54 protein-coding genes, 1 pseudogene and 1 riboswitch (2 of these 56 only partly in view) are annotated in these 54094 nt (G+C 69.0%); of the genes and pseudogenes, 30 read left to right on the forward strand and 25 right to left on the reverse strand.

All coding sequences use genetic code 11. The annotated features are described in order from the left end of the window. On the forward strand, positions 1-120 hold the 3' portion of the coding sequence (folE, locus tag Talka_RS08985) for a GTP cyclohydrolase I (RefSeq protein WP_143890948.1). It extends 612 nt beyond the left edge of the window; only the last 120 of its 732 coding nucleotides appear in the window; the start codon falls outside the window, past its left edge; its stop codon occupies positions 118-120. Between the two features lie 19 nt (positions 121-139). Beyond that, positions 140-565 carry a BLUF domain-containing protein gene (locus Talka_RS08990; protein WP_143890832.1) on the forward strand — a complete coding sequence of 142 codons (426 nt, stop codon included), beginning with the start codon at positions 140-142 and terminating at the stop codon, positions 563-565. Here the strand turns inward: Talka_RS08990 and Talka_RS08995 are convergent. The 3 genes from Talka_RS08995 to gpmA form a co-directional block, all read right to left on the reverse strand. Beyond that, the gene (locus tag Talka_RS08995; RefSeq protein ID WP_143890834.1) at positions 562-1320 is read right to left on the reverse strand and encodes a HesA/MoeB/ThiF family protein; all 759 of its coding nucleotides are present in this window, start codon (positions 1318-1320) and stop codon (positions 562-564) included. The two genes, Talka_RS08990 and Talka_RS08995, sit on opposite strands and share 4 nt — an antisense overlap. Positions 1321-1338: 18 nt before the next feature. After that, positions 1339-2802 (reverse strand): S41 family peptidase, encoded by a 1464-nt coding sequence (locus Talka_RS09000; RefSeq protein ID WP_143890836.1) that lies wholly within the window; start codon positions 2800-2802, stop codon positions 1339-1341. Positions 2803-2923: 121 nt separating this feature from the next. Continuing rightward, positions 2924-3670, reverse strand: coding sequence for a 2,3-diphosphoglycerate-dependent phosphoglycerate mutase (gene gpmA, locus Talka_RS09005; protein WP_143890838.1), 747 nt, complete (start codon positions 3668-3670; stop codon positions 2924-2926). Positions 3671-3835: 165 nt separating this feature from the next. On the opposite strand from gpmA, the gene Talka_RS09010 reads away from it, so the two are divergent. The 4 genes from Talka_RS09010 to Talka_RS09025 all read left to right on the forward strand — a co-directional run bounded on the left by Talka_RS09010 (position 3836) and on the right by Talka_RS09025 (position 6209). Then, positions 3836-4246, forward strand: a complete 411-nt coding sequence (locus tag Talka_RS09010; RefSeq protein WP_143890950.1) for a rhodanese-like domain-containing protein — start codon at positions 3836-3838, stop codon at positions 4244-4246. Positions 4247-4324: 78 nt separating this feature from the next. After that, entirely contained in the window at positions 4325-4594 is a 270-nt protein-coding gene (gene grxC / locus Talka_RS09015) for a glutaredoxin 3 (protein WP_143890840.1), read from the forward strand. A gap of 97 nt (positions 4595-4691) precedes the next feature. Next, positions 4692-5162, forward strand: coding sequence for a protein-export chaperone SecB (gene secB, locus Talka_RS09020; RefSeq protein WP_143890842.1), 471 nt, complete (start codon positions 4692-4694; stop codon positions 5160-5162). Positions 5163-5183: 21 nt separating this feature from the next. Beyond that, on the forward strand, positions 5184-6209 hold the full coding sequence (locus tag Talka_RS09025) for an NAD(P)H-dependent glycerol-3-phosphate dehydrogenase (protein ID WP_143890844.1): 1026 nt from the start codon (positions 5184-5186) through the stop codon (positions 6207-6209). A gap of 37 nt (positions 6210-6246) precedes the next feature. On the opposite strand, the gene panC is transcribed toward Talka_RS09025, so the two are convergent. Together panC and panB are read right to left on the reverse strand one after the other, a co-directional pair. Beyond that, entirely contained in the window at positions 6247-7098 is an 852-nt protein-coding gene (gene panC / locus Talka_RS09030) for a pantoate--beta-alanine ligase (RefSeq protein WP_143890846.1), read from the reverse strand. Between the two features lie 53 nt (positions 7099-7151). Then, positions 7152-8027 (reverse strand): 3-methyl-2-oxobutanoate hydroxymethyltransferase, encoded by an 876-nt coding sequence (panB, locus tag Talka_RS09035; protein ID WP_143890847.1) that lies wholly within the window; start codon positions 8025-8027, stop codon positions 7152-7154. Positions 8028-8208: 181 nt separating this feature from the next. Here panB and nadC point away from each other — a divergent pair, with 181 nt between their 5' ends. From nadC to Talka_RS09050, 3 genes are all read left to right on the forward strand, one after another. Beyond that, on the forward strand, positions 8209-9123 hold the full coding sequence (gene nadC / locus Talka_RS09040; RefSeq protein WP_143890849.1) for a carboxylating nicotinate-nucleotide diphosphorylase: 915 nt from the start codon (positions 8209-8211) through the stop codon (positions 9121-9123). Positions 9124-9138: 15 nt separating this feature from the next. Then, on the forward strand, positions 9139-10236 hold the full coding sequence (nadA, locus tag Talka_RS09045; RefSeq protein WP_143890851.1) for a quinolinate synthase NadA: 1098 nt from the start codon (positions 9139-9141) through the stop codon (positions 10234-10236). A gap of 120 nt (positions 10237-10356) precedes the next feature. Beyond that, entirely contained in the window at positions 10357-11004 is a 648-nt protein-coding gene (locus Talka_RS09050) for a hypothetical protein (RefSeq protein WP_143890853.1), read from the forward strand. Positions 11005-11012: 8 nt separating this feature from the next. Here Talka_RS09050 and thiC read toward each other — a convergent pair. Beyond that, a pseudogene (gene thiC, locus Talka_RS09055) lies at positions 11013-12851 on the reverse strand (phosphomethylpyrimidine synthase ThiC); the annotation flags it as partial. Between the two features lie 73 nt (positions 12852-12924). Continuing rightward, a riboswitch (TPP riboswitch) is annotated at positions 12925-13040 on the reverse strand. A 327-nt stretch (positions 13041-13367) separates the two neighbouring features. On the opposite strand from thiC, the gene aceA reads away from it, so the two are divergent. Further along, positions 13368-14687 (forward strand): isocitrate lyase, encoded by a 1320-nt coding sequence (aceA, locus tag Talka_RS09060; RefSeq protein WP_143890857.1) that lies wholly within the window; start codon positions 13368-13370, stop codon positions 14685-14687. A gap of 135 nt (positions 14688-14822) precedes the next feature. Here aceA and Talka_RS09065 read toward each other — a convergent pair whose 3' ends face one another. Then, the gene (locus Talka_RS09065) at positions 14823-15404 is read right to left on the reverse strand and encodes a malonic semialdehyde reductase (protein WP_143890859.1); all 582 of its coding nucleotides are present in this window, start codon (positions 15402-15404) and stop codon (positions 14823-14825) included. Between the two features lie 170 nt (positions 15405-15574). Between Talka_RS09065 and thrS the strand changes: the two genes are divergently transcribed. Together thrS and infC are read left to right on the forward strand one after the other, a co-directional pair. Beyond that, a complete protein-coding gene (thrS, locus tag Talka_RS09070) occupies positions 15575-17506 on the forward strand; it encodes a threonine--tRNA ligase (RefSeq protein WP_143890861.1) in 1932 nt (643 codons plus the stop codon). A gap of 15 nt (positions 17507-17521) precedes the next feature. After that, on the forward strand, positions 17522-18130 hold the full coding sequence (infC, locus tag Talka_RS09075; RefSeq protein ID WP_143890864.1) for a translation initiation factor IF-3: 609 nt from the start codon (positions 17522-17524) through the stop codon (positions 18128-18130). A 52-nt stretch (positions 18131-18182) separates the two neighbouring features. Here infC and Talka_RS09080 read toward each other — a convergent pair whose 3' ends face one another. Further along, entirely contained in the window at positions 18183-19166 is a 984-nt protein-coding gene (locus Talka_RS09080; protein ID WP_143890866.1) for a WD40 repeat domain-containing protein, read from the reverse strand. A 140-nt stretch (positions 19167-19306) separates the two neighbouring features. Here Talka_RS09080 and rpmI point away from each other — a divergent pair, with 140 nt between their 5' ends. The 5 genes from rpmI to Talka_RS09105 all read left to right on the forward strand — a co-directional run bounded on the left by rpmI (position 19307) and on the right by Talka_RS09105 (position 23984). Continuing rightward, on the forward strand, positions 19307-19510 hold the full coding sequence (gene rpmI / locus Talka_RS09085; RefSeq protein ID WP_143890952.1) for a 50S ribosomal protein L35: 204 nt from the start codon (positions 19307-19309) through the stop codon (positions 19508-19510). 36 nt (positions 19511-19546) lie between these two features. Then, positions 19547-19918: a 50S ribosomal protein L20 gene (gene rplT, locus Talka_RS09090; RefSeq protein WP_143890868.1), complete on the forward strand. Its 372-nt coding sequence runs from the start codon at positions 19547-19549 to the stop codon at positions 19916-19918. Positions 19919-20046: 128 nt separating this feature from the next. After that, a complete protein-coding gene (gene pheS / locus Talka_RS09095) occupies positions 20047-21117 on the forward strand; it encodes a phenylalanine--tRNA ligase subunit alpha (protein WP_143890870.1) in 1071 nt (356 codons plus the stop codon). Between the two features lie 33 nt (positions 21118-21150). Further along, positions 21151-23571 (forward strand): phenylalanine--tRNA ligase subunit beta, encoded by a 2421-nt coding sequence (gene pheT / locus Talka_RS09100; RefSeq protein WP_143890872.1) that lies wholly within the window; start codon positions 21151-21153, stop codon positions 23569-23571. 41 nt (positions 23572-23612) lie between these two features. Next, complete coding sequence (locus Talka_RS09105) at positions 23613-23984, forward strand: integration host factor subunit alpha (protein ID WP_143890874.1); 372 nt, start codon at positions 23613-23615, stop codon at positions 23982-23984. On the opposite strand, the gene Talka_RS09110 is transcribed toward Talka_RS09105, so the two are convergent. Further along, positions 23923-24837: a DMT family transporter gene (locus Talka_RS09110; RefSeq protein ID WP_143890876.1), complete on the reverse strand. Its 915-nt coding sequence runs from the start codon at positions 24835-24837 to the stop codon at positions 23923-23925. The two genes, Talka_RS09105 and Talka_RS09110, sit on opposite strands and share 62 nt — an antisense overlap. Positions 24838-24957: 120 nt before the next feature. On the opposite strand from Talka_RS09110, the gene Talka_RS09115 reads away from it, so the two are divergent. Genes Talka_RS09115 through Talka_RS09125 form a run of 3 tightly spaced genes read left to right on the forward strand, consistent with a single transcriptional unit; the run spans position 24958 to position 28832 of the window. Continuing rightward, complete coding sequence (locus tag Talka_RS09115) at positions 24958-26352, forward strand: phosphomannomutase/phosphoglucomutase (RefSeq protein ID WP_143890878.1); 1395 nt, start codon at positions 24958-24960, stop codon at positions 26350-26352. Positions 26353-26377: 25 nt separating this feature from the next. Then, positions 26378-27460 (forward strand): glycosyltransferase family 4 protein, encoded by a 1083-nt coding sequence (locus Talka_RS09120; RefSeq protein ID WP_143890880.1) that lies wholly within the window; start codon positions 26378-26380, stop codon positions 27458-27460. Then, positions 27435-28832 (forward strand): 3-deoxy-D-manno-octulosonic acid transferase, encoded by a 1398-nt coding sequence (locus tag Talka_RS09125; RefSeq protein WP_425472660.1) that lies wholly within the window; start codon positions 27435-27437, stop codon positions 28830-28832. The genes Talka_RS09120 and Talka_RS09125 overlap by 26 nt, the downstream gene beginning before the upstream one ends. On the opposite strand, the gene Talka_RS09130 is transcribed toward Talka_RS09125, so the two are convergent. From Talka_RS09130 to Talka_RS09150, 5 genes are all read right to left on the reverse strand, one after another. Further along, entirely contained in the window at positions 28798-30150 is a 1353-nt protein-coding gene (locus Talka_RS09130) for a TolC family outer membrane protein (RefSeq protein ID WP_143890882.1), read from the reverse strand. The genes Talka_RS09125 and Talka_RS09130 overlap by 35 nt on opposite strands. Positions 30151-30245: 95 nt before the next feature. Continuing rightward, positions 30246-30596 (reverse strand): rhodanese-like domain-containing protein, encoded by a 351-nt coding sequence (locus Talka_RS09135; protein ID WP_143890884.1) that lies wholly within the window; start codon positions 30594-30596, stop codon positions 30246-30248. 12 nt (positions 30597-30608) lie between these two features. Beyond that, on the reverse strand, positions 30609-31301 hold the full coding sequence (locus Talka_RS09140; RefSeq protein WP_143890885.1) for a protein-L-isoaspartate O-methyltransferase family protein: 693 nt from the start codon (positions 31299-31301) through the stop codon (positions 30609-30611). A gap of 42 nt (positions 31302-31343) precedes the next feature. Further along, the gene (mutS, locus tag Talka_RS09145; RefSeq protein WP_246100642.1) at positions 31344-34049 is read right to left on the reverse strand and encodes a DNA mismatch repair protein MutS; all 2706 of its coding nucleotides are present in this window, start codon (positions 34047-34049) and stop codon (positions 31344-31346) included. A gap of 7 nt (positions 34050-34056) precedes the next feature. After that, a complete protein-coding gene (locus Talka_RS09150; RefSeq protein ID WP_143890887.1) occupies positions 34057-34950 on the reverse strand; it encodes an inositol monophosphatase family protein in 894 nt (297 codons plus the stop codon). 116 nt (positions 34951-35066) lie between these two features. Here Talka_RS09150 and Talka_RS09155 point away from each other — a divergent pair, with 116 nt between their 5' ends. Together Talka_RS09155 and cysE are read left to right on the forward strand one after the other, a co-directional pair. Beyond that, on the forward strand, positions 35067-35822 hold the full coding sequence (locus tag Talka_RS09155; protein ID WP_143890889.1) for an RNA methyltransferase: 756 nt from the start codon (positions 35067-35069) through the stop codon (positions 35820-35822). Between the two features lie 11 nt (positions 35823-35833). Next, a complete protein-coding gene (cysE, locus tag Talka_RS09160) occupies positions 35834-36616 on the forward strand; it encodes a serine O-acetyltransferase (protein ID WP_425472661.1) in 783 nt (260 codons plus the stop codon). On the opposite strand, the gene mog is transcribed toward cysE, so the two are convergent. After that, positions 36594-37208 (reverse strand): molybdopterin adenylyltransferase, encoded by a 615-nt coding sequence (mog, locus tag Talka_RS09165; protein WP_143890891.1) that lies wholly within the window; start codon positions 37206-37208, stop codon positions 36594-36596. The genes cysE and mog overlap by 23 nt on opposite strands. A gap of 23 nt (positions 37209-37231) precedes the next feature. Further along, a complete protein-coding gene (gene yjgA, locus Talka_RS09170) occupies positions 37232-37873 on the reverse strand; it encodes a ribosome biogenesis factor YjgA (protein WP_143890893.1) in 642 nt (213 codons plus the stop codon). A gap of 22 nt (positions 37874-37895) precedes the next feature. Here yjgA and pmbA point away from each other — a divergent pair, with 22 nt between their 5' ends. Further along, positions 37896-39317, forward strand: coding sequence for a metalloprotease PmbA (gene pmbA, locus Talka_RS09175; protein ID WP_143890895.1), 1422 nt, complete (start codon positions 37896-37898; stop codon positions 39315-39317). Positions 39318-39331: 14 nt separating this feature from the next. Here pmbA and murI read toward each other — a convergent pair whose 3' ends face one another. The 3 genes from murI to rpsU all read right to left on the reverse strand — a co-directional run bounded on the left by murI (position 39332) and on the right by rpsU (position 41028). Then, positions 39332-40156, reverse strand: coding sequence for a glutamate racemase (gene murI, locus Talka_RS09180; RefSeq protein ID WP_143890897.1), 825 nt, complete (start codon positions 40154-40156; stop codon positions 39332-39334). 19 nt (positions 40157-40175) lie between these two features. Next, the gene (locus Talka_RS09185) at positions 40176-40640 is read right to left on the reverse strand and encodes a GatB/YqeY domain-containing protein (RefSeq protein ID WP_143890899.1); all 465 of its coding nucleotides are present in this window, start codon (positions 40638-40640) and stop codon (positions 40176-40178) included. A gap of 175 nt (positions 40641-40815) precedes the next feature. Beyond that, positions 40816-41028, reverse strand: coding sequence for a 30S ribosomal protein S21 (gene rpsU, locus Talka_RS09190; protein ID WP_143890900.1), 213 nt, complete (start codon positions 41026-41028; stop codon positions 40816-40818). A gap of 160 nt (positions 41029-41188) precedes the next feature. Here rpsU and pap point away from each other — a divergent pair, with 160 nt between their 5' ends. Further along, on the forward strand, positions 41189-42673 hold the full coding sequence (pap, locus tag Talka_RS09195; protein WP_143890902.1) for a polyphosphate:AMP phosphotransferase: 1485 nt from the start codon (positions 41189-41191) through the stop codon (positions 42671-42673). Positions 42674-42698: 25 nt separating this feature from the next. On the opposite strand, the gene Talka_RS09200 is transcribed toward pap, so the two are convergent. Genes Talka_RS09200 through Talka_RS09210 form a run of 3 tightly spaced genes read right to left on the reverse strand, consistent with a single transcriptional unit; the run spans position 42699 to position 45203 of the window. Continuing rightward, a complete protein-coding gene (locus Talka_RS09200; protein WP_143890904.1) occupies positions 42699-43022 on the reverse strand; it encodes a YkgJ family cysteine cluster protein in 324 nt (107 codons plus the stop codon). Positions 43023-43044: 22 nt separating this feature from the next. Then, entirely contained in the window at positions 43045-44001 is a 957-nt protein-coding gene (gene argF / locus Talka_RS09205; RefSeq protein WP_143890906.1) for an ornithine carbamoyltransferase, read from the reverse strand. Next, positions 43998-45203: an aspartate aminotransferase family protein gene (locus Talka_RS09210; RefSeq protein WP_143890908.1), complete on the reverse strand. Its 1206-nt coding sequence runs from the start codon at positions 45201-45203 to the stop codon at positions 43998-44000. Before Talka_RS09210 ends, argF begins: the two co-directional genes overlap by 4 nt. Before the next feature lie 140 nt (positions 45204-45343). Here Talka_RS09210 and Talka_RS09215 point away from each other — a divergent pair, with 140 nt between their 5' ends. After that, positions 45344-45667 carry a DUF3579 domain-containing protein gene (locus tag Talka_RS09215; protein ID WP_143890910.1) on the forward strand — a complete coding sequence of 108 codons (324 nt, stop codon included), beginning with the start codon at positions 45344-45346 and terminating at the stop codon, positions 45665-45667. A gap of 229 nt (positions 45668-45896) precedes the next feature. Here Talka_RS09215 and rpsT read toward each other — a convergent pair whose 3' ends face one another. Then, on the reverse strand, positions 45897-46199 hold the full coding sequence (gene rpsT, locus Talka_RS09220; RefSeq protein ID WP_143890912.1) for a 30S ribosomal protein S20: 303 nt from the start codon (positions 46197-46199) through the stop codon (positions 45897-45899). Between the two features lie 305 nt (positions 46200-46504). Between rpsT and Talka_RS09225 the strand changes: the two genes are divergently transcribed. Both Talka_RS09225 and Talka_RS09230 read left to right on the forward strand, forming a co-directional pair. Further along, positions 46505-47578, forward strand: a complete 1074-nt coding sequence (locus Talka_RS09225; RefSeq protein ID WP_246100643.1) for a fatty acid desaturase — start codon at positions 46505-46507, stop codon at positions 47576-47578. A gap of 105 nt (positions 47579-47683) precedes the next feature. After that, complete coding sequence (locus tag Talka_RS09230) at positions 47684-49117, forward strand: DEAD/DEAH box helicase (protein WP_143890916.1); 1434 nt, start codon at positions 47684-47686, stop codon at positions 49115-49117. On the opposite strand, the gene Talka_RS09235 is transcribed toward Talka_RS09230, so the two are convergent. After that, a complete protein-coding gene (locus tag Talka_RS09235; protein WP_143890918.1) occupies positions 49114-49965 on the reverse strand; it encodes a symmetrical bis(5'-nucleosyl)-tetraphosphatase in 852 nt (283 codons plus the stop codon). The genes Talka_RS09230 and Talka_RS09235 overlap by 4 nt on opposite strands. A gap of 11 nt (positions 49966-49976) precedes the next feature. Here Talka_RS09235 and Talka_RS09240 point away from each other — a divergent pair, with 11 nt between their 5' ends. Then, positions 49977-51317: a hemolysin family protein gene (locus tag Talka_RS09240; RefSeq protein ID WP_143890920.1), complete on the forward strand. Its 1341-nt coding sequence runs from the start codon at positions 49977-49979 to the stop codon at positions 51315-51317. Here Talka_RS09240 and Talka_RS09245 read toward each other — a convergent pair. Further along, entirely contained in the window at positions 51199-52182 is a 984-nt protein-coding gene (locus Talka_RS09245) for a LysR family transcriptional regulator (RefSeq protein ID WP_143890922.1), read from the reverse strand. The two genes, Talka_RS09240 and Talka_RS09245, sit on opposite strands and share 119 nt — an antisense overlap. A gap of 132 nt (positions 52183-52314) precedes the next feature. On the opposite strand from Talka_RS09245, the gene Talka_RS09250 reads away from it, so the two are divergent. Both Talka_RS09250 and Talka_RS09255 read left to right on the forward strand, forming a co-directional pair. Next, complete coding sequence (locus tag Talka_RS09250) at positions 52315-53736, forward strand: form I ribulose bisphosphate carboxylase large subunit (protein ID WP_143890924.1); 1422 nt, start codon at positions 52315-52317, stop codon at positions 53734-53736. 40 nt (positions 53737-53776) lie between these two features. Beyond that, positions 53777-54094, forward strand: the 5' portion of a protein-coding gene (locus tag Talka_RS09255) for a ribulose bisphosphate carboxylase small subunit (protein WP_043701481.1). It continues 3 nt past the right edge of the window; only the first 318 of its 321 coding nucleotides appear in the window; it begins with the start codon at positions 53777-53779; the stop codon falls past the right edge of the window.

Raw genomic sequence — 54094 nt, forward strand, 5'->3', positions numbered from 1 at the left:
CGCGGGGTAAAGGACATGGACAGCCGCATGATCAATTCGGTGATGCGCGGGGTGTTTTTGAAAGACGCCAATCTGCGGCGCGAATTTTTGTCGTTGTTGCCGCGCCAAGCGTCGGCCTGATCGGCAGAGGTGGCAGACGATGCTGGTTCGCTTGCTCTATGTGAGCCGCGCTCGGCCGGGGCACACGGCGCAGGATATTGAGGATATCCTGCACGCGGCGCGTCATCACAACCTGCACAATGGCATCACCGGCATTCTGTGCTACGGGGGTGGCATTTATCTGCAGGCGATTGAAGGCGGGCGCAACGCCGTCAACCGGCTTTACCGCCAAATCATCGAAGACCCGCGCCACACCGACGTGGAGCTGCTGCTTTACGAAGAAATCACCGAGCGCCGCTTTGGCGGCTGGACGATGGGGCAGGTTAATCTCTCTAAGCTCAACACGTCGATCGTGTTGAAATATTCGGAGCGTCCGGAATTTGACCCCTATCGGGTTTCGGGCAAGGTGTCGCTGGCCTTGCTGGAGGAGCTGATGGCCACCGCCAGCATCATTGGTCGGGCTTAAGGTGCGGTTTGGGACGCGCAGACCGGACAATCGGGGCGGCGAGTCAGGCGAATTTCCTGAAACTGACTGCTGCGGCCATCCAACAGCAGCAGCCGCCCCATCAGGGTTTCGGGCAGACCAGCCATCAGCTTGATGGCCTCAGCGGCTTGCAGCGTGCCGATGATGCCGACCAGCGGCGCGAACACGCCCATCGTGGCGCAGCGCACGTCCTCGGGTGGATGCTCCGGCGGAAAGAGGCAGGCGTAACAAGGGCTGTCGGGCATTCGCGGGTCAAAGACGGTGATTTGTCCGTCGAAGCGAATCGCCGCCCCTGAGACCAACGGCACACGATGGCGACGGCTGGCCCGGTTCAGCGCATGCCGGGTGGCAAAGTTGTCGCTGCAGTCCAGCACCACGCTGGCGCCAGGCAGCAACGCGTCCAGCCGAGCCTCGTCGGCCCGTTCGGCGTTGATCTCGACGCGCACATCGGGATTGAGCGCCTGCAAGGCGCTGCGCGCGGACTCCACTTTGAGCTGCCCGATCCGTGGCGTGGTGTGGGCAATTTGACGTTGCAGATTGGTGAGATCGACCACATCAGGATCGACCAGCGTGATGCGGCCTACGCCGGCGCTGGCCAAATACAGCGCCGCGGGCGAGCCGAGCCCTCCGGCGCCGACAATAACGGCATGCGACGCCAACAAGCGTTGCTGCCCCTCGATGCCCAGCTCCTCAAGCAGGATATGGCGCGAATAGCGCAGCAATTGCTCGTCGGTCATCGGGGGCGCGGCGCAGGGTTAATTTTCCGCTTTGGCGGGGCGCTCCGTGGCGGTTTTGCTGACCACCACCGGCAAGCCTTTGAGTTGATTGAGCGCCTGTTGCAACTGAAAATCCTTATCCGAGCCAAATTCCGGCAGCAGCCGCGCTCCCGGATTTTTGCGTTGCTCCTCTTCCAGCCGCTGGCGGGCTTGTTCACGTTCGCGTTCGCGCTGACGCAGCGCCTCGCGCTCGGCTTCGCTCAACGGGGTCTCATCGGGCCCCGCCAAGTGTTTGTCCAAATCGGCCTCGCGCGTGCGCAGCGCCGAAAACAGATTGCCTTCGGGCGTTTCGTCCACCCACACGTCTGGCACGATGCCTTTGGCCTGAATGGAGCGCCCGCTGGGGGTGTAGTAGCGCGCGGTGGTGAGCTTCAGCGCCGTATCCGGCCCCAAGGGCCGCACCGTCTGCACCGAGCCTTTGCCGAAGGTTTGGCTGCCCATGACGACGGCGCGCTTGTGATCCTGCAGCGCCCCGGCGACGATTTCGCTGGCGGAGGCCGAGCCCTCGTTGACCAGCACCACCAGCGGGATGCGCTTGAGCAGCCCTTGCGTGCTCGCGGTCAACCGCGCCACGGGATCGTTGCCGGGCCGGCGCAAATAATCGCGAGGCGTGGCGCGGTAGGTGGCTTTGCTTTCCTCCAGCTGGCCGTTGGTGGTGACAACCACCGCGTTGTCGGGCAAGAACACCGCGGCCAAACCCACCGCCGCATCGAGCAAGCCGCCGGGGTCGTTGCGCAAATCGAGCACCAGGCCCTTGAGGTTGGGTTCGGCGCGCACGATTTCTTCGATCTTGCGGGCAAAGTCCTCCAGCGTACGCTCTTGGAACTGGGACACGCGCACCCAGGCGTAGCCAGGCTCCACCACCCGGGCGCGCACGCTGACGGTTTTGATCTCTTGCCGCGTGATGGTGACGCGGAAGGTGCGGTTTTCGTCGCGGCGGAAGATGGTCAAATCGACTTTGGTGTTGGGCTCGCCGCGCATGCGCTTGACGGCCTCGTTGATGGTCAGACCCTTGACCGCTGTGTCATCGATCTTGGTAATAAGGTCGCCGGCTTTGATTCCGGCGCGGAAGGCTGGCGAATCTTCGATCGGCGAGACCACCTTGACCAGGCCGTCTTCCATCGTGATTTCGATGCCGACGCCGACAAAGCGGCCTGAGGTGCCCTCCCGAAATTCCTTAAAGCTCTTGGCGTCAAAATATTGCGAATGCGGATCCAGCGCCGAGACCATGCCGGCAATGGCGTCGGTGATCAGCTTTTTGTCGTCCACGGGATCGACGTAATCGCTTTTGATCATCCCATAGACGGCAGCAAATTGTTGCAGTTCTTGCAGCGGCAGCGGCGCAAAGCTGGCCCGCGCCGTCGCTTGCAGCCCGACGGTGGTCAGGGCTCCAGCCAGAGCGCCCAGCGCCACCCAGCCCGCGATGTTCAATTTATGCCCCATGGCGTGTCCTGCATCCGAATGTCGGCACTATACACCTTGGACAAAAGCCCAGTGAGCCGGGTTCCGGTGGCATGCAGCTTCCTGGCTTGGGCTGCGCTTTCATGGGCGGCGTCTTGGGCGGCTAGCCGCTGACGCTGTGCTGGGCGAGGGTGGCCGCGGCGGCTTCCACCGCCGCTGCATCGCCAAGGTAGCGCCGCCCCAGCGGGCGCAGCGCATCGTCAAATTCATAGACCAGCGGCACGCCGTTGGGGATGTTGAGCCCGACAATGTCGGTGTCCGAAATCCGATCCAGGTGCTTGATCAGCGCCCGGATCGAGTTGCCGTGCGCCACCACCAGCACGCGTTGGCCGGCGCGCACTGCCGGGGCGATGGTCTGTTCCCAATACGGCACCACGCGCGCTACGGTGTCTTTGAGGCATTCGGTCAGGGGGATTTGTTCGGGCTTGAGGTGCGCGTAGCGTCGGTCGTGACGCTCGCAGCGCGGGTCATCGGGTTGCAGGGCGGGCGGGGGCACGTCGTAGCTGCGCCGCCACAGCAGCACCTGCTGATCGCCGTATTGACGCGCCATTTCGGCTTTGTTGAGTCCTTGCAGCGCGCCGTAATGCCGCTCGTTGAGCCGCCAGTCCTTGACCACCGGCAGCCAGGTGCGGTCCATTTCGTCCAGCACGTGCCACAGCGTGTGGATGGCGCGCTTAAGCAGGCTGGTGTAGCACAGGTCAAAGTCCCAACCTTCGTCACGCAGCAAGCGGCCGGCCGCCACCGCCTGCGCGATGCCGGTGGGGGTGAGATCCACATCCGTCCAGCCGGTGAAGCGGTTTTCGAGGTTCCAGGTGGATTCGCCGTGGCGGATAAGAACGAGCTGATGCATGGTTGGGTACGCTGGGCTGGGGCTTGGGCGGGTCGTCGGCAGCCCGCACAAGAAAAGAGAAAAGAGGGATAAACGTCAACATTCTAGAATATCGCCCCAGTTCAAACAGGCCGGTCGCCGCTGGGCGGCTGGCGGGCCATCCGTAAACGAGGTGCTCGAATCGTGCTGGAATTCTTGGCGGACAACTGGGTGTTGGTCGCGGTGGCGCTGGGCTCGGGCTTGATGTTGCTGTGGCCCGCGCTGACGGGCGGATTGGCCGCCGGCGTCAACCCCACGCAGGCGGTGCAGATGATCAACCGCGACAAGGCCGTGGTGATCGACGTTTGCACGCCGGCGGAATTTGCCGCCGGGCATGTGGCCGGCGCGCGCAATGTGCCGCTGGATGAGCTGGCGACGCGCTTGCCGCAGGTGGTCAAGAACAAGGCCACGCCGCTGGTGCTGGTGTGCGCCTCGGGCGTGCGCTCGCGCCGGGCGGCGGCGATCGCCAAAAAGCTCGGCTACGACAAGGCGGTCTCGCTGGCGGGCGGCTTGGCGGCTTGGCGAGCCGCGAGCCTGCCGGTGCAAACCGGCGGCTAGGAGCTTCAGCGGCGGCTCGGGGACTCGGCGGCCCAGCGGGGCTGCGAGGTCGAAGGCTTTCATGTCAACGCGGTCAACATGGCTCACGTCAAGATCTACAGCAGCGATTTTTGCCCCTATTGCCATCGCGCCAAGGCGTTGCTGCGCGCACGCGGGGTGACCGAATGGGAAGAGATCAAGGTCGATGGCCGGCCTGAGGTGCGGCAAGAAATGGCGCGACTGGCGGGCCGCAGCACCGTGCCGCAAATCTTCATCAACGGTCAGCACGTGGGGGGCTGCGACGACCTGCACGCGCTGGATGCGCGCGGCGGGCTGGAGCCGCTGTTGCGCGGCCCTTCGCCTGCCTGAGGACGCGCGGGGCAAGGGCCAAGCGCTGCCATAATCGGCGCTCCATCCATCAAGCCCGCCGGTCACGCGCCGGCCTTTGTCCATCAGCGAGCCCGACATGGCAGACGAAACCCAACAACCGACCCCCGTGTTCCAGATCCAGCGCATCTATCTGAAAGAAGCCTCGCTGGAGCAGCCCAACTCGCCGGCCATCTTTCTGGAAACCCAGCAGCCCAGCGTGGATGTGCAGCTGGGCGTCGAAGCCCAATCGGTGGCCGAAGGCATTTTCGAAGTGACGGTGGTGGCCACGGTGCACACCAAGATCGGCGAGCGCACCGTTTTTTTGGTCGAGGCCAAGCAGGCCGGCATTTTTGAGATCCGCCACATTCCGCAAGAGGTGCTGCAGCAGGTGGTGGGCATCCAGTGCCCGCAGATCGTGTACCCCTACTTGCGCGCCAACATGGCCGATCTGATCGTGCGCGCGGGCTTTCCGCCGGTGCATTTGGCGGAGCTCAACTTCCAGGCTATGTACGAGCAGCAGATGGCCCAGCGGCAGGCTGAAGCGGCGGCCAACGGCCAGGCGGCGTAATCGAGAGCCGATCCACTGAAAATGCGGGTCACCATCCTGGGGGCGGGAGCTTGGGGCACCGCGCTGGCGGTGGTCACCGCGCAAGGCGGGCACCAGGTGCGCCTGTGGGCGCGCGACCCAGCGCAAGCCGAGGCGATGGCCCGCACCCGCGTCAACGCGCGCTACCTGCCGGGCGTGGCTTTGCCTGCTCAGCTTGAGGTCGCTGGCGGTGAGCTGGCCGCGCTGATGCCGTGGCTGGACGATGCCGATTTGGTGGTGGTCGGCACCCCCGTGGCGGCGCTGCGCGGCTGGTTGGCGCAGCTGGCGCAGACCTTGCCGGCGCGTGGCCGCGCGCACGTGCCCGTGGTGTGGCTGTGCAAGGGATTCGAGCGGCCCCGGCAAGCAGACGCGCAGGGTCTGCTCGGCCACGAAGTGGCGCAAGCCGTGGCCCCGGCATTGCGCACCGGCGTGTTCAGCGGCCCCAGTTTTGCCCGTGAGGTGGCCCAGGGATTGCCTGCGGCGCTGGTGGCCGCCAGTCGCGAACCGGCGGTGCGCGCCGCCATGATCGAGGCGTTTCACGGCCCGGTTTTGCGCGTTTACGCCAACGACGACGTGGTCGGGGTTGAGGTTGGCGGAGCGGTCAAAAATGTGCTGGCGATCGCCACCGGCCTGTGCGACGGCCTGCACCTGGGGCACAACGCGCGGGCGGCTTTGATCACCCGCGGCCTGGCCGAAATGACCCGGCTGGGCGTGGCGCTGGGGGCCCGTGCGGAGACGTTCATGGGCTTGAGCGGGCTGGGCGACCTGGTGTTGACCGCCACCGGCGATTTGAGCCGCAACCGCCAGGTGGGCCTTCGCTTGGCTCAAGGGTGGGCGCCGCAGCAGGCGCTGCAATCGCTCGGACACGTCGCAGAAGGGGTCTATAGCGCGCATACGGTGGCCCGGCGCGCGCGCGCTTTGGGCGTGGAGATGCCGATCACGCAAGCGGTGGTAGCCTTGCTGGACGGCCAACTGGACCCACGCGCAGCGGTCGATCGGCTGATGGGGCGCGACCCCAAGCCCGAGTAAACCGGCGTGCCCTATAGCCCCAAGGGTTCGGTTAGCCTCAGAATTCCCAATTGTCGATCAGGCGCGTGCGGCCTAACCGCGCCGCGCCGAGCGCCACCAGCCGACCGGGCTGGATCTCATGCGGCGCGGGCGGCTGCAGGTCGTCGCGACGGCGCACCGTCAGATAGTCCGGCTGCCAGCCGCGCGCAGCCAGCGCCTGCATGGCGCGCCGCTCCAGCGCGGCCAGGTTGTGCTCGCCGCCCAGCACGTCGGCGGCCAGCAGCCGCAGCGCCTGCGCCAGCTGCGGCGCTTCGGCGCGCTCTTCGGGCGAAAGGTAGCTGTTGCGCGAGCTCAGCGCCAGCCCGTCCGGCGCGCGCGCGGTCTCCAGCCCGTGGATCGTCACCGGCAGCGCGAACTGCCGCACCATGTGGCGGATCACCATCAGCTGCTGGTAATCTTTTTTGCCGAACACGGCGTGGCGTTCGCCCTTGGCTTGAGCGAAGACGCATTGAAACAGCTTCATCACCACCGTGCAGACGCCGGTGAAGAAGCCGGGGCGAAAGTGCCCCTCCAGCATGTCGGCCAGCGCTGGCGCTGGCTGCACCTTGAAAGTTTGCGGCTCGGGGTAGAGCTCCTCCTCCGCGGGCGCAAAGACAAGGTCGCAGCCGACCTCCGCCAGCCGCGCGCAGTCGGCCTGCAGCGTGCGCGGGTAGGTGTCGAAATCCTCGTGCGGCAAAAATTGCAGCCGGTTGACAAAGATGCTGACCACCGTCACGTCGCCCAAGGTGCGCGCGTGACGCACCAGGCTTAAGTGACCGTCGTGCAAATTGCCCATGGTGGGCACGAAAGCAGGGCGGTCGAAGGCGGCCAGCGCCTGGCGCAGATCGGCAATGGTGTGGATGACGCGCATCAGAATGGGTTGAAAATGGGCAAGCTAGCAGCGCTGCGCCAGTCAGCCAAGGGCTACCAAGCGTGCAGCGTATTGTCGGGGAAGGTGCCGTTTTTGACCGCGGCCACATACGCAGCCATGGCGTCGCGCACGCTGGCGGCGCCTTCCATGAAGTTGCGCACGAAGCGCGGCGTGCGACCCAGGTGCAAGCCGAGCATGTCGTGCATCACCAGCACCTGGCCGGCGGTGCCGTTGCCGCTGCCGATGCCGATCGTGTGGCAGCGCGGCAGCTGGCGCGTGATTTCGGCAGCTAGCGCTGCCGGCACCATCTCCAGCACCAGCATGGTGGCGCCGGCGTCTTGCAGCTCCAGCGCGTCGCGGCGCAGCCGTTCGGCCTCGGCGTCGCTGCGGCCCTGCACGCGGTAGCCGCCCAGCGCGTGCACGGTTTGCGGCGTCAGCCCCAGGTGCGCGCACACCGGGATGCCGCGCTCGACCAGAAAGCGCACCGTCTCCACCGTCCAGCCGCCGCCTTCCAGCTTGACCATGTGCGCGCCAGCCTGCATCAGCGCGGCGGCGCTGCGCATGGCCTCTTCCCGGGAGGTTTGGTAGCTGCCAAACGGCAGGTCGCCAATGATCCACACCGTGCCCTGCACGCGGCGCACACCGCGCACCACGCACTCGGTGTGGTAGCACATCTCCTGCAACGTCACGCCGACGGTGCTGGGGCGGCCCTGGCAGACCATGCCGAGCGAGTCGCCCACCAGCAGGCAGTCCACGCCGGCGGCGTCGGCCACGGCGGCAAACGTCGCGTCGTAGGCGGTCAGCATGGCGATTTTCTCGCCGCGCTCGCGCATTTCTTGCAGACGGGGCAAGCTCACCGGCTTGCGCGGCGGCAGCGGCGCCGCTGCCGGCAGCGTGCCATAAGGGGTGCGAATGGAAGGGTCGGTCATGGCAGCGCGGGGGTGCGCGGCTTTTGAGCCGCAGGCGCTAGTCTAGAACATCCGGATGCCGCAGGGTTGGCCGACGGGGCGGCCACTCATGGCCCAGCCGGCGTAGTATGCTTTTGGCTTTGCTATGCCGCTTGTTTCGACGGTCGTGGGGTGCGAGCGCGTCCGCGCCCAGCCATCTTAGATGGATGCTTTGGTCAAATCCGAGTTTCGCCGCCGGCCTGATCCCCTGAGCCTGCAGCCGCCGCTGCCCGATGTGGCGCGGCAGGCTGAGGCCGACGCGGCGCGCGCGCTGGCGGAGGACGTCGGGCCCGGCGACCTGACCGCGGCGCTGGCGCCGCCAGGGCGGCGCCTTCGCGCGCGCGTCATCGCGCGCGAAGGCGCCGTGGTGTGCGGGCGGCCGTGGGTGGAGGCGGCGCTGCGGGCGCTGGACGCCGGCGCGCGCTGGGACTGGCGCGTCGACGAGGGCGGCCGCGTGGAGCCGGGCGCCACCGTGTTCGAGGTCGAGGCCGAGGCGCGCGCGCTGCTGAGCGCCGAGCGCACGATGCTGAATTTCCTGCAGACGCTGTCGGCCGTGGCCACCGCCACGCGCCGCTACGTCGATGCCGTGGCCGGCACGCGCGCGCGCATCTGCGACACGCGCAAGACGCTGCCGGGGCTGCGCGTGGCGCAGAAGTACGCGGTGCGCATGGGCGGTGGGCTCAACCACCGCATGGGGCTGCACGACGCCATCCTGATCAAGGAAAACCACATCGCCGCCGCCGGCGGCGTGGCCGAGGCGCTGCGGCGCGCGCAGCGGCTGGCGCCGCAGGCGCTGTTCGTGCAGATCGAGGTCGAGACGCTGGCGCAGCTCGACGAGGCGCTGGACGCCGGCGCGCGCCTGATCCTGCTGGACAACATGGAGCTGCCGACGCTGCGCGAGGCGGTGCGGCGCAACGACGCCCACCCCGGCGGCGGGGCGGTGCTGGAGATCTCCGGCGGCGTGACGCTGGCCAACGTGCGGGCGCTCGCGGAGACCGGCGTGGACCGCATCTCGGTGGGGGCGCTGACGAAGGACATCCAGGCCGTGGACCTGTCGATGCGCCTGCTGCCGCCGTGAAGGACGAGCGACGAGATGGAACACGTGATCGAGGTGGAGGTCGAGCAGCCGGCGTGCACCACGCGCCACGCGTGGGCGCGGGTGCCGGACGAGCCGTCCCCGGCCGAGCGGCAGGCGCTCAAGGCCCGCATCGCCGAGCTGCTGCGCGCGCGCGACGCCGTGCTGGTGGCGCACTACTACGTGCACCCGGACCTGCAGGATCTGGCCGAGGCCACCGGCGGGCTGGTCAGCGACAGCCTGGAGATGGCGCGCTTCGGCCGCGACCATCCGGCCCGCACGCTGGTGGTGGCCGGCGTGCGCTTCATGGGCGAGACGGCCAAGATCCTCTCGCCCGACAAGACGGTGCTGATGCCCGATCTGGACGCGACCTGTTCGCTCGACATCGGCTGCCCGCCCGACGACTTCGCGGCCTTCCGCGCCGAGCACCCCGACCGCACGGTGGTGGTCTATGCCAACACCAGCGCCGCCGTGAAGGCGCAGGCCGACTGGGTGGTGACCTCCAGCTGCGCGCTGGACATCGTCGGTGCGCTGCGCGACGCCGGGCACCGCATCCTGTGGGCGCCGGACAAGCACCTGGGCGGCTACATCCAGCGCGAGACCGGCGCCGACATGGTGCTGTGGCGCGGCTCCTGCGTCGTGCACGACGAGTTCAAGGCGTTCGAGCTGGAGGCGCTGCGGCGCGAATACCCCGAGGCCAAGGTGCTGGTGCACCCGGAAAGCCCGGCGGCGGTGGTGGCGCAGGCCGACGTGGTCGGCTCGACCTCGCAGATCCTGCAGGCCGCGGCCAACCTGCCGGCCAGGGTGTTCATCGTCGCTACCGACAGCGGGCTGATGCACCAGCTGCGCCAGCGCCATCCGGACAAGCTGTTCCTGGAGGCCCCCACGGCCGGTAACGGCGCCACCTGCAAGAGCTGCGCGCACTGCCCGTGGATGGCGATGAACGGCCTGCGCGGCGTGCTGGAGGTGCTGGAGACGGGGCTCAACGAGATCCACGTGGCGCCGGAGCTGATCCCGCGCGCGCGGCTGCCGATCGAGCGGATGCTGGCCTTCACCGCGGCGCGCAAGCGCGGCGAGCCGCCCGGTGCGCTGGTGCCGGGGCTGGGCGCGGTCTGAACCTCAGCTGGCCGTTGGCGGTTCAACCCTTGCTTGAACAGGGTTAAGGCGGCCCTTGAGTGTTGCGCTGCCGGCAACCAAGCCTAGCATGCCGTCTCCAACACGTCGAAAGGGCATGCCATGGAGACAACCCGGGCGCGGATGGTGGCCGCGCTGGTCATGGGCGTCGTGGGCGCGGGGTCCGTTGGAGCGTTGACGCTGGACGACGTGGCCCGCGAAGGCGAGCTGCGCTTCCTGGCCGAGCGGCCCGATCCCGGCGCCTACCGCTACGACGCCGAGGCGCGCATCGACGCCGACAGCCTGCGGCAGGGGGTGGTGACGATGCGCACCTGCCACCGCCAGCTCGATCCCAACCCGCGCATCGTGGTGGCGTTCAACCCCGAGCGCGTGCAGTCGATTGACATCGTCAGCACCGAGGGCGTCGGCCGCGCGTGGGTGGAGGGCCGCCGCGTCGAGCTGGCCGACGTCCAGCGCGGCGGCAGCGTCTGCATCGACCTGCGCACGCGCGCGCTGGAGCCAGCCGGCGAGGGACGCTGGAAGCTGCACGCCGGCCCGCTGATGCGGCGCTACCTGGATGGCTACCTGCCGATGGAGGCCGAGCTCAAGGTCGTGTGGCCGCCCGGCATGCTGCAGGTGACCGCCACCGACCCGGCGCCGCAGCCGGGCGTGATCCTATCCACCCGTGCCGACGGCGCCACGCTGCACGTCACCTTCGCCGGTCGCCTGTCGGCCACGTGGGAGTTGCAGCGCCCGGCGGCGGCGCGCTAGGCTGCGGCGGCGTCGGCGTGCGCGCGCAGCTCCTGCGTGATGCGCATCGAGCAGAACTTCGGCCCGCACATCGAGCAAAACGGCGCGCTCTTGGCGGCGTCCTTCGGCAGCGTGGCGTCGTGGTAGGCGCGCGCGGTGTCGGGGTCCAGCGCCAGGTTGAACTGATCCTGCCAGCGGAACTCGAAGCGCGCCTTGGATATGGCGTTGTCACGGATCTGCGCGCCCGGGTGGCCCTTGGCCAGGTCGGCGGCGTGCGCGGCGATCTTGTAAGCGATCAGTCCTTGCTTGACGTCGTCGCGGTCGGGCAGGCCCAAGTGTTCCTTCGGCGTGACGTAGCACAGCATGGCCGTGCCATACCAGCCGATCTGCGCCGCCCCGATCGCGCTGGCCAGATGGTCGTAGCCGGGCGCGATGTCTGTCACCAGCGGTCCCAGCGTGTAAAACGGTGCTTCGTGGCAGTGGCGCAGCTGCTCGTCCATGTTGGCCTGGATCAGCTGCATCGGCACGTGGCCAGGCCCCTCGATCATCACCTGCACGTCGTGCCGCCAGGCGATGCGCGTCAGCTCGCCCAGCGTGCGCAGCTCCGCGAGCTGCGCCTCGTCGTTGGCGTCGTGGATGGAGCCGGGGCGCAGCCCGTCGCCGAGGCTGAAAGCGACGTCGTACGCCTTCATGATCTCGCAGATCTCCTCGAAGTGGGTGTAGAGGAAGTTTTCCTGTCGGTGCGCTTGGCACCAGCGCGCCATGATCGAGCCGCCGCGCGAGACGATGCCGGTTAGCCGCCGCTCGGTCAAGGGGATGAAGTCGCGCCGCACGCCGGCGTGGATGGTGAAGTAATCGACCCCCTGCTCGGCCTGCTCGATCAGCGTGTCGCGAAACACCTCCCACGACAGCGCCTCCGGGTCGCCGCCAACCTTTTCCAGCGCCTGATAGATCGGCACCGTGCCGATCGGCACCGGGCTGTTGCGGATGATCCACTCGCGCGTCTCATGGATGTGGCGTCCGGTGGACAAATCCATCACGGTGTCGGCGCCCCAGCGCACCGCCCAGACCATCTTGTCCACTTCGGCGGCGATGTCAGACGCCAGCGCCGAGTTGCCGATGTTGGCGTTGACCTTGACCAGAAAGTGGCGGCCGATGATCATCGGCTCGCTCTCCGGGTGGTTGACGTTGGCGGGGATGATGGCGCGGCCGGCAGCGACCTCCTGCCGCACGAACTCCGGCGTGATCTCGGCCGGGATGCGCGCGCCGAACGCCTGGCCGGGGTGCTGGCGCAGCAGCCGCTCGGCCATCGCCTGCCCGCGCGGGCCGCAGGCGCGCAGGGCCTCCAGGTAAGCCTGACGGTTCTGGTTTTCGCGGATGGCGACGAACTCCATTTCCGGCGTGATGAGGCCGCGGCGCGCGTAGTGCAGCTGCGTGACGTTGGCGCCGGCGCGCGCGCGGCGGATCGGGCGCATGGGCCCCGGCATGCGCAGGTGCGCGGTGGCCGGGTCGCGCTGCCGCGCCTGTCCCCAGCTGCTGCTCGGCCCGGGCAGCGTCTCGGTGTCGCCGCGCTCCTCGATCCAGCGCAGGCGCAGCGGCGGCAGACCGCGGCGGATGTCGATGTCGGCGTCGTGCGCGGTGTAGGGGCCCGAAGTGTCATACACCCACACCGGCGGGTTGGGCTCGCCGCCCAGCGCCGCGGGCGTTGGCGACTGGGCGATCTCGCGCATCGGCACGCGCAGATCCGGGCGGCTGCCGGTGACGTACACCTTGCGCGAGCCGCAAATGGGCCCAATGGTGATGGCGTGGGGCTCTGGCGCGGTGGCGCGGCGCGGGCTGGCAAGAGCCACGGTGGCGGCTTCGGTCATGGACGCTCTCCTCAAGTGGGGCGGATGGCTGGCGGCCCCGAGAGCATCCAAACCTGACGCGGCGCCAAGGCAGCGCCTGTGGGCTGGCTCGTCCTTTCGCCGGCATGACCCGGATCAAGTTCGACGGGTTCGGCGCCTGCACGCAGCGCCGTCTCAGCCCACTTTGCGTGGACACCCCGGAGCACGACGGACATTGTAGTGCCGGCGTGGGGATGCGACGAGCTTGGGACGAGCTTGGGGTCTCGTCATGATTTCAAGATTTGAAAATAACGTCGCTGATATGAAAAGAGCGGGTGGCGTCTGGAATGGCTTGCGCGCATGGTGCGAACAGGGTTCTCACGATAAGAAATAGGATATCTAAAAGATTAATTTTTATAGCGTTTTTTGAGTCTTGTATAAGACACAAGATATCTGTTCTGTCTTATAGAAGACTTATACTGTGACCCAGCAGGCGGCGCTTTCGCCAGCCGCAGCCGCCGGTTTCACGATCCCATCCGAAGTTGAAGGAGTCTTGGCATGACGACCTATCCCACCCGTCAACAGCAGATCGCTGCTCTGGAGAAAGACTGGGCTGAAAACCCGCGCTGGAAAGGCATCAAGCGCGGCTACAGCGCCGCCGACGTGGTGCGCCTGCGCGGCTCGCTGCAAATCGAATACACGCTGGCCAAGCGCGGGGCGGAAAAGCTTTGGCGCCTGATCAACGGCGAGGCCAAGAAAGGCTACGTCAACGCCTTTGGTGCGATCACCGCGGGCCAGGCCATGCAGCAGGCCAAGGCCGGGCTGGAGGCGGTCTATCTGTCGGGCTGGCAAGTGGCTGCCGACGGTAACACCAGCGAAACCATGTATCCGGACCAGTCGCTGTACGCCTACGACTCGGTGCCGACGATGGTGCGCCGCATCAACAACACCTTCAAGCGCGCCGACGAGATCCAGTGGAGCCGCGGCATCGGCCCCGGTGATGCCGGCTATATCGATTACTTCCTGCCGATCGTGGCCGACGCCGAGGCCGGCTTCGGCGGCGTGCTCAACGCCTTCGAGCTGATGAAGAACATGATCGCCGCAGGCGCCGCCGGCGTGCACTTCGAGGACCAGCTGGCGGCGGTGAAGAAGTGCGGCCACATGGGCGGCAAGGTGCTGGTGCCGACGCAGGAGGCGATCGAGAAGCTCATTGCCGCGCGCTTTGCGGCCGACGTGATGGGCGTGCCCACCATCGTGCTGGCGCGCACCGACGCCGAGGCGGCCAACCTGCTGACCAGCGACCACGACGCCAACGACCGTCCGTTCCTGACCGGCGAGCGCACGCAGGAAGGCTTCTTCCGCGTCAAGAACGGCCTGGAGCAGGCGATCAGCCGCGGCGTGGCTTACGCGCCGTACGCCGACCTGGTGTGGTGCGAGACCGGCACGCCGGACCTGGGCTTCGCGCGCGAGTTCGCGCAGGCCATCCACGAAAAATACCCCGGCAAGCTGCTCGCTTACAACTGCTCGCCGTCGTTCAACTGGAAGAAGAACCTCGACGACAAGACGATCGCCGAGTTCCAGGACAAGCTGTCGGAGCTGGGCTACAAGTTCCAGTTCATCACGCTGGCCGGCATCCACATCAACTGGTACAACACCTTCATGTTCGCCTACCACTACGCGCGCGGCCAGGGCATGAAGCACTACGTCGAGATGGTGCAGGAACCCGAATTCAAGGCGCGCGAGCTGGGCTACACCTTTGTGTCGCATCAGCAAGAGGTGGGGGCGGGCTACTTCGACGACGTCACCACCGTCATTCAAGGCGGTTCCTCCAGCGTCAAGGCGCTGGTGGGATCCACCGAAGAGGCGCAGTTCCACTGAGCCACACAATTGCCGCGCACCCCGGATGGGGGCGCGGCGCGGCCCGAACCGCCGTCCCGTGCAGCCCGGCTGCGGGCTGCGCGGGCTTTTCGCTTGGGGCGGACGCAGCGCCGCCAAGGCGGCGCCGGATCGGGTTTAGACGATGCGACAAGCTTCGTCGAAGCTCAGACGCGGCCCGCGCGGGTAAAGACCCGCGGGGTCGCCGTAGCCGAGGTTGCACAGAAAGTTGGTGCGCACTGTGGTGCCGGCCCAAAAGGCCGCATCGACCGCGGCGGCGTCAAAGCCGCTCATCGGCCCGCAGTCCAGCCCCAGCGCGCGCGCCGCCAAGATAAAGTAGCCGCCCTGCAGGCTGGCGTTGCGCAGCGCGGTGGCGGCGATGAGCTCCGGGTTGCCCTCAAACCAGCTGCGCGCTTGCGGGTTGTGCGGAAACAGCCGCGGCAGCTGCTCGTAAAACGCCATGTCCATGCCGAGGATGGCTGTCACCGGAGCCGCTTCGGTTTGGGCGCGGTTGCCTTCGCTGAGGCAAGGCAGCAAACGCGCCTTGGCCTCGGGGCTGGTGACAAAGATGATCCGCGCAGGGCAGCAGTTCGCCGACGTCGGCCCCCATTTCATCCAATCGTAGAGCTGCCGCAGCAGGGCTTCAGGCACAGGGCGTGGCTGCCATGCGTGGTAGGTGCGGGCGCGGTCAAACAACTGTTCAGTGGTGAGGCTAGCCATCGCGTGACGAACCTTTTTGTGGCCAACACGGTTGCGTTGAGGCGGCTGACGTCGGGCGGCCGCGAAAACCAGCTTCCTATTCTGTGCGAAAATCCGCCAAGCTGGTTGAAAGTTAAGCAGCGCGGTTCCTCAAGGCAGCCGCGCTTTTTGTTGTCGCTGCAATCAAACCTATGCCGGTCATTCACATCACGCTCCCCGATGGCGCCCAGCGTTCTTTCGACGGCCCGGTGACCGTGGGCGAGATTGCCGCAGCCATCGGGCCGGGGCTGGCCAAAGCGGCGGTGGCCGGCAAGATCCAGCTCGACGGCGAGGCGGCGCCCCGCGCGGTGGACCTGAGCCATGTCGTCGAGCGCGACGCGCGCGTCTGGATCCTGACGCCGAAGGATCCGGAAGGGCTGGAGGTGGTGCGCCACTCCACCGCGCACTTGCTGGCCTACGCCGTCAAGGAGCTGTTTCCCGACGCGCAGGTGACGATCGGGCCGGTGATCGAGGACGGCTTTTACTACGACTTCAGCTACAAGCGCCCCTTTACGCCGGAGGATCTGGCGGCGATCGAGAAGAAGATGGCGGAGCTCGCCGCGCGCGACGAGCCGGTGCAGCGCCGCGTGCTGCCGCGCGACGAGGCGGTGGCGCACTTCCGCGCGATGGGCGAGCACTACAAAGCCGAGATCATCGAAAGCATCCCCGAAGGCGAGGAAATCAGTCTCTATCGCGAGGGCGCGTTCGAGGATCTGTGCCGCGGCCCGCACGTGCCCTCCACCGGCAAGCTCAAGCACTTCAAGCTGATGAAGGTGGCCGGCGCTTACTGGCGCGGCGACCCCCGCAACGAGCAGCTGCAGCGCATCTACGGCACCGCCTGGGCCAGCAAGGAGGACCTGCAAGCCTACCTGCACCGGCTGGAGGAAGCCGAGCGGCGCGACCACCGCAAGCTCGGCAAGGAACTCGATCTGTTTCACCTCGACGAGCACGCGCCGGGCCTGGTGTTCTGGCATCCCAAGGGCTGGACGCTGTGGCAGCAGGTCGAGCAATACATGCGACAGGTCTATCGCGACAACGGCTATCTGGAGGTCAAGGGCCCGCAGATCCTGGACAAGGCGCTGTGGGAGAAGACCGGCCACTGGGACAAGTACCGGGACCACATGTTCATCACCGAGAGCGAGAAGCGCGACTACGCGATCAAGCCGATGAACTGTCCCGGCCACATCCTGATCTTCAAGCAGGGCGTCAAGAGCTACCGCGATCTGCCGCTGCGCTACGGCGAGTTCGGCCAGTGCCACCGCAACGAGCCCAGCGGCGGCCTACACGGCATCATGCGCGTGCGCGGCTTCACGCAGGACGACGGGCACATCTTCTGCACCGAGGATCAGATCCTGGCGGAGTGCGGGGCGTTTACGCGGTTGCTGAAAAAGGTGTATGCCGACTTTGGCTTTACCGAGATCCTCTACAAGGTCTCGACGCGGCCGGCGGCGCGCATCGGCTCGGACGAGCTGTGGGACAAGGCCGAGGCAGCCCTGATGCAGAGCCTGCGCGACTCTGGATGCGACTTTACCATCTCGCCGGGCGAGGGGGCGTTCTACGGCCCCAAGATCGAGTACACGCTGAAGGACGCCATCGGCCGTGAGTGGCAGTGCGGCACGATCCAGGTGGACTTCAACCTGGCCGAGCGGCTCGACGCCGAATATGTGGCGGAGGACGGCAGCCGGCGTCGGCCGGTGATCCTGCACCGCGCCATCGTCGGCAGCCTGGAGCGATTCATTGGCATTCTGATCGAGCAGTATGCCGGAGCGTTGCCGGTGTGGCTGGCGCCCACGCAGGCCGTGGTGCTCAACATCACCGACGCCCAGGCGGACTACTGTGGCGAAATCGCCAAGGCTTTGCGCGCGCACGGCTTTCGCGTCGAGCTTGATCTTGCCAGCGACAAGATCACCTATAAAATCCGCAAGCACGCGCTGCAAAAGGCGCCTTACATCCTGGTCGTGGGCGACAAGGAAAAGGCCACAGGCAGCGTGGCCGTGCGGGCGCGCGGCAATCTTGACCTTGGGGTCATGCCGCTGCAGCAGTTTGTGGAGCGCCTGCGCGAGGATGTCGCTTGTAAACGTTGACGAAGGAAAGTCGCCATCGCTACGCCCCGTCCCAGTTCGTTTCGAGATCGCCGCCAGCGCGAAGAGCGGCAGCATCGTCTGAACCGTGAAATCACCGCCCCCGAGGTGCGCCTGACCGGGCCGGATGGCCAGCAGATTGGCATCGTGCCGCTGCAAGAGGCGCTTCGCATGGCCGGCGAGCTCGACGTGGATTTGGTTGAGATCGCCCCGATGGCCAATCCGCCGGTGTGTCGGCTGATCGATTACGGCAAATTCAAATACGCCGAGCAAAAAAAAGCTGCCGAAGCCAAGGCCAAGCAAAAGGTCATCGAGGTCAAGGAAGTCAAGTTCCGGCCCGCCACCGACGAGGGCGACTACCAGGTCAAGCTGCGCAACATCCGTCGCTTTCTGGATGACGGCGATAAATGCAAGGTGACGATGCGCTTCCGCGGGCGCGAGATCACGCACCAAGAGCTCGGTTTGGCCCTGCTGGAGCGCATCCGCCAGGATTTGGGCGACACCATTGTGGTCGAGCAGTTTCCCAAGCTCGAAGGCAAGCAGATGATCATGATGATCGCGCCGGCGCGCAAAAAAGGCGGCGGCGCGCCCAAGGCTGAAGCCCCTAAAGCCAGCATCACGGCTTGATGCGCCGTTGGGGCGGCGCGGGACACTTCGCTGCGCGTGCCGTTGCGCACGATTACACGCCCCACGCAGCCACTGAACCGCTCGAAAGCAGCGCGGCATAGCGCCCTTTGCCGACCACGGCCAGCGCCAGCACCGCTTGCGGGCGACTCGTGCGCTCGCGTGCGCTTCTCAATGGCGCTTGCCACGCCGCTTTGCGTTCTCCGCTTTGCAGGCTCCAAAGGGCGACCTCGCCGTAAGCGCTGCCGGTGACCAGCCGGCGGCCATCGGCGGTGAAGGTCAGGGTTGTGAAGCCTGCTCGCTTGGGCCCAATGGGTGGCGCGGCAGGCTCCCCGTCGCGCAAGTGCCACAGCCGCACCGGCCCGATGCCGGGCGCGGCGGCCAGCATCCGCTCGTCGGGCGACAGCGCCAAGGCGCGGATCGGTGCGCCCAGCGCCCAGCGATGGCGCACGGAGCCGTCGGTCAGATCCCAGACGCGCACCAGCCCATCGTCGCTGCCGGTCACGCCCAGCCGGCCGTCCGCGGTAAGCGCCACGCAGCCGACCGCCGCGTTTTGCGGGATGGGGGTCGGCCGTCCCTGCCTTGGCGGCGGCAGATACCAGGCCAACATGCCCTGCGTGCCGATGAGCAGGTGCTCGGCGTTGGCGGTCAGCGCCACCGCGCGAATCGGGCTGCCCATCTCCCAAGGGCCCACGTGGCGCTGACGCCCAGGTTGCCACAGGTGCAACCGCCGACCCGCGGCGGTGGCCAGCCAGGAGCCGTCGGGCGCAGCAGCGCAGGCGCGCACTGCGGCGGTTTCAGGGTGATCGGGCATGTCATGCGTGAAGCGCGCCAGTTCGCGTCGGGCGCGCCAATCCCACAGCGTCGCTTCGCCTTGCAGCGTGCCAACCAGCACCCGCTCGCCCTGCACGAAAAAGCAGCCGCACTGCGCCCCCGGGGCTGCCACCGGAAACAGCGCCGGTGCGGCCTCGGCACAGTGGCCCGCCAACGCCAGCGGGACGGCCAGCAGCGCGCGGCGAGGCAGAAGGACGTGTGTCATGAGAGGGAGTGTATAATGTGGGGCTTTCCATAGAAGCGACTGGCAGGGCCAGGCTCGAATCAAGACTGTGCACGGTGGGCAGCCGCGCGCAGCGCCCTGCGGTGGCAATCATCCTTGACTTGATTCGCGAGGAAGCCATCATGCCCAAAATGAAGACCAAAAGCGGGGCGAAAAAGCGGTTTCGCGTGCGTCCCGGCGGCACCGTCAAGCGCGCGCAGGCGTTCAAGCGCCACATCCTGACCAAAAAATCCACCAAGACCAAGCGTCAATTGCGCGGTCCGGCCAATGTGCACGAGCGCGATTTGGGTCATATCGCCCAAATGATGCCGTATGCCGGCTTGTGAGCGGCAGCGCGACACTGTTGAACGAAGGAGCTAAACATGCCTCGCGTAAAACGTGGTGTGACGGCGCGCGCCCGTCACAAGAAAGTGTTGGCGCTGGCCAAAGGCTTCCGTGGCCGTCGTAAGAATGTCTTCCGCGTCGCCAAGCAGGCGGTGATGAAGGCGCAGCAATACGCCTATCGTGATCGCCGCGCTCGCAAGCGCGACTTTCGCCGTCTGTGGATTGCGCGCATCAACGCCGCTGCGCGCGAGCTGGGCTTGACCTACAGCCAGTTTGCCCACGGGCTGCGCAAAGCGGCCATCGGCATCGACCGCAAAATGCTGGCTGATCTGGCCGTGCGCGACCAGGCGGCGTTTGCCGCCATCGTCGAGCGCGCCAAAGCCAGTTTGGCGCCGGCGGCGGCTGGGTGAATTCACGCGATGCGGTGCGCAGCCAAAAGCACCGCCGGTGTTTCGAAAGGCCAGCAGCCGGGCGCGCTGCTGGCCTTTTGTGTTGAGGTCACCTCGGCGTGGCCTGTGTTCTTCCGATGGATCCCGGCATGAACGACCTCGACTCGCTGGTGCAGGCGGCGCGCGCGCAGTTCGCGCAGGCCGCCACGCCGCAGGAACTGGACAACGCCAAGGCCCGCTTCCTGGGCAAGCAGGGGCTGCTGACCGAGCGCATGAAGGCGCTGGCGCAACTGGCGCCCGAGATGCGCAGGGCCGCCGGCACCGCCATCAACGAGGCCAAGCAGGCCATCGAAGCGGCGCTGCAGGCGCGCCGCGCCGAGCTGGCCGAGGCCGAGCTGCAGCGCCAGCTGGCCGCCGAGGCGCTGGACGTGACGCTGCCGGGCCGCCAGCGCGGCCAGGGCGGGCTGCACCCGGTGAGCCTGACGCTGGAGCGCATCGAGGCGATCTTCGGCTCGATGGGCTTCGAGGTCGCCGACGGACCGGAGATCGAGACCGACTGGTTCAACTTCACCGCGCTCAACACCCCGGCGGACCACCCGGCGCGCTCGATGCACGACACCTTCTACGTCGAAGGCGGCACGCCCGAGGCGCCGCTGCTGCTGCGTACGCACACCAGCCCGATGCAGATCCGCCACGCGGTGCAGCACGTCAAGCGCGCGCGCGCCGCGGCTGGCGACGACGGGGCGGGGCTGTTCGCCGGCGAGATGCCGGAAATCCGCGTCATCGCCCCGGGGCGCACCTACCGCGTGGACAGCGACGCCACGCACTCGCCCATGTTCCACCAGTGCGAGGGGCTGTGGATCGGCCGCGACGTCAGCTTCAAGGACCTGAAGGTGGTCTTCACGGCGTTCTGCCGCGCGTTCTTCGAGACCGATGACCTGAAGCTGCGCTTCCGGCCGAGCTTCTTCCCGTTCACCGAGCCCAGCGCCGAGATCGACATCCAGTTTGCCGGCGGCCCACTGGCCGGGCGCTGGCTGGAGGTGGCCGGCTCCGGCCAGGTGCACCCCAACGTGGTGCGCAACATGGGGCTGGATCCGGAGCACTACATCGGCTTTGCGTTCGGCATCGGGCCGGACCGCCTGACGATGCTGCGCTACGGCGTCAGCGACCTGCGCCAGTTCTTCGAGGGCGACCTGCGCTTCCTGGCGCAGTTCCGCTGAAGCGTCCCGCACCCGACGACGACCGAGGTCACGATGCAGTTTCCCGAATCCTGGCTGCGAAGCTTCTGCAACCCAGCATTGGACAGCGACCAGCTGGCCGAGCTGCTGACCATGGCCGGCCTCGAGGTGGAGGAGGTGCGCCCGGTGGCGCCGCCGTTTTCCCGCGTGGTGGTGGCCGAGATCCTCAGCGCCGAGCCGCACCCCAACGCCGACCGGCTGCGCGTCTGCCGCGTGGACGCGGGGCAGGGCGAGCCGTTGCAGATCGTCTGCGGCGCGCCGAACGCGCGCGCCGGCATCCGCGTGCCGTGCGCGCTGGTGGGCGCGGTGCTGCCCCCGGGCGCCGACGGCAAGCCGCTGGAGATCCGCGTCGGCAAGCTGCGCGGGGTGGAAAGCCACGGCATGCTGTGCTCGGCGCGCGAGCTGGGCCTGTCGGACGACCACGGCGGGCTGCTGGAACTCGCCGCCGATGCGCCGGTCGGGCGCGATCTGCGCGAGGCGCTGGCGCTGGACGACCGCATCTTCACGCTCAAGCTCACGCCCAACCTCGCGCATTGCCTGAGCGTCCACGGCGTGGCGCGCGAGGTGGCGGCGCTGACCGGTGCGCCGCTGCACGCCCCGGCCATCGCGCCGGTTGAGCCGCGCCACGGCGAGGTGCTGCCGGTGCGCATCGACGCGCCGGACCTGTGCGGGCGCTTCACCGGCCGCGTGATCCGCGGTATCGACCCCGCGGCCAGGACCCCCGACTGGATGGTGCAGCGCCTGGCGCGCTGCGGCCAGCGCAGCATCTCGGCGCTGGTGGACATCTCCAACTACGTGATGTTCGAGCTGGGCCGCCCGTCGCACATCTTCGATCTGGACCGGATCCACGGCGGCCTGCAGGTGCGCTGGGCTCGGGCGGGCGAGACGCTGGAGCTGCTCAACGGCCAGACCGTGACGCTGGACGAGACGGTGGGCGTCATCGCCGACGAGCGCGGCGTGGAGTCGCTCGCCGGCATCATGGGCGGGCAGGCCACGGCGGTGTCGGACGCCACGCGCCACGTCTATGTGGAGGCGGCGTTCTGGTGGCCGCACGCGATCGCGGGCCGCGCGCGCCGCTTCAACTTCAGCACCGAGGCCGGGCACCGCTTCGAGCGCGGGGTCGATCCGAGCACGACGCGCGAGCACGTGGAGCGCATCACGCAGCTGATCCTGGAGATCTGTGGTGGCGAGCCCGGCCCGATCGACGACCACGTCGTCAACCTGCCGCAGCCGCAGCCGGTGACGCTGCGCGTGGCGCGCGCGGCCAAGGTGATCGGCATGCCGCTGACGCAGGCGCAATGCGCCGAGCCGCTGCGCCGCCTGGGGCTGCAGGTGGCCGAGGGCGACGGCGTGCTGACGGTGACGCCGCCGCCGTACCGCTTCGACCTCCAGATCGAGGAGGATCTGATTGAGGAGGTGGCGCGCGTCATCGGCTACGACCGCCTGCCGGATGCGCCGCCGCTGGCCCCGGTGCTGCCGCGCGTGCGGCCGGAAGGGCGCCGCTCGCCGTTTGCGCTGCGGCGCCAGCTCGCGGCGCTGGGGTACCAGGAGACGATCAACTTCAGCTTCGTCGAGGAGCGCTGGGAGCGTGATTACGCGGGCAACGACGCGCCGATCCGGCTGCTGAACCCGATCGCCAGCCACTTAAGCGTGATGCGCTCCAGCCTGATCGGCAGCCTGCTGGCGGTGCTGCGCCACAACGTGGATCGGCGCGCCTCTCGTGTGCGGGTGTTCGAGATCGGCCGCGTGTTCCGCCGCGACCCCGCGGTGCCGGACGGCGACACGACGGTGGCCGGCATCGATCAGCCGCTGCACGTCGCGGGGCTGGCGTGGGGCGATGCGTGGCCGCTGCAGTGGGGCGAGCGCGCCCGGGCCGTCGATTTCTACGACGTCAAGGGCGATGTGGAGGCGCTGCTGGCGCCGCGCGTGGCCACCTTCGAGCCGGCGACGCACCCGGCGCTGCATCCGGGCCGCTGCGCGCGCATCGTGCTGGACGGGCGCGCGATTGGCGTGATCGGCGAGCTGCACCCGCGCTGGCGCCAGGCCGAGGGCTGGACGCAGGCGCCGGTGCTGTTCGAGCTCGACCTCGAGGCGGTGCTGCCGCGGCCGCTGCCGCAGGCGCAGCCGGTGGGCCGCCACCAGCCGGTGCAGCGCGACCTGGCGGTGGTGGTGCGCGAGCAGGTGACGCACGCCGAGCTGATGGCCGCCATCGAGGCGGCGCGCCAGCCGTGGCTGCGCGCGGCGGTGCTGTTCGACGTCTTCCGCCCGAAGACGGGCTCGACCCCTTCGGGCCTGAGCGAGGGCGAGAAGAGCCTGGCGGTGCGGCTGACGTTGGAGCGTGATGAGGCCACGCTGACCGACGCCGAGATCGACGCCGCGGTGGCGGCGGTGCTGCAGTCGCTGCAGGCGCGGCTGGGGGCGCGGCTGCGCGCCTGAAAAGGCGGCAACCAAGGCGCGCCAGCTGCTACGATAGGCGCATGGCGACCCGACGCACCCCCCGCGCCGCTGCCGAAGCGGCGGACGAGCGACCGACGCTGACCAAGGCCGAGCTGGCCGCGGCGCTGCACGAGCGCATCGGCTTCAACAAGCGTGAGTCCAAGGAGCTGGTGGATGCCTTCTTCGCCCTTGTTGCCGAACGGCTGATCGCTGGCGAAGAGGTGCGCATCGCTGGTTTTGGCCAATTTGGCGTGCGCGACAAGTCGCCGCGGCCAGGGCGCAACCCCCGCACCGGCGAGCTGGTGCCGATCGCCGCGCGCCGGGTGGTGACGTTTCACGCCAGTCCTAAGCTCAAGGAAGCGTTGCAGGGCGGCGCGAGCCAGCGCGGCGAAATCCCGCTGGGGAATGAATGATCCCGCTGGCCAGCGCGACGCCCACCAGAATCACCGCGCCGCAGACCAGCATCCACGGGGTGATCGGCTCGCCCAGCAGCAGCGCCCCGTAGGCCAGCGCAAAGACCGGGATCAAGAACGTCACCGTCAGCGTGCGCGCCGGCCCCGCCGCTTCAATCAAGCGGAAATACAGCACGTAAGCCAGTCCGGTGCACAAAACCCCCGCTGCGGCGGCGGCGCCCCAAGCTGAAAGGCTGCCGACCGTGCCGGAGGGCCACCCCATCCACGCGGGCCACGCCAGCCCGATTGCCGCCCCGAGCAAGCTGCCTGCCGCGGTGGCCAAGGCGGGCACGCCCGCCAAATACCGCTTGGTGTAGCTGGCCGCCACGGCATACAGCAGCGTGGCGCCCAAGCAAGCGATCACGGCCCAGCCGGTGCCGCCCGAGTGAAAATCAGCTTTGTCCCACGACAGCATGGCCACGCCGGCCAAGCCCAGCGCCAGGCCCACGGCGCGCCCGCGCTCAGGCCGCTCGCCCAGCCACGCCCACGCCACCAGCGCGCCAAACAGCGGGGTGGTGGCGTTAAGAATGGCTGCCAGCCCGGTGCTGATCGACAGCACCGCGTAGGCAAACAACCCAAAGGGAATCCCGGCGTTGAGCAGCCCCAGCGCGAGGATGCGCCCCGCGTGGCGGCGCAGTGCCGCGCCCTGACCCGCAAGCGCCACCATCGGCAGCAGCACCGCGCTGGCCACGGCCACCCGAAGCCACGCCGTGGCTACCGGCCCGAATTCCAGCGCCGCTTGACGGGTGAACAAAAACGACGCTCCCCACAAAGCGGCGAGCAAAACGAATTCGGCGGCCAGACGCAACGTCATGGGGGCAAGGGGATGGTGGCGGGCGGCTCCTACGCAGCGTAAGCCGCATCAGCATCATAGGCCCCTCTACAATGACGGCCTGTCACCGATCTGCCACCCGCTGGGGGCTTGCCTGCGACCATGAACCGCGCGCTGTCTTTTCCCGCCCAAGCGTTCAAAGCCTACGACATCCGCGGCGTCGTGCCGGAGGTGATCGACGCGGCGTTCGCGCGCGCGCTGGGGCGGGCGTTCGGCGCACGCGCGGCGGCGCTGGGCGAGCGCACCGTGGCGGTGGGGCGCGACGGGCGGCTGTCCAGCCCGATGCTGGCCGAGGCGCTGATCGAGGGGCTGTTGGACGCTGGCGTGGACGTGCTCGACCTTGGCATGGTGACCACGCCCATGCTCTACTTTGCGGCGGCCACGCACTGCCGCAGCGGCATCCAGGTCACCGGCAGCCACAACCCCAAGCACCACAACGGCTTCAAGATGGTGTTGGCCGGGCGCGCGATCCACGGCGAGGAGATCCAGGCGCTGCGCGCGGCGATGGAAAGCGGTGCGGCGGCGGCGCCCGTGCGCGGGCGGGTGCAGCGGCTGGCCATCCAGCCCGAATACATCGCGCGCATCGCCGGCGACGTGCGGCTGGCGCGGCCGCTCAAGCTCGTCATCGATTGCGGCAACGGCGTCACCGGCGCCAGCGCCCCCGACCTCTTCCGGGCGCTGGGCTGCGACGTCACGGTCCTGTATGGCGAAGTCGATGGCGAGTTCCCGAACCACCATCCGGATCCGTCCAAGCCGGAAAACCTGCGCGACCTGATCGCTGCTCTGCAGCGCACCGGCGCCGATCTGGGGTTTGCGTTCGATGGCGACGGCGACCGGCTCGGCGTCGTCACCCCCAGCGGGCAGAACATCTTTCCCGACCGGCAGCTGATGCTGTTCGCGCAGGACGTGCTGCGGCGCGTGCCGGGCGGCACCATCGTCTTCGACGTCAAGTGCAGCCAGCGGCTGGCGCCGGCGATCCGCGCCGCCGGCGGCGTGCCGCTGATGCACAAGACCGGCCACAGCCTGATCAAGGCCAAGATGCGCGAGGTCGGCGCGCCACTGGGCGGCGAGATGAGCGGGCACATCTTCTTCCAGGAGCGCTGGTATGGCTTCGACGACGGCAGTTACGCCGGCGCGCGGCTGCTGGAAATCCTGAGCCGCCACCCCGACCCCGGCGCGGTGCTGGAGGCGCTGCCGACCAGCCACGCCACGCCCGAGCTCAACGTCGCCTGCGCCGAGGGCGAGCCGCACCGGCTGGTGGCCGAGCTGCAGCGCATGGCCCGCTTCGACCCGCCGGCCGAGGTCAGCACCGTCGACGGCCTGCGGGTGGACTGGCCGGATGGCTTTGGGCTGATCCGGGCCTCCAATACGACGCCGGTGCTGGTGCTGCGCTTCGAGGGGCACACGCCCGAGGCGCTGGCGCGCATCAAAGCCGAGATGATGGCGCTGCTGCGCCGCGTCAAGCCCGACGCCGAGATCGGCGCGGCGGCGCATTGACGCGGCGCCCGTGTGGAAAGCCGCCGTGGCCGACGCCGTCCCCGCCACCCTCACCCCGGATCCCGACCCGGAGGTCATCGTCTTCAACCTCAAGCGGCGCTACACCGGGGTGTCGGCCACCGTCAACGCGCTGGTGCCGATCCAGGCGCGCCAGTGGCGGCTGGCCTACTGCGGCACGCCGCTGCCGCACGGCATGCCGGGCCTGACGCTGCGGCAGGCCATCGCCCTGTCGCGCCGACCGCCAGCGGGGCGGCCGTTCCGCATCTGGCACGTGCGCCGCGACCACGAGATGGCCGCGGGCCTGTGGGCGCGCGACGTGCTGCGGTTGCCGGTGCGGCTGGTGTTCACCTCGGCGGCGCAGCACCGGCACGGCTGGTTTCCGCGCTGGCTGATCAGCCGCATGGACGCCGTGATCGCCACCACGCCGAAGGCGGCCCGCTTCGTGCCCAACACCACGGCGGTGGTGCCGCACGGCATCGACCTGGCGCGCTTCGCACCGCCGCCGGACAAGCTGGCGGCCTGGGCCGACAGCGGCCTGCCGGGGCGCGTCGGCGTCGGCGTGTTCGGGCGCGTCCGGCCGGACAAGGGCACCGACGTGTTTGTCGATGCGATGATCGCCGCGCTGCCGCACCTGCCGGACGTGACGGCGGTGATCGCGGGCCGCGCGATGCCGCAGCATGAGGCCTACCAGCGCGCGCTGCAGGCGCGCATCGACGCGGCGGGCCTCGCGGATCGCATCCGCTTCCTCGGCGAGGTGCCGGCGGCCGAGGTGCACCGCTGGTACCAGCGCTGCCTCGTCTGCGTGGCCTGCCCGCGCTACGAGCCGTTTGGCCTGACGCCGTTTGAGGCGGCGGCGTGCGGCTGCGCCGTGGTGTGCTCGCGCACCGGGGCGTTCGAGCAACTGGTGCAGCCCGGCGTCAACGGCGCGCTGGTGGACACCGGCGACGCCGCAGGGCTGGCCGCGGCGCTGCGGCAGGTGCTGATCGATCCGCAGGCTGCGGTGCGGATGGGGCAGGCCGCGCGCGCGCGGGTGGCGGAGCACTTCTCGCTCGAGCGCGAGGCGGCCGGCATCGGGGCGGTGTATGCGCGGCTGTTCAACGCCGGCTGAGCTGACGTCCGGCGAGCGCGCGGCGCTGCGCCTCTACGGTGCGGCAATGACGCTGCTGCGGCCGCTGCTGCGCGCCAAGCTGCGGCGCCGCGGCCGCGCCGAGCCGGGCTACCTCCACGCGGTGGAGGAACGCTTCGGCCACTACGACGGCGCGCCTTCCGGCGGCTGGCTGTGGGTGCATGCGGTGTCGCTGGGTGAAACGCGCGCCGCCGCGCTGTGGGTGCGGGTGCTGCAGCAGCGCCGCCCAGACCTGCGCATCCTGTGGACGCACGGCACGGCCACCGGCCGCGCTGAAGGGCAGCGCCATCTGCGCCCGCAGGACGCGCAGGCATGGCTGCCGTGGGACGACCCGGTTTCGGTGCGGCGCTTCCTCGCGCACTGGCAGCCGCGGCTGGGCGTGCTGATGGAAACCGAGGTCTGGCCGGCGCTGGTGCAGGGCTGCCGTGCCGCCGGGGTGCCGCTGTGGCTGGTCAACGCGCGGCTCAACGCCGTCTCGCTGCGGCGCGCGCAGCGGCTGCGCCTGCTGGCCGGCCCGGCCTACCGCGGGCTTGGCGGCGTGCTGGCGCAGACCGAGGATGACGCGGCGCGGCTGCGTGCGCTCGGCGCGCCGGTGCGCGCCGTCACCGGCAACGTCAAGTTCGACCTGCCATGGCAGCCCGAGCCTTGGGCGGCGGCGCGGCGCTGGCGCGACGCCTGGCGCGCGTTCACGGGCCGCCCGGTGCTGGCGCTGGCCAGCAGCCGCGAGGGGGAGGAGGCTGCGTGGCTGGCGGCGTGGCGGCGCGCCGCGCCGGCGTGGCCACAACCCAGGCCGCTGTGGCTGATCGTGCCGCGCCATCCACAGCGCTTCGACGAGGTGCACGCGCGGCTGGCGCAGGCCGGCCTGCGGGTGCTGCGGCGCAGCCGCTTGGGCCCGTGGGAGGGGGAGGCGCGCTGGCCTGCCGAGGCGGCGCAGGCCGACGTGCTGCTGGGCGACAGCGTCGGCGAGATGGCGGGCTACTACGCGCTGGCGGATCTCGCGCTGATCGGCGGCAGCTTCGCGCCGCTGGGAGGGCAGAACCTGATCGAGGCGGCGGCGTGCGCCTGTCCCGTTGTGCTCGGTCCGCACACGTTCAATTTCGCCGAGGCGGCGCAGGCGGCGCTGGAGGAGGGCGCGGCGCGGCGCGCCGAGGACTTCGACGCGGCGCTGCACGTGGCGCGGGGGTGGCTGGCCGACCCCGCCGCCTTGCAGGCGGCGCGTGAGGCCGCGCGCACCCTACTGCGCCGCCACGGCGGGGCATCAGCCCGCACGGTGGCGGCGGTGCTCGACGCCTGGGATGCGATAGCAGCGCCGGCTGGGGTCAGCGCGCCTGCAGCAGCGCCTCAATCGGCTTGACGTCGTCGGCGCTGAGCACGCCGGCGGCCTGCTTTAGGCGCAGGCCGCCGACCAGCACGTCGTAGCGCGCCTTGGCCAGCTGGGCTTTGGTCTGGAACAGCTGGCTCTGGGCGTTGAGCACGTCGATGTTGATGCGCACGCCAACCTGGTAGCCGAGCTGGTTGGCCTCCAGCGCCAGCTGGCTGGACGCCTCCGCCGCCTCCAGCGCCCGCACCTGGCCCAAGCCCGACTGCACGCCGAAAAACGCCGCGCGCGTGCCCTGCGCGATGTTGCGCGTGATGGCGTCCAAGTCGTTGCGGGCTTTGTCCTCCAACGCAACCGCTTCCTTGATGCGGTTTTCCAGCGCCCCCCCGGTGTAGAGCGGCAGGTTGAACTGCACGCCGACGCTGGCCACATGGTTGCGCACGTAGGGGAACGGCGGCTGCTGGGCGGGGTTGCGGCTCCACTGGTATTGCGCCACCGCATCCAGCGTCGGGCCCTTGGCGGCTTGCGCCTTGCGCACCTCCAGCCGCGCCACGTCCAGCTGCGCCTGGGCGGCGCGCACCGCGGGGTGCTCGGCGCTGGCGCGCTGCACCCATGCCTGCACGTCGTCTGGGGTTGGAGCCGGCAGCGCCGCGCCGGCCTTCAGCGGCCACGGGTCGGTGCCGCTGCGGCCGACCAGCTGGTCCAGCGCCAGCCGCTTGACGCGCAGGTCGTTCTCCGCGGCCACCTCCTGCGCCAGCACGAGGTCGTAGCGCGCCTGCGCCTCGCGCGTGTCGGTGATGGTGGCGGTGCCGACCTCGAAGTTGCGCTTGGCGGCGGCAAGCTGCTGCTCGACCGCGGCTTTCTGCGCCCGCACAAAGGTCAGTGTATCTTGCGCGCCCAGCACGTCGAAGTAGGCTTGCGCCACGCGCACCACCAGCTCCTGCTCCGCCAGCTGGAGCTGCGCCTGCGCGGCCTGCAACGCGCGCTCGGCCTGTTCCACTTCCAGCTGATTGCCCGGGCGATACAGCGGATGGCTGACCCCGAGCTTGACGCTTTGGCTGTTGAAGCTGTCGTCCAGCCCCGGCACGGAGCTGTCGCGTCGGTTGAGGAAGGCATCGGCGGACAAACCGACCGTAGGCCGCACGCGGCTCAACGCTTGTTCGGCTTTGGCCCGGTTGGCTTCGAATTGAGCTTGGGCCGCCAGGTAGGCGGCGTCGTATTGGCGTGCGGCGTCCAGCAGGGTCTGCAAGCTTTGTGCCTGAGCGCTGGCCAGCCAACAACCGCTGGCCAACAGGGCCGCCGCCACTTGGCGCAATGCGGCAGACGGGATCAACGAGCGGGCCGTGGTTCGCATGGCGTGGTTCCCTGGGTGGTCAGATACATAGGGGAGTATAAAGCGCCGTCGGTCTGTCTGCACGCCAGTCCCGGCACAGCCCTGTGGCGTCCAGCTCAATATTGCGGCACACTGGGGTCGCGCTCCAGAGCCCAAGCGTGGATGCCGCCGGCGATGTTGACGACGTCCTCGTAACCTTGCCGGTGCAGGAAGTAAGCCACCTGGGCGCTGCGGCCGCCGTGGTGGCACAGACAGGCGATCGGGCGGTCGCGCGGGATCTCGTGCAGCCGCGCCGGGATCGAGGCCATCGGCATGTGCTTGAGCTCGAAGCCCTGCGGCTGCACGCTGGCGGTGGCAAATTCCCACGGCTCGCGCACGTCGAGCACGATGGGCGTGACGCCCGGAGCATGCCGGGCGCAGTCCTGCAGCCACTGATCGAGCTGGGCGGGGCGGATGTGGGGCACCATCGACGTGGCCTTTCAGAAGCGGAAGCGCGCCGGCTCGGGGAAGTTGCGCAGGCGCGGCACGACGATGTCCCACGGCTGCTCGCTGTGGTAGCTGGCCTCGCCGGCGCGAGTGACCACGGTGGCGCGCATGACGACCTCGTCGCCGACGAAGGCCAGCAGGCGCCCGCCGACGCGCAGCAGCTCGAGCAGGTCCGCGGGCACCTCGGCCACGCCGCCCGACAGCACGATGGCGTCGTACGGCGCCTCGTCGACGCAGGCGGCGAAGCGCGCCGCGGCGGCGTCGGCGGTCTTGACCTTGACGTTGGTGGCGCCGGCACGTGCGAGGTTGGCGCGCGCCATGTCCGCCAGGCGCGGGTTGATCTCCAGCGTCAGCACCTGGCGGGCCAGCCGGCCCATCAGCGCAGCCATGTAGCCGGAGCCGGCGCCGATCTCCAGCACGTTGTCGGTAGGCTGCAGGTCGAGTTCCTGCAGCGCGCGCGCCTCGACCTTGGGCGGCAGCATGCATTCACCCTCCACCGCCGGGCGCGACAGCGGGATCTCCAGATCCGACAGCGCCAGCGCCCGATAGGCTTCGGGCACGAAATCCTCGCGCTTGACCTCGGCCAGCAGCGCCAGCACCCGCGCGTCGAGCACCTCCCATGGGCGGATCTGCTGCTCGATCATGTTGAAGCGAGCTCGCTCGAAGTCGAACGCGGTTGCGCTCATCGAATACTCCTGCCTGTATCTAAGTTGCCTCCAAACGACATTCTAGCGAAGCCGTGTTGCCGCCTCGTTGCTGGCCGTCAGCAGCGCGCGCAGGTGGTAGAGCTCCTCCAGCGCCTGCCGAGGGCTGAGCGCATCGGGGTCGAGCTCGGCCAGCCGCTGCAATACCGGGTGTTCTTCGATCGCTGGGGCTTGAGGCGGGGGCGGCGGCTCGGCGGGCGCTGCGAACAGATCCAGCTGCGGCTGCGCCGCTGCGCCAGCCTGCTCCAGCTGCGCCAGCAGCTGGCGCGCGTGCTGCACCACCGGCGCGGGCACCCCGGCCAGCCGCGCCACCTGCACGCCGTAGCTGCGGCTGGCGGGCCCCGGCTCCAGCCGGTGCAGGAAGACGATGTCGCGCCCCTTACCCTCCACCGCGCTGACGTGCAGGTTGACGGCGCCGGGGCAGCGCGCCGGCAGCTGCGTCAGCTCGAAGTAGTGCGTGGCAAACAGCGTGAAGGCGCGCACGCGGTCGTGCAGGTGCGTGGCGATGGCGCTGGCCAGCGCCAGCCCGTCGTAGGTGGAGGTGCCGCGGCCGATCTCGTCCATCAGCACCAGGCTGTGCTCGCTGGCGCCGTGCAGGATCTGCGCCGCCTCGGTCATCTCCAGCATGAAGGTGGACTGCGCGTTGGCCAGGTCGTCGGCGGCGCCGATGCGGGTGTGGATGGCGTCGATCGGCCCCAGGCGGCAGGCGTCCGCCGGCACGTGGCTGCCGATGCTGGCCAGCAGGACGATCAGCGCCACCTGGCGCATGTAGGTGGACTTGCCGCCCATGTTGGGGCCGGTGATGATCTGCAGGCGCGTGCGCGCGTCCAGCAGCGTGTCGTTGGGGATGAAGGGGCCGGCGCCGGTTTCCTGCAGCCGCGCTTCCACCACCGGGTGGCGCCCGGCGCGGATCTCGATGCCGGGCTGGGCGCTGAAGGTCGGCGCGCACCAGTTCAGCGTCAGTGAGCGCTCGGCCAGCGCCCCCAGCGCATCCAACGTCGCCAGCGCCCGCGCCAGCGCGGTCAGCGCCGGCACGAACGGCTGCAGGTCCTCCAGCAGCCGCTCGTACAGCCACCGCTCGCGCGCCAATGCCCGCTCCTGGGCGCTGAGGGCCTTGTCCTCGAACGCCTTGAGCTCGGGCGTGATGAAGCGCTCGGCGTTCTTCAGCGTCTGGCGGCGGCGGTAGTCGGCCGGCACCTTGTCGAGCTGGCCTTGCGTGACCTCGATGTAGAAGCCGTGCACGCGGTTGTACTGCACGCGCAGGTTGGCGATCCCGGTGCGCGCGCGCTCGCGGGCTTCCAGATCGAGCAGGAACTGGTCGGCGCCGGACTGGATGGCGCGCAGCTCGTCCAGCTCGGCGTCGAAGCCCGGCGCGATGACGCCGCCGTCGCGGATTTGTGCCGCCGGCTGCGGCAGCAGCGCGCGCGCCAGCAGCGCCGGCAGCTCCTGCGGCGCCTGCAGCGCCGGCTGCAGTTCCTCCAGCAGCGGCGCCTGCTCAAGCGGCCAGCCCTGCATGTCGGCGGCCAGCTGCGCGGCGCGCTGCAGCGTCGGCACGAGGGCGGCCAGCTCGCGCGGGCGCACCTGCTTGAGCGCCACGCGCGCGGCCAGCCGCTCTACGTCGGCCAGCCCGCGCAGCGCGCCGCGCAGCGTCTCGGGGCCGAGCGCGCGCAGCACACCGACCGCCTGCAGCCGCGCCTGCGCCGGGGCACGGTCGCGCGGCGGCTCCAGCAGCCAGCGGCGCAGCAGCCGGCTGCCCATCGCGGTGGCGCAGGTGTCCAGCAGCGACAGCAGGGTCGGCGCCGGCTCGCCGCGCAGCGTCTGCGTCAGCTCCAGGTTGCGCCGCGTGGCCGGCGGCAGGTCGATCCACTGTTGCGGCCGCACCACGCGCAGCGTGCGCACGTGGGCAAGCCGCTGGCCCAGCGCGTGCTCGCCGTAGTCGAGCAGCGCCGCGGCGGCGGCGTGCGCGGCGGGCAGTTCCTGCGCGCCCCAGCCCGCGAGGCTGGCAACCTGCAGCTGCTCGCACAGGCGGCGCTGGCCCAGCGCGGCATCGAAGTGCCAGGCCGGCCGCAGCGTCAGCGCCGCGCGGGCGCCGCCGCTGCCGAGGCCATCCAGCCAGCCGCGCAGCTGCGCCTCCAGCGGCGCGGGCAGCTCGGCGCTGGCCAGCACTTCCTGCGGCGCCAGCCGCGCCAGCCAGCCGCGCAGCTCGTTCCAGGCGCATTCGGCCAGGTGCAGCGTGCCCTCGGTGACGGCCAGCCACGCCAGCCCGCAGTGCTCGCGCGCGCCGCGGTGCAGCGCCAGCAGCACGGCGTCGGCCTTGTCGGTGAGCAGCTCGGCGTCGGTGAGCGTGCCGGGCGTGACGATGCGCACCACCTGGCGCTCCACCGGCCCCTTGGCGCTGGCCACGTCGCCGACCTGCTCGCAGATCGCCACCGACTCGCCGAGCCGCACCAGCCGCGCCAGGTAGCTCTCCACCGAGTGCACCGGCACGCCAGCCATCGGGATCGGCGCGCCGGCCGACTGGCCGCGCGTGGTCAGCGTGATGTCCAGCAGCCGCGCCGCCTTGTGCGCGTCGTCGTAAAACAGCTCGTAGAAATCCCCCATGCGGTAGAACACCAGCGTGTGGGGGTGCTGCGCCTTGATGCGCAGGTACTGCTGCATCATCGGCGTGTGCGCCTCAAGCGGCGCCTGCGGGGCCCCACCCGGGGCCGCCGGCGCGGGGGGCGTGCTCATCGCGGCCTCACCAGGGCGCGTCGCCGTCGGCGGCCGGCGCGGGGGCCGCCGGGGTCGGGGCGGGGGCGGGCGCCACCGTTGGGGTCGGGGCGGCGTAGCGGCTGTACTTGCCGAGCACGCCGACCAGCTGACCGTAGATGCGCGGGTTGGCCGCCAGGCACTCGCGCGTCTCGAGGAAGTCGGCCTCGCCGCTGAAGTTGCCGACCAGCCCGCCGGCTTCCATCACCAGCAGCGCGCCGGCGGCCACGTCCCACGGCGACAGGCCCATCTCGAAGAAGCCGTCGGCAAAGCCCGCGGCGACGTAGGCCAGATCGAGCGCCGCCGAGCCGGGGCGGCGCACGCCGGCCACGCGCGGCAGCATGTCGGCGAACAGCTTCAGGTAAGTGTCGTAGGCGTCGCCGGGGCGGAACGGAAAGCCGGTGCTGAGCAGGCAGTCGCTCAGCCGCGTGCGCCTGGCCACGCGGATGCGGCGCTCGTTGAGGTAGGCGCCGCGGCCGCGGCTAGCGGTGAACAGGTCGTTGCGCGTCGGGTCGTAGATGACCGCCTGCTCGAGCCGCCCGTCCACCATCAGCGCGATGCTGACGCAATAGACGGGAAAGCCGTGGATGAAGTTGGTGGTGCCGTCCAGCGGGTCGATGATCCAGACGTGGCCCTTGCCGCGGCCCTTGCCGTCGCGGCGGCCCGATTCCTCGGCCCAGATGCCGTGGTCCGGGTAGGCGGTGAGCAGCGTGTCGATGATGGCCGCCTCGGCGGCGTGGTCCACCTCGGTGACGAAGTCGTTGGCCTGCTTGGTGCCGACGCGCAGCGTCTCCACGTCCAGCGAGGCGCGGTTGATGATCGCGCCGGCGGCGCGGGCGGCCTTGACGGCCACGTTGAGCATGGGGTGGAGGTGGACGGTCATCGGGCGTGGGCAAGGAACGAGCATCAACCCCGCGCGATGGCGGGCGCGTGCGGGCGGCGGCAGCGCCACCCTTTTGATGGACAATCTTCGATTCTATCGCGTCCACGCGTCGACCCATGCGGACCCGCTTCGTGCTCGTTGAGACCAGCCACGCCGGCAACGTCGGCGCGGTGGCCCGTGCGCTGAAGGTCATGGGCTTTGACGATTGGGTGCTGGTGCGCCCGCGCTGGCCGGACGCGCTGCAGCGACCCGAGGCGGTGGAGCGCGCCAGCGGGGCAGCCGACTGGCTCGCGCGTGCGCGCGTGGCGGCGACGCTGGACGAGGCGCTGGAGGGCATCAGCCACGTCTGCGCCACGGCGATGACGCCGCGCGACTTTGGCCCGCCGGTGGCCGCCCCGCGCGAGTATCTGGCGGCGCTGGCGCCACGCATGCGATCGGGGGGCGAACAAGGGGTGGCGTTTGTGTTCGGGCCGGAGCGCTACGGGCTGGCCAACGCCGACGTGCACCGCAGCCACGTTTGCCTGCGCATCCCCACCGCGGCGGACTACGGCTCGCTGAACCTGGCGGCGGCGGTGCAGCTGATCGCCTACGAGTGGCGGCTGGCGCTGGGCGGCTTCGGGCCTGAAGCCGCGGGGGCGGCGCGCGGCCCGGCGCGCGAGCCGCCGGCGGACGCGCCGGCCGTCAGCGGCCTGCTGGAGCACTGGCGCGAGGCGTTGCTGGCGGTGGGCTACCTGGATCCGGCCAGCCCGAAAAAGCTGATGGCGCGGCTGCGCCTGCTGGTGCAGCGCGCCGCCCCCACCGCCAGCGAAGTCCACATCCTGCGCGGGGTGGCGCGCGCCATCTTGGCGATGGCGCGCCGCGCCAGCCGCTAAACTGCGGCGTCATGCCCAGGGGTTTGCTGCGCGATTTGCGCGACGACATCGATGCCATCTTGCAGCGCGATCCGGCGGCGCGCTCGCGCTGGGAGGTGCTGACCTGCTACCCCGGCTTGCACGCCATCTGGCTGCACCGGCTGGCGCACGCGCTGTGGCGGCGCGGCTGGAAGTGGCTGGCGCGCTGGCTGTCGCACTGGAACCGCTGGCTGACCGGCATCGAGATCCACCCCGGCGCGCGCATCGGTCGGCGCGTCTTCATCGACCACGGCATGGGGGTGGTGATCGGCGAGACCGCCGAGGTTGGCGACGACTGCACCATCTACCACGGCGTCACGCTGGGCGGCACCTCGCTCTACAAGGGCGCTAAGCGCCACCCGACCCTGGGTCGAGGGGTGATCGTCGGCGCCGGGGCCAAGATCTTGGGCGGCTTCGAGGTCGGCGACGGCGCCAAGGTCGGCAGCAACGCCGTCGTCACCAAGCCGGTGCCGGCTGGGGCCACCGCGGTCGGCAACCCGGCGCGCATCATCGTCGCCGACGCTGACGCCCGCCGCGAGGAGGCCGCCGCGCGCATGGGCTTTTCGGCCTATGGCGTGACGCAAAATGACGATCCCCTCAGCCAGGCGCTGCGCGGCCTGATCGACAACGCCGCCAGCCACGAGCATCAGATCGCGCTGCTGTGGCAAGCCATCGAAAAACTGGCCTCTGCGCAAGATGCGCCATGTCTACCGCCCGATGCGGCGCGCACCGAGCATTTCGAGGCGCAGCGGCTCAGCCAGCTGGTGGGCAAGTAGGCTTGGGACGCTGCGCCGACTTGGGACGAAACGCGGCGCAGACGGCCTCATCGGTTTCGAGATAGGGGCCGCCGATCAGGTCGATGCAATACGGCACCGCAGCAAAAATGCCGTGCACCAGCACACGACCCTCGGCGTCTTTGAGGCCCTCCAGCGTCTCGGCGATCGACTTGGGCTGCCCGGGCAGGTTCAGGATCAGGCTGCGGCCTCGGATGACGCCGACCTGGCGCGACAAGATGGCGGTGGGCACGAAGCGCAGGCTGATTTGGCGCATTTGCTCGCCAAAGCCCGGCAGCTCGCGGTCGGCCACCGCCAGCGTCGCCTCCGGCGTGACGTCGCGCGGCGCCGGGCCGGTGCCGCCGGTGGTCAGGATCAGGCTGCAGCCGGCCCGGTCGGCCAGCTCGATCAGCGTGGCGCTGATCACCTCGCGCTCGTCCGGGATCAAGCGCTCGACGAAGGTGATGGGGTTCCTGAGCGCCCGCGCGAGCCAGTCGCGCAGCGCCGGCAACCCCTTGTCCTCGTAAACGCCTTGGCTCGCGCGGTCGCTGATGGAGACAATGCCGATGGTGACAGGATCGCACGCGGAGTTCATGCTCATCGCCTCCGTGGAGGGATTCACGTTATCGGGAAGGGTGCGGCTGCGTCGGCAGCCCGCTGTTGCAGCACCTGTTGCAAGTGACGCAAGAGCTCGCGGCGCGCGCGTGAGGTCGCGGCCCCCGTGGGCTCGCTTGCGGCGCTGGCCGCGGCGTCTTTGCGGGCTTGGCGAATCAGTGTTCGCAAGCGCTGCCAATCGGCCTGCGGCTCTAGGTCGCGCCAAGCCAGCAGGGCATCGTCGTCGTCCAGCAGGCGCGTGCACCAGCTCTGCGCCAGCCGCTGCCGGGCCGCGTCTTCGGCGCGCGGGGCATGCGGTTGCGCCAGCGCCGCTTCAATGGCGGCGATCTGGGCATCATCCAAGCTGCGCATCAGCCGGCCCACGTATTGCAGCTGACGCCGCCGGGCCTCGAAATCGCCCAGGCGCCGCGCTTCCTCCAGCGCTTGCAGCAACGCCTCTTGCAGCGCCAAGGTGCGCAGCACAGCCGCGGGCAGCTCCAGCAGCCGCTGCCCGAGCTGCTGCACGTAGGCGCTTTGTTTTTTGCGATCGGTTTTGCTGATGTCCACGTCGCCTTTGGCGGCGCGACGCCAGTGGGCGTCTTCGGCGCTGCCGTAAGCGACGAATTGCCCGCGCACAAAATACCCCTTGGGCGGCTTGCGTGCCATGGCCGCTATCATAGCTTTCAGCATGAGTGCAACCCATCGAACCACGTCGCGCCGTGCCGCCGGTGACGCAGGGCGGCAGGGCTTTCAATATTCGACCGCGCAGCTGGAGGAGCTGGCCGATCTGGCGCTGAAGCACGCGCGTGCGCTCGGCGTGGCCGACGCCGCCGTCGAGGTGTCGGAAGGCTGCGGTCTGAGCGTGTCGGTGCGCCGCGGCGCGCTGGAAAACGTCGAGCGCAACCGTGACAAGGCGTTGCTGATCACGGTGTATGCGGGGCAGCGGCGCGGCCACGCTTCGACGTCGGACTTCTCGCCGCAGGCGGTGCGCCAGACCGTGCGCGCCGCCTGGGACCTTGCGCGCTACACCGCCGAGGATCCGGCTGCCGGGCTGCCGGAGGAGACCGACGTCGCCCACGACTACCCCGACCTCGACCTGTTCCATCCTTGGCCGATCGACGCCGAGCAGGCCGCCGAGATCGCGCTGCGCTGCGAGGCGGCGGCGTTCGCGGTCAGCCCCCGCATCACCAACAGCGAGGGCGCGGCGGTGTCGGCGCAGCAGTCGCACTTCTGGGCCGAGCACATGCGCGGCGGCGAGCGGCGCCGTCAGGGGATCTTTTACGGCGGCTACGCCAGCTCGCGCCACAGCCTGTCGGTGGCGCCGATCGCCGGCAAGGGCGACGGCATGCAGCGCGACCACTGGTTCAGCTCGCAGCGCAACCCTGCGGAGCTGGCCAGCCCCGAGGCGGTGGGCCGCTACGCCGCCGAGCGCGCGCTGGCGCGCCTGAAGCCGCGCAAGATCGCCACCACCGAGTGCCCGGTGCTGTTCGAGGCGCCGCTGGCGGCCGGGCTGCTGGGCGCCTTCGTGCAGGCCGTCAGCGGCGGGGCGCTGTATCGGCGCACCAGCTTCCTGCTCGACAGCCTGGGGCGGCAGGTGTTTCCGGCGCACGTGGACATCTTCGAGGATCCGCACATCCTCGGCGCCAAGGGCAGCGCGCCGTTCGATGACGAGGGCGTGCGCACGGTGGCGCGACCGGTGGTCTCGGGTGGCTGCGTCAAGGGGTATTTCCTTAGCACCTATTCGGCGCGCAAGCTCGGCCTGCGCACCACCGGGCACGCCGGCGGCTCGCACAACCTGCTGATGACCAGCCGCCTGACGCAGCCGCAGGACGACCTGCCGGCGATGTTGCGCAAGCTGGGGCGGGGCCTGTTCGTCACCGAGCTGATGGGGCAGGGCGTCAACCTCGTCACCGGCGACTACTCGCGCGGCGCGGCCGGCTTCTGGGTCGAGGACGGCGTCATCGCCTACCCGGTGCAGGAGATCACGATCGCCGGCAACCTGGCCGAGATGTTCAAGGGGATCGTGGCCATTGGCGCCGACGTCTACAACCTCGGCGCCAAGAACGTCGGCTCGGTGCTGATCGAACGCATGAAGGTGGCGGGCAGCTGAGGCCTCGGCGCGGCTCAGTCCAGCGGCTGCGCTTGTACGCGCAGCGCGTCGCCCAGCAACCGCAGCGCGACCGCGCCGACGGCTGCGGGGTCGCCGCTGGTCAGCAGCGCAAGGTCGGAAGCCGCTGGCCCGGGGGGCGCAAGCAGGTTCAGCGCCTGCAGCCGACGCTGCAGCTCGCGCGCCACCGCGGGGGCGGGATCCAGCACCTCCACGCCGGGGCCGGCCACGCGCTCGATCACCGGGCGCAGGAACGGGTAGTGCGTGCAGCCGAGCACCAGCACGTCGGCGCCGGCCTGCACCAGCGGGTGCACGTGCTCGGCCACCGCGGCCTCGGTGGCGGGGCCGTCGAGCTCGCCGCGCTCGACCCGCTCCACCCAACCCGGGCAGGCGCGCGCCAGCACGCGCACGCCGGCGGCGTGGCGCTCGATCAGGCGCGCCAGGCCGGGGCTGGCCACGGTGTTGCGGGTGGCCAGCACGCCGACGACGCCACGGCGCGTGCGCTGCGCGGCGGGCTTGACGGCCGGCTCGATGGCCACGATCGGCCAGCCGGGGTGGCGTGCGCGCAGCGCCTCGATCGACAGCCCGGTGACGGTGTTGCAGGCCACCACCGCGGCCTTGCAGCCGTGCGCGCGCAGGCGCTCAAGCGCATGCTCGGCGCGCACCTGCACAAAAGCGATGGGTTTATCGCCATACGGCGCGTGCGCCGAGTCGGCCAGGTAAAGCAGCCGCTCAGCGGGCAGCAAGCCGTGCACCGCGCGCAGCACCGACAGACCGCCAATGCCGGAATCGAACACGCCGACCGGGGCGATCGCGGCGCTGGCGCGCTCCTCGAGGGTCATGCACAGCGTGGAAGGAGGATCAGCCAGCCAGCGCGGCCTTGACAGCAGCGGAGACTTGCGCCATGTCGGCCTTGCCGGCGAGTTCCGCCTTGGCCGCGGCCATCACCTTGCCCATGTCGGCGGCGGTTGGCGCGCGTCCTAGCTCCGAGGCAACGCGCTGCACCAGCGCCTGCACCGCAGCGGCGATCGCCGCCGCGTCCAGGCGCTGCGGCAGGTAGGTTTGCAGCACCTCGGCTTCGGCGCGTTCTTTGGCGGCCAGATCATCGCGCCCCGCTTGTTCGAATGCGGCGATCGAATCCCGGCGCTGCTTCAGCAACCGATCCACCACCGCGATGACGCCGGCGTCGTCCAGCGCCACGCGATCATCGACTTCCTTTTGCTTGATCGCCGCCAGCAGCAGGCGGATGGCGCCCAAGCGCGCGCTATCTTTGGCGCGCATCGCCGCCTTCATGTCGTCTTGGATGCGTTCTTTGAGGGTCGCCATCCGAGGTTCTAGGATTTTGCGCGCTTGCGGCTGGAGCACCAGCTGGTTTTGTGGGACAACTTGCCTGCTTCAGATGGCGGGGCGCAAGAAGGAAGCGCTACCCGCCAACGAACCCAACTTAGCCGGGCCGGCGCTTGCGTCAACCGCTCGCCGACTCGCAGGCGAGATCAACAGTTCAATACAAGCGCGGGGGCAACTGCATCGAGCGCACGCGCTTGAGGTGCCGCTTGATGGCCGCCGCGCGCTTGCGCTTGCGCTCGGCGGTCGGCTTTTCGTAAAACTCGCGCGCGCGCAGCTCGTTGAGCAGACCGAGTTTTTCGATCGTGCGCTTGAATCGCCGCAGCGCGACGTCAAACGGTTCGTTTTCTTTGACGCGAATGGTGGTCATGGGCCTGGGGTTTCCAAAATCAGCGGACTGAAAGAAGCTCACGTCCTTGCTCGTAAAGCCTCCTATTATAAGCTTGTAAGCTTGTCAGAGACAACCAGCCTTGCGCTGTTGGTCAGACCAAAGTGCCAGCACCGCTCACCACGGCAGAGGAGGAGCCCCGATGTTTGAGTCCGCCGCCATCGGCCACCGCGTCGATCGCGCCACCTACAAGGCCCAAGTTCCCGCCTTGCGGGCGGCTTTGCTGCAGGCGCAATACGAGCTGCTGCAGCGCGCCGACCGCGCGGTCTGTATCCTGATCAACGGTGTAGAGAGTGCCGGCCGCAGCGAGACGGTCAACACGCTCAACGCCTGGATGGACCCGCGCCACATCCGCACTGAGGCGTTCGACCCCATGACCGAGGAGGAGCGTCGCTGGCCGGAAATGTGGCGTTTTTGGCAGGTGCTGCCGCCCAAAGGCCACATCGGTATTTTGTTTGGCTCGTGGTACACCGATCCGATTCATTGCCGCATCCACGGACGCGACGACCGCGACCGCTTCGCGCTGCGGCTGGAGCGCATCCGCCGCTTCGAGCGCATGCTGGTGGCCGAAGGGGTGGTGTTGGTCAAATTTTGGTTTCACCTGTCGAAGAAGGCGATGCGCGCGCGCTTCAAGGCGCTGGCGTCCGACCCGCGCACCGCCTGGCGGGTCGGCCCTCGCGAGAAAGCGCATCTCAAGCGGTATGACGCCTTCATCGCAGCCGCCGACGAAGCGCTGCGCCGCACCAGTTTGGGCGAAGCGCCGTGGATCGTGATCGACGGCAGCGATGATGCCTACCGGGAACTGACCGCCGGCCAGCACCTGCTGGCGGTGCTGCGCCACCACGCCAGCCCCGGCACGGTGACGGTGCCGGTGCCGCCGGCGGTGCTGGAGCCGCCGGCGCGGCCCTCGACGCTGCTGCAGGCGCTCGACTACACGCGCCGGCTGGACGGCGAGCGCTACGAGCGGCAGCTGGCGCGCTGGCAAGGCGAACTCAACGAGCTCAGCCGCCACCCGAGGATGCGCCAGCGCGCGCTGGTGGTGGTGTTCGAAGGCATGGACGCCGCCGGCAAGGGCAGCACGATCCGGCGCCTGACGGCGGCGTGGGACGCGCGCTTCTACCGCGTGGTGCCGGTGGCGGCGCCGAGCGAGAACGAGCGCGCCCATCCCTACCTTTGGCGGTTTTGGCGCTACATTCCGCCGCACGGGCGCGCGGTGATCTTCGACCGCTCGTGGTATGGACGCGTGCTGGTGGAGCGGGTGGAGGGTTTCTGCAGCGAGGCCGACTGGATGCGCGCCTACGGCGAGATCAACGCCTACGAGGAGGAGCTGGCCGAGGCCGACGTCATCATCGTCAAGTTCTGGCTGGCCATCACGCCGGAGGAGCAGCTGCGCCGCTTCCGCGAGCGCGAGACCACGCCCTACAAGCAGCACAAGATCACGCCGGAGGACTGGCGCAACCGCGAGAAGTGGCCGCTGTATGAGCGCGCGGTGGAGCAGATGGTGGACCGCACGTCCACACAGCTCGCTCCGTGGCACATCGTGGCCAGCGACGACAAGCGCTGGGCGCGCGTGGAGGTGCTGCGCACGCTGGCCAAGCGGCTGCGCCGGGCGCTGGACGGCGACTGACGCGCGATGGCCGCCCGTCCGCCTCTCAGGCGGCCGGCGCCGCCTCGCCGAGCGGCGGCAAGCCGTGCCGCGCGCGGGCGCGCGCGCAGGCGTCGCTGCCTTCGGCGAACTCGCGGCACGGCGACGGGCGCCATTCGTAGATGCCGCAGGCCACCTGCTGGCCCACCGTGCCGGTCAGCGCCACGCAGCGCGGCGGCCAGTGGTCGGTGCCGCGCATGCGCATGGTGGCGCCGGCCACCTCCACCGTCAGGCTGTCCGGCACGTGGCCGCCGCAGCCTTGCGTTTCATAAACCGAAAAATCGACACGAAACCAAGCGCAGCACGCGCCGCAGCGCAGGCACTCGCTCATCCTTCCCCGAAAACCGCATGACTCACAGCTTGCCCAGCAGCAGGTATTCCATCAACGCCTTTTGCACATGCATGCGGTTTTCCGCCTCGTCCCAGACGACGGATTGCGGGCCGTCGATGACCTCGGCGTCCACTTCCTCGCCGCGGTGGGCGGGCAGGCAGTGCATGAACAGCGCCTCCGGCTTGGCCTGCGCCATCATCGCCGGCGTGACGCGCCAGGCGGCAAACGCCTTCTGGCGCGCTTCGTTCTCGGCCTCGAAGCCCATGCTGGTCCACACGTCGGTGGTGACGAGGTCGGCGCCGCGGCAGGCTTCCATCGGGTCGTCGAACACCTGCCAGAAGTCGCCGCGCGGCACGCCGGCTACGGCCGGGTTCACCTCGTAGCCGCGCGGCGTGCTGATGTGCACCCGAAAACCCAGGATCTGCGCCGCCTGCAGCCACGTGTGGGCCATGTTGTTGCCGTCGCCGACCCAGGCCACCGTGATGCCGCGCAGCGCGCCCGGATCCAGCGTGCCGTCGGCGCGGCGACCACGGTGCTCCAGCCAGGTGAACAGATCCGCCAGGATCTGGCACGGGTGGAACTCGTTGGTCAGGCCGTTGATGACCGGCACGCGCGAGTGCGCGGCGAAGCGCTCGATCTTGCTCTGCTCGAAGGTGCGGATCATCACCAGATCGACCATGCGGCTGATGACGCGCGCGGTGTCCTCGATCGGCTCGCTGCGGCCGAGCTGGCTGTCGCCGGTGGTCAGGTGCACCACCGAGCCGCCCATCTGGTACATGCCGGCCTCGAAGCTGACGCGCGTGCGCGTGCTGGCCTTCTCGAAGATCATCGCCAGCGTGCGGTCCACCAGCGGCTGGTAGCGCTCGTAGGTCTTGAACTTGTGCTTGATGAGGGCCGCGCGCTCGAACAGGTAGGCGTACTCGTCGGCCGTGAAGTCCTTGAACTGCAGGTAGTGGCGCAGCGTCGTCGGGGTGTTCATGCGGATGTCTCGTCGAGGAAGGCGCGCACCTGGGGCACCAGCTTGGCCACAATCTCGTCGGCCTCGGCGCGGCTGAGGATCAGCGGCGGCAGCAGGCGCACCACGCGCTCGGACGTCACCGAGATCAGCAGCCCGGCCTTGGCGCAGCGCAGCACCAGTTCGCCGCACGGGCGGTCGAGCTCCACGCCGATCATCAGCCCCTTGCCGCGTACCTCGCGCACGCCGGGGACGTTCCTCAGCTCGGCCCACAGCTGCGTCAGCAGATGCTGCCCCTGCGTGGCGGCGTTGGCCAGCAGGCCCTCGTCCTCCATGATGCGGATGGTCTCCAGCCCGGCGCGCGTGGCCAGCGGGTTGCCACCAAAGGTGGTGCCGTGGTGGCCGGGCTGGAACAGTTCGGCGGCCTTCGGGCCGGCCACCACCGCGCCGATCGGCACGCCCGAGCCCAGCCCCTTGGCCAGCGGCATCACGTCGGGCCGGATGCCGGCCCACTGGTGCGCGAACCACTTGCCGGTGCGGCCCATGCCGCACTGCACCTCGTCGATCATCAGCAGCCAGTCGCGCTCGTCGCACAGCGCGCGCACGCCGGCGATGTAGTCGGGTTCCAGCGGGTGCACGCCGCCTTCGCCCTGGATGGCCTCGAAGAACACCGCCACGACGTTGGGGTTGCCGTCGGTGGCGCGCCTGAGCGCCTCCAGGTCGTTGATCGGCACGCGGATGAAGCCTTCCACCAGCGGCTCGAAGCCCGCTTGCACTTTGGGGTTGCCGGTGGCCGACAGCGTGGCGATCGAGCGGCCGTGAAAGGCCCGTTCATAGACGACGACCTCGGGTCGCGCGATGCCCTTGGCGTGGCCGAACTTGCGCGCCAGCTTCAGCGCCGCCTCATTGGCCTCCAGCCCGCTGGAGCAGAAGAACACCTTGGCAAGCCCCGAGCGCTCGCACAGCGCGGCCGCCAGCGGCTCGGTCCACGGGTGGTGGTAGTAATTGCTGACATGGATCAGCTGCGCCACCTGGTCCTGCAGCGCGCGCACCAGCCGTGGGTGCGCGTGGCCCAGCGTGTTGACGGCGATGCCGGCCAGCGCGTCCAGATATTCGCGCCCCTGGTCGTCCCAGACGCGGCAGCCGCGGCCGTACGTCAGCCGGATCGGCACGCGGCTGTAAGTGGACATCACATGGGGCTCGGGGATCAGGGCGTCGGTGTTCATGGCGAATTCTTCGAGCGTGCGCGGGCGCCGGTAGCCACCTCATTCTATCGACCCGCGAGCTCTGTTTTCTCGAGGCTTGCCGCCCGCGGTCTTGTTCCGGTTACGATCCCAGTCTTCTATAAGATAGAATACTGCGCGAAATGGATGCGCCCCCCGCCCAACATGTTTTTATCCAAGGGGTCACCCGCAGCGGGCGCATCTTCCGCCCCAGCGATTGGGCCGAGCGCTTGGCCGGCGTGCTCAGCCCCTTCCATCCGCAGGCTGCCAGCGGCCCCGACACGCACTTGCGCTACTCCCCCTGGGTGCAGCCGACGGTGGTGGCTGGAATCAAATGCGTGGTGGTGGATCGTGCGCTGCGCGACTTTGATGAGCGGGCGTGGGACTTTGTGATGGGCTTCGCGCGTGACAATGATTTGGTCATCACCGAAGCCTGCCCAGTGCCTGAACCGCCCAATGCTGGCTGAGCTTGCGTTGGCGCCTTTTCGTTCAAGCCGACCGTGAGAGCTCGGCGTCGAGGCTTGGCCGCCGGGCTGAGTCCGCCAACCGGCTAGACAAGGCACAAAAAACGCCTCCTGGCGGAGGCGTTGCGATCCGTGCGCGAGCGGATCAGAACGATTGCTGGCAGCGCACCCGTTCCAAAGCGGACGGCGCGCGGTCGCGCCGATCCGGGCGGATCGCGCAAGGAAGCGTTTTTTAGGCTGCAGCGGGCGCAGCGGCCATGGCCTTGATCTTGGCCGACAGCCGGCTTTTGTCGCGCGCAGCTTTGTTCTTGTGGAAGATGCCCTTGTCGGCGATCGAGTCCACGATGGACTGCATCTGCGTGAACAGTGCGCTGGCTTGGGCTTTGTCGCCGGCGGCGATGGCCTTTTCGACCTTCTTGATCGCGGTGCGGTATTTGGAGCGCAGCGAGCTGTTGTGGGCGTTGAGCTTAATGTTTTGGCGGGCGCGCTTGCGTCCCGACTTCAGGCGCGGCGATTTGTTGGACTTGGTAGCCATGGATGACCTCAAAGATCAACGGTTGGGAGGATGTTGCCAGCAAAACCCACAATTATAGAAGCAAGCATTGCTCGCGGGCTAGTCGAGCCCTGATGCTGTAGCGAGCAAGCTGCACGGTTGAGCTTGGTCAATGCCGCGTGGACACTCTAGGGCATACTTACGCGGGTCGCGTGCGCGACTCGGCCTCCTGCGGGATCTTCAACCCGCCGGGCACAAGCCCTCTCACCCGTTCTCCGCGTTGTTTGTTGTTTTCCTCCGGTTGGTTGTTTATGGCCCACGATGACGTTGTCGCCGCTGCGCAGACCATGCAGCCGATTCCCCCCGGGGCGCCTTTGCCGCACCGCAAAGTCATCCGAGGTTGGATCTCGCCGTTGGCCGAGCGCCGCACCGCTGGGGCTGTGGCCTTGTTGGCGTTGGACTGGGCGATTTTTGCCGCGCTGATGGCCGGTACGGTGGCGTTTGAAGCTTGGTGGGCCAAGTTGCTGTGCGGCTTGGCCGCTGGCTTCATGATCGGGCGACTGTTCATCATCGGGCACGACGCGTGCCATCAAAGCTACACCCCGCACCGCCGCCTCAACAAACTGTTGGGCCGCATCGCGATGATCCCATCGCTGACCCCCTACAGCCTGTGGGAAGTGGGGCACAACGTGGTGCACCACGGCTACACCAACCTGAAGGGGGTTGATTTTGTCTGGGCGCCGCTGACCAAGGAAGAATTCGACGCGTTGCCCCGCTGGCGCCAGTGGCTGGAGCGGCTCTACCGCAGCGGCTGGGCGCCAGGCCTTTATTACCTGATCGAGATGTGGTGGCTGCGCATGTTTTTCCCGCGCAAAGCCTACATGGGCGCGCGCCGGCCGGAGTTCATCTGGGATGGCGTGTTCGTGTTGGCGGTGGGGTTGGCATGGATTGGGGCCATGGTGGCCGCCGCGCTGTGGACGGGCCAGTCGGTGGCGCTGCAGGTGCTAACGGGTTTCGTCGTGCCCTTTTTGTTCTGGAACGCCATGATCGGGTTTGTGGTCTATGTGCACCACACCCACCCGGCGGTGCAGTGGCATGCCGATAAGATTGCCTGGGCGAAAGCCGCGCCGTTTGTCTCCACCACGGTGCACTTGGAGTTTCCGCTGAAGATCGGCGCGCTGATGCACCACATCATGGAGCACACCGCCCACCACGTGGACATGAGCGTGCCGCTTTACAAGCTGAAAGAGGCGCAAAAAAAGCTGGAGGAGATGCTGCCCGGTCGCATCATCATCCAGCGCTTCAGCTGGCGTTGGTATTTTGATACAGCGCGCCGCTGCAAGTTGTATGACTTCACGCGCCGCTGCTGGACCGACTTTCAGGGGCGTCCGACGAGCGATCCGGCGCCCGCTTACGCTTGACAGGGCGCCGATCTGTCGCAAGACGCGGCCCTGACCGCGCGGCTGTCCTGCGGGGCAGCCGTTATTTTTTCGTGCGCTCGCTGCTGCAGTGCGACAATTCTGTTTATGAGTGTGGACACCGAAACCGCTTGCCAGGCGTCGGCGTTTGCCAGCCTCGGGCTGGCGGAGCCGCTGATGCGCGCCATCGCCGAAATCGGCTACACCGCCATGACGCCGATTCAGGCGCAGGCCATCCCGGTGGTGCTGCAAGGCCGGGATGTGATGGGGGCCGCGCAGACCGGCACCGGCAAAACGGCGGCGTTTTCGCTGCCGCTGTTGCAACGCCTGCTGCCGCACGCCAACACATCGGCCTCGCCGGCGCGTCACCCGGTGCGCGCCCTGGTGCTGCTGCCCACGCGCGAGCTGGCCGACCAAGTCGCGCAGCAGATCCGCCGCTACGCCGCCTACACCCCGTTGCGCTGCGCGGTGGTGTTTGGCGGCGTGGACATCAAGCCGCAGATCGAGGCGTTGCGCCAGGGGGTGGAGATCCTGGTGGCCACGCCGGGCCGCTTGCTCGATCATATCGAGGCGCGCTCGGTGCTGCTGAACCACGTGGAGTATGTGGTGCTGGATGAGGCCGACCGCATGCTCGACATCGGCTTCTTGCCGGACTTGCAGCGCATCCTGGCCTACCTGCCGCGGCAGCGCACGACCTTGTTGTTTTCCGCCACCTTCTCGCCGGAGATCAAGCGGCTGGCGGCCAGCTACTTGCGCGATCCGGTGGTCATCGAGGTGGCGCGCCCCAACACCACCGCCTCGACGGTGGAGCAGCGCTTTTTCCGCGTCGAAGAAGAGAACAAGCGGGCCGCGCTAAAGGCCCTGCTGCGCGAACACGGCATCCAGCAGGCCTTTGTGTTCGTCAACAGCAAGCTGGGCTGCGCACGTCTGGCGCGGGCGCTGGAGCGCGACGGCCTGGCGGTGGCCGCGCTGCACGGCGACAAGAGCCAGGAGGAGCGTCTCAAGGCGCTGGAGGCGTTCAAGCAGGGGCAGGTGCAGTTGCTGGTTTGCACCGACGTGGCCGCGCGCGGGCTTGATATCAAGGATGTGCCAGCGGTGTTCAACGTCGATGTGCCGTTCAACGCCGAAGATTACGTGCACCGCATTGGGCGCACCGGTCGCGCCGGCGCCAGCGGACGGGCCTTCACCTTGGTGACGGAGCAAGATGGGCGCTTGCTGGCCGCCGTGGAAAAGCTGATCGGCCGCAAGGTGGAGCTGGAGCCGGCGCCGCTGGCCGAGGCGCGTCCAGAGCGCGCAAAACGCAGCCGGGAGACGGCCCGCTCGTCGCCGCCCGCCGCGTCGGTTCAAGGTCAGGCGGCCGCTGCCCAGCTCCAATCGACCGATCCCCTGGTCGATCAGCCGTATGAGCCGTCGCTGCCGCCCGATGTGCTGCCGGAATGGGAGCGGCAAGCCCGCAGCGCCCCTCCCAAAGGGTTGTCGGCCTACATCCGGCCTAAACGCAAGGTGCCGGCGTTGCTGCGCGCGCCGCAGCAAGGGGCTTAAGCCCGTCCGGGTTTTTGCGCTTGGGCGCAGGGAATTCGAATGACCTCCACCGCGCGCGCGTCGAGCGCCTCCATCCCGTCGGGCAAGCGCGCGGCGCTAAGCTGGCCGCCCCAGACGCAACCGCTGTCCAGCGCCAGCAGGTCGGCGCGCTGCAGCGGCCCGAGCGTGGACCAGTGGCCGAACGCGATCGGCACGCCGGCGCTGCGCCGGGCCGGCGCGTCGAACCACGGCACATGGCCGGGCGGGGCGCCGTCGCGGCCGTCCTTGGTGTCGAACTCCATCACGCCGTCGGGCGTGCAGTAGCGCAGCCGCGTCAGCGCGTTGACGATCACGCGCAGCCGCGCCTCGCCCTGTAGCCGGTCGTCCCAAGCCGCCGGCTCGTTGCCGTACATGCGGTGCAGCCAGGCGTCGCGCGCCGGGCTGCGCAGCACCGCCTCCACTTCCGCGGCCAGCGCCAGCGTCTGCGCTGCGTCCCACGCCGGCAGCACGCCGGCGTGCACCAGCAGCCAGCCGCGCTCGCGCAGCGCCAGCGGGCGGCGCGCCAGCCAGTCCAGCAGTGCGCCGCGGTCGGGGGCGGACAGGATCGCTTCCAGCGTGTCGCTGCGGTGGGCAGGGCGTGCTCCAGCGGCCACCGCCAGCAGGTGCAGGTCGTGGTTGCCCAGCAGCGTCTCGGCGGCGCCGTCCAGCCGCATCAAGCGACGCAGCACGGCCAGCGAGTGCGGCCCGCGGTTGACCAAGTCGCCCAGCACGATGAAGCGGTCGCGGCTGGGCGAGTAGCCCACCTCGGCCAGCAGGCGCTGCAGCGCCTCGTCGCATCCCTGCACGTCGCCGATCAGGTACAGTGCCATCACCTGCGATTATGGACGTGCTGATCATCTTGCTGCTGACGCTGCTCAGCGGCCTGTTTTCGATGACGGAGATCGCGGTGGTGTCCAGCCGCCGCGTGCGGCTGGAGGCGCTGGCCGGCGGCGGTGACCGCGGCGCGCGCGCGGCGCTGTGGCTGCAGGACAACCCGACGCTGTTCTTCTCCACGATCCAGATGGGCAACACCACGGTGGCGCTGCTCAACGGCATCGTCGGCGAGGGGGCGTTTGGCGCGGATTTGGCCGATGGTTTGCGAGCGCTTGGGCTGCCGCACGGCGTGGCGCAGGCGCTGGCCACCACGCTGGTGGTGGCCGGCGTCACTTACGTCACCATCGTGATCGGCGAGCTGGTGGCCAAGCGCATCGGCCAAAGCGCGCCCGAGGCGATCGCGCGCTGGATGGCGCAGCCGCTGCTGGCGCTGGCCACGGTGGCCAAGCCGGCGGTGGCGCTGCTGGCGGCTTCCACCAACGCGATCCTGCGGCTGCTGGGCATTCCGCCGCTGCCGCGGCACGACGTGACGGTGGATGAGATTCAGGCGCAGCTGGCGCACGGCGTGCGCAGCGGCGTCATCGAGCGCGACGAACATCGCATGGTGCGCAACGTGCTGGCGCTGGACGAGCGCCAGCTCGGCAGCCTGATGGTGCCGCGCGCCGAGATCGACTGGCTCGACGCCGGCCTGCCGCTGGCGCAGGCGCTGGCGCATGCGCGCCACGGCGGCCACTCGTGGTACCCGGTGTGCCGCGGCGGGCTGGACGACGTGCTGGGCGTCATCCACCTGTCGCACCTGATCGCGCTGGACGAAGCTGGCGGGCGCGAGCAAGACTGGGCGCGCGACGCCCAGCCGGCGGTGTTCGTGCCTGAAACCCTTAGCGGGCTGGACTTGCTGGAGCAGTTTCGCGCGCGGGTGATGCGCATGGTGCTGGTGGTGGACGAATACGGCGAGGTGCAAGGACTGCTGACGCCGCTGGATCTGCTGGAGGCCATCACCGGCGAGCTCTCCAGCGACGAGCCGCACGATGCGTGGGCGACGCCCCAGCCGGATGGCTCGTGGCTGCTGGACGGCAGCATGCCGGCGCACGAATTCAAGACCCGGTTGGAGATCGGCGCGCTACCCCACGAAGGGCGCGACCTTTACGTGACCCTAGCGGGGTTGATGCAGACGGTCGCCGGCAGCCTGCTCAAGCCCGGTGATGAGGTGGAGGTGGCCGGCTGGCGGCTTACGGTGCTGTCGATGCAGGGCCGCCGGATCGACCGCGTGCGCGCCGAGCGCTGGCTCCCCGCAGCGGACGCCCCCCTGTCAGGGCCTGATCCCGGTGGGCATACAGCCAGTCCTTGAACGCCGCCGCTGCAGGGGACAGCCGCTTGCCGCGCGGGTACACCACGTGCCACTGGCGCAGCAGGGGAAAGCCCTGCACGTCCAGCTGCACCAGCTCGCCCAGCGCCAGCTCCGCGCCCACCGTGTGCGCCGACAGCACCGCCAGCCCCAGCCCGCCGGCCACGGTCTGCTTGATCGCCTCGTTGCTGCCGACCTCCAGCCGCGCGCGCAGCGGCACCCCCAGCGCGTCGAAGAAGCGCTGCATCGTGGCGCGCGTGCCGCTGCCCGGCTCACGTAGGATGAACGGCTCGCCGCCGAGCCGGCGCGGGTCGATGGCGCGCTCGTGCGCCAGCGGGTGCCCCGGCGGGGCCACCAGCACCAGCGGGTTGTCGGCAAACGGCTCGCACACCACGTCCCAATCCTGAGGCGGCTGGCCGAGGATGTAGAGATCGTCTTGGTTGGTGGCCAGCCGCTGCAGTAGGGTATCGCGGTTGCCCACCACCATGGCCACCTCGATGCCAGGGTGCGCGGCGGCAAAGCTGCCCAGCAGCTTGGGCACGACATATTTGACGGTGGTCAGAATCGCCAGCCGCACGCTGCCCTTTTCGATGCCCTGCAGCGCCGCAAGGTCTTCGGCCAGCCGGCGCAGCCGCTCTTCCACGTCGGCGGCGGCTTCCGCCAGCGCGTGGCCTGCGGCGGTGAGGTAGATGCGTCGCCCGATTTGCTCCACCAGCGGCTGGCCCACCGTGTCGGCCAACTGCTTGACCTGCAGCGACAGCGTCGGCGGGGCCAGGTGCAGCGCCTCGGCCGCGCGCGCGAAGCTGCCGTGGCGCGCCACGGCGTGGAAGATGCGCAGTTGATGCAGCGTCAGGTGGCGCGGGTTCATTGTTTTATTTTAGTAAAAGAAAGGCGTTAGAAGATTTTACTTTTCACGAAGCCATCGTAAGCCTACGATCCATGTCAGCCCCGCAACAACGGGTGTTCAAGCAACCGCCCACGAGATTCCCGAGGAGTGAGCATGGCCGTCAAGACCTACAACGCCGGCGTCAAGGAATACCGCCAGACGTATTGGATGCCCGACTACACCCCGCTGGACACCGACCTGCTGGCGGTGTTCAAAATCGTGCCCCAGCCGGGCGTGGATCGCGAGGAGGCTGCCGCCGCGGTGGCTGCTGAATCGTCCACCGGCACCTGGACCACGGTGTGGACGGACTTGCTGACCGATCTGGATTACTACAAAGGCCGTGCTTACCGCATCGAGGACGTGCCGGGCGACGACACCGCGTTTTACGCCTTCATCGCCTACCCGATTGACCTGTTCGAGGAAGGCTCGGTGGTCAACGTGTTCACCTCGCTGGTGGGCAACGTGTTTGGCTTTAAGGCGGTGCGCTCGCTGCGTCTGGAAGACGTGCGCTTCCCGATCGCTTACGTCAAGACCTGCGGCGGCCCGCCGCACGGCATTCAGGTCGAGCGCGACTTGCTGAACAAATACGGCCGTCCGCTGCTGGGCTGCACGATCAAGCCCAAACTCGGCCTGTCGGCCAAAAACTACGGGCGCGCGGTGTATGAGGCGCTGCGCGGCGGCCTGGATTTCACCAAGGACGACGAAAACGTCAACAGCCAGCCGTTCATGCGCTGGAAGCAGCGTTTTGACTTCGTCATGGAAGCGGTGCAGAAGGCCGAGCGCGAAACCGGCGAGCGCAAGGGCCACTACCTCAACGTGACCGCCCCGACGCCGGATGAGATGTTCAAGCGCGCGGAATACGCCAAAGAGATCGGCGCGCCGATCATCATGCACGACTATCTCACCGGCGGCTTCTGCGCCCACACGGGTCTGGCCAACTGGTGCCGCGAAAACGGCGTGTTGCTGCACGTGCACCGTGCGATGCACGCCGTGATCGACCGCAACCCCTACCACGGCATCCACTTCCGCGTGCTGACCAAGGTGTTGCGCCTGATGGGCGGCGACCACCTGCACACCGGCACCGTGGTCGGCAAGCTGGAGGGCGACCGCCAGGCGACGCTGGGCTGGGTGGATCTGCTGCGCGAGTCGTTTGTGCCGGAGGATCGCAGCCGCGGCATCTTCTTCGACCAGGACTGGGGCTCGATGCCAGGGGCGTTTGCGGTGGCTTCCGGCGGCATTCACGTCTGGCACATGCCGGCGCTGCTGACCATTTTTGGCGACGACGCCGTGTTCCAGTTCGGCGGCGGCACGCTGGGCCATCCGTGGGGCAACGCCGCTGGCGCGCACGCCAACCGAGTGGCGCTGGAAGCCTGCGTGCAAGCGCGCAACGAAGGCCGCCAGCTCGAAAAAGAGGGCAAAGAAATTTTGACCGCCGCGGCGCAGCATTCGCCGGAGCTCAAGATCGCGATGGAGACCTGGAAGGAGATCAAGTTCGAATTCGACGTCGTGGACAAGCTCGACGTGCAGCACAAGTGATCGCCGCCCACCGAACCGACCTCGTTTCAGGAGACCCATCATGCAAGCCTACAAACAGTCGCTCAAGCACGAAACCTTCTCGTATCTGCCGCAGATGACGCCGGAGCAGGTGCGTCGCCAGATCGCCTACGCGCTGGCGCAAGGCTGGAACCCGGCGGTGGAGCACACCGAGCGCGGCACCCCTGCCAAAGAAAGCTACTGGTACATGTGGAAACTGCCGATGTTTGGCGAGCAGTCGGTCGATGCGGTGCTGGCCGAGATCGAAGCTTGCCACCGCGAGTTTCCGAACCACATGGTGCGCTTCGTCGCCTACGACAACTACGCGCAAAGCCAGGGGCTGACGTTCGTCGTCTATCGT

The sequence above is a fragment of the Tepidimonas alkaliphilus genome (assembly GCF_007556595.1).
Classification (GTDB): Bacteria; Pseudomonadota; Gammaproteobacteria; order Burkholderiales; family Burkholderiaceae_C; genus Tepidimonas; species Tepidimonas alkaliphila.

What these genes read in the sequence shown, in the direction of transcription:
- Talka_RS09185 (WP_143890899.1), bottom strand. Translation starts at nt 40,640, where the DNA reads ATGGCGACCCTCAAAGAACGCATCCAAGACGACATGAAGGCGGCGATG.
- Talka_RS09235 (WP_143890918.1), bottom strand. Translation starts at nt 49,965, where the DNA reads ATGGCACTGTACCTGATCGGCGACGTGCAGGGATGCGACGAGGCGCTG.
- Talka_RS09130 (WP_143890882.1), bottom strand. Translation starts at nt 30,150, where the DNA reads ATGCGAACCACGGCCCGCTCGTTGATCCCGTCTGCCGCATTGCGCCAA.
- Talka_RS09110 (WP_143890876.1), bottom strand. Translation starts at nt 24,837, where the DNA reads ATGACGTTGCGTCTGGCCGCCGAATTCGTTTTGCTCGCCGCTTTGTGG.
- Talka_RS09200 (WP_143890904.1), bottom strand. Translation starts at nt 43,022, where the DNA reads ATGAGCGAGTGCCTGCGCTGCGGCGCGTGCTGCGCTTGGTTTCGTGTC.
- pheT (WP_143890872.1), top strand. Translation starts at nt 21,151, where the DNA reads ATGCAGTTTCCCGAATCCTGGCTGCGAAGCTTCTGCAACCCAGCATTG.
- Talka_RS09250 (WP_143890924.1), top strand. Translation starts at nt 52,315, where the DNA reads ATGGCCGTCAAGACCTACAACGCCGGCGTCAAGGAATACCGCCAGACG.
- argF (WP_143890906.1), bottom strand. Translation starts at nt 44,001, where the DNA reads ATGAACACCCCGACGACGCTGCGCCACTACCTGCAGTTCAAGGACTTC.
- pap (WP_143890902.1), top strand. Translation starts at nt 41,189, where the DNA reads ATGTTTGAGTCCGCCGCCATCGGCCACCGCGTCGATCGCGCCACCTAC.
- Talka_RS09150 (WP_143890887.1), bottom strand. Translation starts at nt 34,950, where the DNA reads ATGACCGTCCACCTCCACCCCATGCTCAACGTGGCCGTCAAGGCCGCC.
- mog (WP_143890891.1), bottom strand. Translation starts at nt 37,208, where the DNA reads ATGAACTCCGCGTGCGATCCTGTCACCATCGGCATTGTCTCCATCAGC.
- mutS (WP_246100642.1), bottom strand. Translation starts at nt 34,049, where the DNA reads ATGAGCACGCCCCCCGCGCCGGCGGCCCCGGGTGGGGCCCCGCAGGCG.
- Talka_RS09230 (WP_143890916.1), top strand. Translation starts at nt 47,684, where the DNA reads ATGAGTGTGGACACCGAAACCGCTTGCCAGGCGTCGGCGTTTGCCAGC.
- Talka_RS08990 (WP_143890832.1), top strand. Translation starts at nt 140, where the DNA reads ATGCTGGTTCGCTTGCTCTATGTGAGCCGCGCTCGGCCGGGGCACACG.
- rpsU (WP_143890900.1), bottom strand. Translation starts at nt 41,028, where the DNA reads ATGACCACCATTCGCGTCAAAGAAAACGAACCGTTTGACGTCGCGCTG.
- pmbA (WP_143890895.1), top strand. Translation starts at nt 37,896, where the DNA reads ATGAGTGCAACCCATCGAACCACGTCGCGCCGTGCCGCCGGTGACGCA.
- nadA (WP_143890851.1), top strand. Translation starts at nt 9,139, where the DNA reads ATGGAACACGTGATCGAGGTGGAGGTCGAGCAGCCGGCGTGCACCACG.
- Talka_RS09135 (WP_143890884.1), bottom strand. Translation starts at nt 30,596, where the DNA reads ATGGTGCCCCACATCCGCCCCGCCCAGCTCGATCAGTGGCTGCAGGAC.
- thrS (WP_143890861.1), top strand. Translation starts at nt 15,575, where the DNA reads ATGCCGGTCATTCACATCACGCTCCCCGATGGCGCCCAGCGTTCTTTC.
- Talka_RS09105 (WP_143890874.1), top strand. Translation starts at nt 23,613, where the DNA reads ATGGCGACCCGACGCACCCCCCGCGCCGCTGCCGAAGCGGCGGACGAG.
- pheS (WP_143890870.1), top strand. Translation starts at nt 20,047, where the DNA reads ATGAACGACCTCGACTCGCTGGTGCAGGCGGCGCGCGCGCAGTTCGCG.
- secB (WP_143890842.1), top strand. Translation starts at nt 4,692, where the DNA reads ATGGCAGACGAAACCCAACAACCGACCCCCGTGTTCCAGATCCAGCGC.
- grxC (WP_143890840.1), top strand. Translation starts at nt 4,325, where the DNA reads ATGGCTCACGTCAAGATCTACAGCAGCGATTTTTGCCCCTATTGCCAT.
- Talka_RS09115 (WP_143890878.1), top strand. Translation starts at nt 24,958, where the DNA reads ATGAACCGCGCGCTGTCTTTTCCCGCCCAAGCGTTCAAAGCCTACGAC.
- rpmI (WP_143890952.1), top strand. Translation starts at nt 19,307, where the DNA reads ATGCCCAAAATGAAGACCAAAAGCGGGGCGAAAAAGCGGTTTCGCGTG.
- Talka_RS09080 (WP_143890866.1), bottom strand. Translation starts at nt 19,166, where the DNA reads ATGACACACGTCCTTCTGCCTCGCCGCGCGCTGCTGGCCGTCCCGCTG.
- Talka_RS09240 (WP_143890920.1), top strand. Translation starts at nt 49,977, where the DNA reads ATGGACGTGCTGATCATCTTGCTGCTGACGCTGCTCAGCGGCCTGTTT.
- Talka_RS09025 (WP_143890844.1), top strand. Translation starts at nt 5,184, where the DNA reads ATGCGGGTCACCATCCTGGGGGCGGGAGCTTGGGGCACCGCGCTGGCG.
- Talka_RS09215 (WP_143890910.1), top strand. Translation starts at nt 45,344, where the DNA reads ATGGATGCGCCCCCCGCCCAACATGTTTTTATCCAAGGGGTCACCCGC.
- cysE (WP_425472661.1), top strand. Translation starts at nt 35,834, where the DNA reads ATGCCCAGGGGTTTGCTGCGCGATTTGCGCGACGACATCGATGCCATC.
- Talka_RS09125 (WP_425472660.1), top strand. Translation starts at nt 27,435, where the DNA reads ATGCGCGGCTGTTCAACGCCGGCTGAGCTGACGTCCGGCGAGCGCGCG.
- aceA (WP_143890857.1), top strand. Translation starts at nt 13,368, where the DNA reads ATGACGACCTATCCCACCCGTCAACAGCAGATCGCTGCTCTGGAGAAA.
- panC (WP_143890846.1), bottom strand. Translation starts at nt 7,098, where the DNA reads ATGCGCGTCATCCACACCATTGCCGATCTGCGCCAGGCGCTGGCCGCC.
- Talka_RS09065 (WP_143890859.1), bottom strand. Translation starts at nt 15,404, where the DNA reads ATGGCTAGCCTCACCACTGAACAGTTGTTTGACCGCGCCCGCACCTAC.
- Talka_RS09140 (WP_143890885.1), bottom strand. Translation starts at nt 31,301, where the DNA reads ATGAGCGCAACCGCGTTCGACTTCGAGCGAGCTCGCTTCAACATGATC.
- nadC (WP_143890849.1), top strand. Translation starts at nt 8,209, where the DNA reads ATGGATGCTTTGGTCAAATCCGAGTTTCGCCGCCGGCCTGATCCCCTG.
- gpmA (WP_143890838.1), bottom strand. Translation starts at nt 3,670, where the DNA reads ATGCATCAGCTCGTTCTTATCCGCCACGGCGAATCCACCTGGAACCTC.
- Talka_RS09000 (WP_143890836.1), bottom strand. Translation starts at nt 2,802, where the DNA reads ATGGGGCATAAATTGAACATCGCGGGCTGGGTGGCGCTGGGCGCTCTG.
- rpsT (WP_143890912.1), bottom strand. Translation starts at nt 46,199, where the DNA reads ATGGCTACCAAGTCCAACAAATCGCCGCGCCTGAAGTCGGGACGCAAG.
- yjgA (WP_143890893.1), bottom strand. Translation starts at nt 37,873, where the DNA reads ATGGCACGCAAGCCGCCCAAGGGGTATTTTGTGCGCGGGCAATTCGTC.
- panB (WP_143890847.1), bottom strand. Translation starts at nt 8,027, where the DNA reads ATGACCGACCCTTCCATTCGCACCCCTTATGGCACGCTGCCGGCAGCG.
- Talka_RS09245 (WP_143890922.1), bottom strand. Translation starts at nt 52,182, where the DNA reads ATGAACCCGCGCCACCTGACGCTGCATCAACTGCGCATCTTCCACGCC.
- rplT (WP_143890868.1), top strand. Translation starts at nt 19,547, where the DNA reads ATGCCTCGCGTAAAACGTGGTGTGACGGCGCGCGCCCGTCACAAGAAA.
- Talka_RS09210 (WP_143890908.1), bottom strand. Translation starts at nt 45,203, where the DNA reads ATGAACACCGACGCCCTGATCCCCGAGCCCCATGTGATGTCCACTTAC.
- murI (WP_143890897.1), bottom strand. Translation starts at nt 40,156, where the DNA reads ATGACCCTCGAGGAGCGCGCCAGCGCCGCGATCGCCCCGGTCGGCGTG.
- Talka_RS09050 (WP_143890853.1), top strand. Translation starts at nt 10,357, where the DNA reads ATGGAGACAACCCGGGCGCGGATGGTGGCCGCGCTGGTCATGGGCGTC.
- Talka_RS08995 (WP_143890834.1), bottom strand. Translation starts at nt 1,320, where the DNA reads ATGACCGACGAGCAATTGCTGCGCTATTCGCGCCATATCCTGCTTGAG.
- Talka_RS09155 (WP_143890889.1), top strand. Translation starts at nt 35,067, where the DNA reads ATGCGGACCCGCTTCGTGCTCGTTGAGACCAGCCACGCCGGCAACGTC.
- Talka_RS09225 (WP_246100643.1), top strand. Translation starts at nt 46,505, where the DNA reads ATGCAGCCGATTCCCCCCGGGGCGCCTTTGCCGCACCGCAAAGTCATC.